This window comes from Streptomyces sp. NPDC008150 (genome assembly GCF_042956945.1).
In the GTDB taxonomy this organism is placed as follows: domain Bacteria; phylum Actinomycetota; class Actinomycetes; order Streptomycetales; family Streptomycetaceae; genus Streptomyces.
Genome location: NZ_JBIBHJ010000007.1, coordinates 1 through 57,671, shown reverse-complemented (window position 1 = coordinate 57,671; position 57,671 = coordinate 1). Strand labels below are relative to the sequence as shown.

Below are 57,671 nucleotides of genomic sequence, written 5' to 3'. Positions count from 1 at the left end.
TCGTCCTCGTAGCGTCCGCCGCGGCCCTCGGTGAGCAGCACCATGAGGTCGACGAAGGCGAGCCCGAAACCGCGGACGACGACGTCGGCGCCGGGCGCGAGCGCGGTCAGGTCGCTGTCGGCGGTGAAGTCGGGCGGCAGGTGGACGAGGCCGTGGGCGCGGGCGTACTCCGCCAACTCCTGTTGCTCCGGGTCGAGTTCGGCGTCCAGATGGCCGAGTGCCAGGACGACGAGATCACCCACGACGGGCTCGGGCCGCCCTTCGAGCCATACGGACTGGCGCCCGTCGGGGGGCCCTTCGAGCCGTACCGCCCGGTGCGGGTGGTGGTGGACGGAGATCTCCGGCGGCAGCGCGGCCACCGCCTGCTCGTACACCCAGTGCAGATAGGTGCCCTGGAGCTGCCGGTCGGCGAAGGTGCCGCCGGCTATGCCCGCCCAGGTGTGCAGGGTGGGGCCCTCGCGCACGGGTCCGGCCATCTCCACCGTCTCGTCGGTGAACATGGTGACGTCCTCGGCGTGCGAGTTCATCCACAGCAGCGGCGACTGCGCGGTGCGCCAGATGCGCCCGGCGCCCGGCGGATGCGGGTCGACGAGATGGATGTCGAGCCCCGAACCGGCGTACAGCTCGGGGGCGTTGGCCGCTATGCGTTCGACGATCCCGGTTCCCCGCGGGCCGGCTCCGACGATCACGAGGGAGGGTCTGGCCGGGCGCGTCGGACGCCCGGACCTGCCGGGTGCGGCGGGAGTGCCGTCGGCGACGATGTCGGAGGACATGTGAGGCTCCAAGACGCGGAGAACCCGCGCTGGTCGAATCCCCTCACGCCGACGCAGCGGACGACCGGGGAACGGTGAGTGCCTTCACACGAGGCGCCTCGCGGCGCCGTACGGCCGAGCCCCTCAGCAGGGCCGTCGTCCGAGACTACGGCGCCGTTTCCCCCCGCTGTCAAGGATGTCCACAGTGTGGGCACTTCGTCCCAGGCCGGTTGACGCACCACCGGATGCCTGTTCCACTTGGGCCATGCATCCGCAGCAGTGGCTGGTCACCCGCTCCCACATCGACTTCGGTCGAGTGTGGTCCTCCTCCTGTTGAGCTGACCCCCTGCGCGTCCCGGTCCGCCGGGCGCTCCTCACGTTCCTCCCGCGTCGGCCGCAGCGCCCCCGCGGTGCCCCCGCCTTCACGCGCGCTCCCCTCGCCGCACTCCCCGCACCACCACCCGGTTCGACGACGGGTCCGTTTCCGCGAACAACTCCCTTGCATGCCACAGCAGTTCACGCCTGCGGGACGCCCGGTGCCGGGCGTCCCGCAGGCGGGCGTCAGCGCGCGGCGGCCGTGCGGCGCCGTGTCGTCGTACGGGTGCCGATCACCTGGTCCATGAGCGCGGCCAGCACGTCACGGACCGATCCCCGGTCCCGGGCGTCGCATCCGACGACGGGCACCCCCGGGCCGAGACCGAGGGCCTCGCGCACCTCGTCGAGGTCGAAGCGCTCGGCCCCGTCGAAGCAGTTCACGGCGAGGACGAAGGGCGCGCCGTGCGCCTCGAAGTAGTCGAGCGCGGGGAAGCAGTCCTCGATCCGGCGGGTGTCGACGAGGACGACCGTGCCGAGGGCACCCTCCACCAGGTCGTCCCAGAGGAAGGAGAACCGGTCCTGTCCGGGGGTGCCGAACAGGTACAGCGCGATCGACGGGTCGAGCGTGATGCGTCCGAAGTCGAGGGCGACCGTGGTGGTGGTCTTGGACTCGACGCCTTCGAGCGAGTCGACGCCCACCGAGACCTGCGTCATCGCGGCCTCGGTGTCGAGGGGCTCGATCTCCGAAATGGCCCCGATGAAGGTCGTCTTGCCGACCCCGAGCCCGCCGCTGACCACGATCTTCACGGCCAGCGGAACGATCCTGTCAGAGCGCCCGGACATGGTCCCTGATCCTTTCGAGCATCTGGAGCGGCAGCTCCGCGGGTTGCCGGCAGGCGAGCCGGCCGGCGGCGACGAGGTCGGAGATGAGCACCTTGGCCACGCCGAGCGGGACGCCGACGCGGTCGGCCACCTCGGCGACGGTCGTCGGACGCTCGCACACGGCGACGATGTGCCGCCACTCGAAGGCGAGTTCGTCGTCGGGCTCGCCGACGGCGACCACCAGGGTCTCCAGTCGCAGGTTGGCCTGGAGCGGTTCGGACCGGCCGCCGGTGATGATGAACGGCCGGACGAACGAGGTGTCGTCCAGGTCCTCCTCGCGTGTGCGACCGCGCCCGCCCCCGGCCGCGTCTCCGATGCCGCCTTGGATCCCGCCTCCGCTCGCGTGTCCGTCCGTGTTCCCGTGCGCGCCGGGTCCGTGCCCGTCGTACGTGGCGCCGCTCACCGTGGCAGCGCCTGGCGCAGGTCGGCGATGAGCGTCGGGGTGAGCAGATCACCCGCCCGCTCCGCGAGCACCGCCATCTCGTAACCCACCAGGCCGAGTTCGCCGCTGCTATCGGCGAGGACGCCCAGACAGCTGCCGTCGCGGATCGCCGAGACGAGCAGGAAGCCCCGCCCCATCTCGATCATGATCAGCTTCACGCCGTCGAAGCTGTACCGCTTGGACGCGCTGCGCGCGAGGCTGGACAGTCCCGAGACGATCGCCGACAGATGATCGGCCTCGGTCCGTCCGAGCCCGTCGGACACGGCGATCAGCAGCCCGTCCGAGGAGACCGCGACCGCGTCGCGCACGCCGTCGGTGCCCCGGACGAAGTTCGCGAGCAGCCAGTTGAAGGTCTGCGAGTCGTTGTGCGTGTCGACCGTCGTCATCGCTGGGCGCCCTCGTCGTTCTGTGCGGTCGTGCCGTCCGCGGGGGCGGGGGCCTGGGTGGACGCCTCGGGGGCCTCGGCGGGGGTGCCGCCGGGCGCGGTCGCGGGTTCTTCCGCGCTCGCGGGGGTGCGTGCCTCGCCGGCGGCGTCCCGGTCGGCATCCCGCCCGGTCCGGCGCTCGGCGGCGCGGCCCTTCTCCCGCTCCTTCTCCATCTCGACACTGATCGCGCCCCGCATGTGGGCGCTGCGCAGCGTCGAGAGCATCCCGGAGACCTCCTCGGGCCCGCGCTCGGGGTTGGAGCCGGTGGGCGCGGGGCGCAGCGGGCGGTCGGTCTCGCTGACCGCCTCGGTGATCGCGCTCCGCCGCGGCCGCTTGACCAGGCCGTTGCGGGTCCGGGCGGCGGACGAACCGCGGGCCGGCTCGGCGCCGCGCCGGGCGGGTTCCGCGGACCGGGGCGCGGCCGGCCGGCCGCTGCCGGAGTCGGGCGCCGGGGTGTCGGACACCGAGGCGACGGCGACCAGTTCGGGCACCGGTTCGCCGGCCGACGCCCGCTGTCCGGGCAACGCGGCCGCCGGGGAGCCCTGTTGTGCCGCCACCGCTTCCCCGTCGGCGGTCTTCGCCGGGGCGGGTTCCGTCAGCAGGGTGGTGGGGATCAGTACGCGGGCGACCACACCGGCGGCGGGCGCCTCGCCGAGGCGGACCTCGATGCCGCACTTGCGGGCGAGCGCGCCGACCACGAAGTGGCCGAGGAACCGGGTGGGTTCGGCCATGAAGCTGGCGGTGCCGGACAGCCGGACGTTCGCCTCGGCGAGGGCCTGCGCCTCCATGCCGAGCCCGTGGTCGACGATCGCGACGAGGTATCCGGCGCTGGTGCGCCGTCCCTCGATCTCGACCTGGGTGTCGGGCGGCGAGAAGCTCAGCGCGTTCTCGACCAACTCGGCCAGTAGGTGCGCCACTTCGGCGACGACGGCCCCGGAGAGGTGCACCGGTTCGACGCGCCGCAGGCTGACCCTGCGGTACTCCTCCACCTCGGACAGGGCCGCCCGCAGGACGTCCGTGACCGACAGCGGTGTGGCCCAGGGCCGGGGGCTGGACTCGCCCGCGAGGACGAGGAGACTCTCCGCGTTGCGGCGCATGCGCGTTGCCAGGTGGTCGAGTTCGAAGAGGTTGGCCAGCGTCGCCGGGTCGGCGTCCTCGTGCTCCAGCTTGTTGATGAAGCTGATCTGACGGCGCACCAGGTTCTGGTTGCGGCGGCCGAGGCTCACCAGGGAGTCGGTGGCGTTGCGGCGCAGCACGGCCTGCTCGGTCGCGAGGTCGAAGGCGGCGCGCTGCACGCGGTCGAACGCCTCGGCGACCTCCTGCACCTCGGCGCCCGCCCGGGGGGAGACGGCGAGCGGGGCGGGCGGTTCGGGTCCCGTGCCGGAGGCCGTGTCCTGCACGGAGGCGACGGCGCGGGGCAGCCGGTGTCCCGCCACCTCGCGGGCCTGGCGGGCGAGTTCGTCCAGCGGCGCGGAGACGGAGCGCACGCAGTCCAGGGCGAGGGCGCCGAGGGCGGCGACGGTACCTAGGGCGAGCACCAGGAACAGCAGCAGGTCGCGCTGGGCCTCGCTCTCCAGTGCGGCGGCACGGTTCTCCACGTCGGCGCCGAGCGAGATCTGCACGGTGCGCAGGCCGTTGATGGTGGACGTCATGCTGTCCCACCAGGCCATCGCCGGGATCTTGTCGGAGTCGAGCCGGCCGGCCCCGCGTACGGCGGAACTCTCGTACGACAGGGCGCGCTTGGCGTCCGGCGTCAACAGGGCGGACTTCAGCCGCTGTTCCTGCGGACGGGTGGCCGAACGGGGGAAGGCGTCGAGGCCGGCCAGACGCCCGGCGCGGATCTCCATGAACCGGCTGTAGTCGTCGCCGCGGAAGTGTCCCGCGCGCACCGAGCCGAGGACGATGGCACGCTCCTCGCCCATGAACTCCTTGGCGCCGCCGAGGACCTGGAGCGACTGGTAGGCGTCGCGGAGCTGCCCGTCGTGGACGTCGTCGAGACCGAGGTCGAGTGCGTCGAGGGCGGTGATGGTGCTCGTGAAGTAGTCGAAGGTCTCCTGCACCTCGCCCCGTCCGCCGGTGGCCTTGGCACGGATGCCGGCGAGTCCGTCGAGCCGGCCGAGCACGTCGCGCACGGACGCGGCGGCCGAGTCGCCCCGGCCCACCAGCGCCCGGTCGAGCTGCTCGCGCGCGGCGTCGGTGGCCTTGCGCTGCGCGGGCAGCTTGCCGTTGAACTGCTTGACACCGCCCACGTACCCGGTGGTGAGTCCGCGTTCCTTCTGGAGCTCGTGGATCAGGCCCTGGAGGGTGACCTCCAGACGGGCGTTGGCCGCGGTGGCGGACGCGTTGCCGTAGGCGGAGACCTGGTCCGCGGCGGCGACGCCGAGCAGGGCGAGCAGGACGGCGAGGGCGAGGACCAGGATCCTCAGGAGCCGCGTGCGGATGGAACGGGGGCCGGCCGTGCGCCGGTTGGCCCCGCGGGCGCCGGGCAGTCGCCCGGTCGCCGGTGTCGGTGTGACTGCGTCCACTGAAGTGCCTTAAGTGGGTGGCGTGTTGGAGTCGGGGCAGCGATTGCCACTGCTCTCCGGGAAACGACCTCCGCACCGCACCGGTCACCGGATCATGTTCTTGTTTTACGTCGCGGAAACACACTCCCGGCGGAATCCCTGGTCGCGCGCACCCGCGTCGAGACCCGTATACGTCGGTCCGCGTAGGCCGTGCGGTCCCGCGCGCACGCGCGTGGAGACCCCGGCGCCGTCAACCGCAGCCGCAGTCGCACCCGCAGTCGCAGCAGTCGCACCCGTCGCAGCACTCCCCGCACGAGCAGCAGTCGCAGCAGTCCGAGCAGTCGTCGCAGGTGGAGCACCAGCCCTCGCGCCGCCTGCCCGACCACGGCCCCTCGAACTCGCCGCAGCACACCTGGCACGTGCAGCACAGCCCGGCCGCCGCGGCGCACCCGGCCCAGAACCCGCGCCCCGGCGGCAGCGGCGCGGGCCCGCCGGTACGGCGTCCGCCGCTGTGCGGGTCGCGGGGGTCGTACGGGCCGGTGGGCAGGGGCGGTTCCCCCTGCCGGTGCGGGTGGGGGCCGGGGGGAGGCCCGAAGGCGCCGTCGGGACCCGCGCCGCGGAGGTGCGCGCAGCCGTCGGTCCCGAACGCGCGGTCCACGGAGCGCGGGAGTTCGTGGACGAGCAGGGTGTGCGCGAGGTCGCCGTCGGGGCCGCGTCGCCGTCCCGCCCCCTGCGCCGAGAGGTCGGTGTCGCGCAGGGCGAGCCGGATGCCGTGCACCGCGTCGTCCGCGAGCCGCCGGGCGTCGGCGCGGGTCGTCGAGGTCGCCGTGAGCGGGTTCCAGGCGCCCGCCGCGGCGTCGGCCCGCTGGTCCTCCACGGCGTCCAGCAGGTGCGCCAGCCGCCCGAACAGGCGTCCCGCCTCGGCCAGCGGTGCCGCGTTGCCGGGACGCCCGGCGAGCAGCGCGGTGTGCGCGAAGGCGGCGGCGGTCGCCGTCTCGGTGGGTTCGGTGACCCGGACCAGCGGGGTGCCGGGCCCGGCGAGCGCCTCGACGCCCGCCTGCCGCTCCACGGCGTCGACGAGGACCTCCGCGTCGAACCCCACGGCGGCCGAGCCGCGCCGGCCCGCCCGCGTCCAGGCACCGGCCACCCGGCGGGCGGCGAGGGCGACCGGGCGGCGGCCGGGGAGGCCGTCGCCGTCCGCCACGTGGTCGTCGACCTTGGCGGCGGCCAGCAGCAGGGAGACGGCCGCGGCGAGCCGCGCACCCTCCCCGTTCGCGACGGAAGCGGTTCGCATGCCGCGAAGCGGGCACGGTCCTGCTGTACGCCGCCGATTCCGGGCAGGTGTCGTCTGAGCGTCCGTCAGGACGGAGAGGAGGAGTCCGTCATAGTTCGTCACCACTCGCGCGAACTGTCCGTGTTCGGCGCGCAACGCGAGGCACAGTCCGCACAGATGCGCCGTCCAGCGGGCCTTCAGCCCTTCTCCCAGGCGATGCTGACAGGGTCTCACCATGCCGAACACGTCGATCAGCCCCGCTTCCCCCGTGAATTGCGCGGCGTGCGCGTCGGCATGGTAGCGGCGGACCGGTTCACCCGTACGCACCCCCCGTCACCCGTCCGCAGGGAAGAATCATATTTCACTCACAGTCAGCACCGGTGCACCGCACGACCCTTGGGAGACGCGGGCTCTCGACGGATTCGTCGTGCACCAGTACCGTCACAAACCCCCCGCGCGGCGTCCGTCCGCTTGGCACGCCGTCCGCATCATGGATGACCATAGGGATGCGGAACGGAAAAAAGACCGCTGTGAGAGGAGGCGTCCATGGGATCGGTACGCAAGGCGAGTGCGTGGCTTGGCCTCGTCGACGACAACAACGATGACGAGCGCTACTACGACGAGTACTCCGAGGGGGCCGAGCCCGGCGAGGCCTGGGTCACCGATCCGCGGGTCAAGGTGGCCTCGGACGTGGCGGAGGACAAGGGCCGGCGCATCGGCACGGTCACCCCGGACAGCTTCCGGGACGCCCGCGCCATCGGCGAGCTCTTCCGGGACGGCGTCCCGGTGATCATGAACCTCACGGCCATGGACGCCGCCGACGCCAAGCGCATCGTCGACTTCGCGGCCGGTCTGATCTTCGGCCTGCGCGGTTCGATCGACCGCGTGTCCAACCGCGTCTTCCTGCTCTCACCGGCGGACACGGAGATCGTCAACGGCGAACCGGCGGCGCACCGCACCGACGGCTTCTTCAACCAGAGCTGAGGCAGGGCCGCTCACCGGCCCTGCCCCGTCGAACATCCCGGTGCGGACGTCCGCCGCCGGGCCGCGGCGGCGGGTCAGCGGAAGGCGTCGAGCCCGGTGAGCGCCTTGCCCAGCACCAGTTGGTGCATCTCGACGGTGCCCTCGTAGGTGAGCACCGACTCCAGGTTCGTCGCGTGCCGCATCACGGGGTATTCGAGCGAGATGCCGTTGGCCCCGAGGATCGTCCGCGCGGTGCGGCAGATCTCGATGGCCTCCCGGACGTTGTTGAGCTTGCCGAAGCTGACCTGCTCGGGACGCAGGCGGCCGGCGTCCATGCGCCGCCCGAGGTGATGGGCGAGCAGGATCCCCTTGTGCAACTCGACCGCCATGTCGGCGAGTTTGGCCTGGGTGAGCTGGAACCCCCCGATGGGGCGCCCGAACTGCTCCCGCGACCTCGCGTAGTCGAGGGCCGCCTCGAAACTGGCGCGGGCCGCGCCCATCGAACCCCAGACGATGCCGTAGCGGGCGTGCGAGAGGCAACTGAGCGGGCCGCGCAGCCCGTTGACCCCCGGCAGCACCGCGTCGGCGGGCAACCGCACGTCGTCCAGGACGAGTTCGCTGGTCACGGACGCCCGCAGCGACCACTTGTGCTTGATCTCCGGGGCCGAGAAGCCCGCCGTGTCCGTGGGCACCGCGAAGCCGCGGACGCCCTCGTCGGTCTGCGCCCAGACCACCGCGACGCCCGCCACCGATCCGTTGGTGATCCACATCTTGCGGCCGTTCAGCACCCAGTCGCCTCCGTCGCGCTTGGCGAAGGTGCGCATGCCGGCGGGGTCGCTGCCGTGGTCGGGCTCCGTCAGGCCGAAGCACCCGATGACCTCGCCCGCGGCCATGTCGGGCAGCCACCGCTGCTTCTGCTCCTCGCTGCCGAAGCGGTGCAGCGCGTACATGGCGAGGGAGCCCTGCACGGAGACCAGGGAGCGGATCCCGGAGTCGGCGGCCTCCAGCTCCAGACAGGCCAGTCCGTACTGCACCGCGGACGCGCCCGCGCAGCCGTAGCCCTCCAGGGACATGCCCAGCGCGCCGATCCCGCCCAGTTCGCGGGCGAGTTCACGGATGACGGGCAGTTCGCCGCGCTCGTACCACTCGGCGACGTGCGGCAGTACGCGGTCGGCGGCCCAGCCGCGCACGGTGTCGCGGATCGCCAGGTCCTCGGGCGCCAGCAGGTCGTCGATGCCCAGCGGGTCCCCCGGGTCGAACGGCGGCGGCTTCGGCGTCCCCGACGGCCGCCCCGGGCCACCGGGACCCGCGGACCGCTCCGCCGGGCCCCGGTCCGGGCTCGGGCTCGATGAACTGGCGGACTCTGACATGGCCACCCTCCGGCACGCTGAGAAAGCTGGAACGCTGGGAACACCGCGCACGCCGGAACGCGCGCACGCTAAAACTAGCGACGCTAGTTACTGCTCGGGGCCGACGCTACGGCGCCCCGGCCCCGTACGTCCACCACCGCGCCGCCCGGCGGGCGCGCCCGGCCCCGGTCTACACCCGCGCGTCCGCCCGGGACGCCTCGCGCTGCGGGGCCAGTCCGACCGGCGCCGTCCCGCACTGCATCGCGCGCGGCAGCCGCAGTGCCATCGCCGCGCCGAGCAGCAGCAGGCCCGCGCTCACCAGCAGGGTCACGTGCAGTCCGTGCACGAACGAGTCGCGGGCCGCGCTGCGCAGCGCCGCGCCGGCCGGGCCGCCGAGCCGCCCCGACACCTCGTACGCCTCGCCGAGCGAGCGTTCCGCCGCGGCCGACGCCGAGGCGGGGACGCCGGGCACCGACGCCAGGCCGGGCGCGTACGCCGCGTTCATCACGCTGCCGAGCAGGGCGATGCCGATGCCCGCCCCGAGCTGGTACGACGTCTCGCCGATCGCCGCCGCCCCGCCGGACTGGGCCTGCGGCGCCTCGCTCAGCATCGACTCGTACGCGCCGAAGAGCGTCGTCTCCAGGCCGAAACCCAGCAGCACGAACCCGAGGACCAGTACCCGTACGTTGTCGGTGGCGCCCATCGCGGTCAGTGTGAGCACGGCGACGGCCGTCAGGCAGAAGCCCGCGCAGACCGTGCGGCGCGGCCCGAACCGGCGCAGCAGCCGTGCGCCCGCCAGCCCGGCGGCCATCGCCGCGAACGTCAGCGGCAGCAGCCGCAGGCCGGTGCGCAGCGGGGAGAGGCCGAGGACGAGCTGGAGGTACTGCGCGGCGATCAGTTCGAGGCCGACGAGCGCGAGCATCGCGAGCACTATGCAGGCCACCGAGACGCTGAACGCGGGCCGCGCGAACATCCCGAGGTCGACCAGCGGGTACGTACGCCGCCGCTGGCGACGCACGAACAGGACGAGCAGCGCGGCCCCGAGCACCGGCGGACCGAGCGTGAGCGGGCTGCCCAGGGGTTCGCCGGCGCCGAGCTGCTTGACCCCGAGGACGACACCGAACAGGCCGCCGGCGGCCATCAGCGCGCCGACGACGTCCCAGGGACCGGCGCGCTCGCCGAACGACTCCGGCAGCAGCCACCTGCCGACCGGCAGGCAGACCAGCATCAGCGGGATGTTGACGAGGAAGACCGAGCCCCACCAGAAGTGTTCGAGGAGCAGTCCGCCGAGCAGCGGCCCGATCGCGGCGCCCACGGCGGCGACCGCGCTCCAGACACCGATCGCGAGGGCGCGTTCGCGCCGGTCGGGAAAGACCTGGCGCAGTATCGACAGCGTCGCGGGCATGATCATCGCGCCGCCGGCGCCGAGCAGCGCGCGGGCCAGGATCAGCGTCCCGGCGCTGCCCGCGAGGGCGGCCACCGCGGAGGCGACGCCGAAGAGCGTGTAGCCGATCAGCAGGATCCGGCGGCGGCCGACCCGGTCGCCGAGCGTGCCGAAGAGGATCAGCAGGGCGGCGCAGACGAGGGGGTAGACGTCGACGATCCAGAGCAGCTGCACCGCGCCGGGCCGGAGGTCCTCGCTGACGGCGGGCACCGCCACGTGCAGCACGGTCGCGTCGAGCGCGACGAGCAGCAGGCTGGCGCACAGGACGACGAGGACGACCCAGCGGTCGGCACCGGCCCCGGCCGGCCGACGGCGCGCGCGGGCCGCGTCCGTGGGCGTCCCGGACATGTACGTACCTCCCAGTGGTCCCTCTCCTCCGGCGGGCTCTCGGGGTGGGGACTACCCCGTTCGCCGCAGCCGGTGAGGGCGGTGCGCACCGGCTCGCGCAGCCGGTGGCGAGTGGCCGTCACAGTACGCGAGCACGGCCCGCGGACACGTGGCGCACCTCTCACACGCACGGGGCTACCCGTGTGGCGTACAGCACGGCCGGGCGGCGTCCGCGCGGGCCGGGCGCGCACGGCGTCCGGCGGGGCGGCTCCGGGGCGTCCGGCGGATCCGGCGCGCCCGAGCGTGCTCCGCGGGTTCGGGGAATTCCGACCCACGATTCGATGAACGAAATCAAAAGCGCCATTAAACAGCCTCTTGAAATGATCAAGTGAATTAGCGGAACAAGGCCGGTGACCGCACGGGAATCCATGGAAATGAGGGCACATCCTGAGAGGAATCCCACATCACATCGTCATCACAAACGCGCTGAATCGACGGAGAACAGAGCTCACTCGCTGTAACGTCGATTGGGTGCGTACCGAACGAAAGCTCACCCGTCTGGACCGGGTGTTCGCCAGACTCGACCGGGAACCGGAACGGCCGGGCAACCTCAGCGTGCCGGTGATGAGCCGTCACCGCGTCGCCCTGGTCGCCGGCACCCTGGCGTTCTACCTGGCGATCGTGTGGGCCGTGGTCACCACCTCGTGGCTGGTCCGCCTCGACTGGCAGGTCATGTTCTTCCGGCCGTACCAGCAGTGGCCGCAGGTCCACGCGTTCCTCGACTACTACGTCGTCCTGGGCCAGCGCGGTCCGACGGCCGTGATGGTCGCCGCCTGGCTGGGCTGGCGCTCCTGGCGGCAGCACACCCTGCGCCCGCTGCTGATGCTCGCCACCTCGCTGCTGCTGCTCAACGTCACCGTGGGTGCCGCGAAGCTCGGCATGGGGCGTCTCGGTCCGCACTACGCGACCGTGATCGGCTCGAACGAGATGGGTCTCGGCGGCGATATATTTCCCAGCGGCCACACCGCCAACGCCGTGGTGACCTGGGGAATCCTGGCCTATCTGGCCTCCACCCCGAGAGCGCGCCGCTGGCTGTCCTCGGTCTCCGCGGTGACCTCGCTCGGGGTCGGACTCACGACCGTCTACCTCGGTACGCACTGGCTGAGCGACGTCGTGCTGGGCTGGGTCGCGGGGCTGCTGATCCTGCTGGCGCTGCCCTGGTTCGAGCCGCTGGTGGCACGGGCCGAGACCTGGATCCTCGCCGCGCGCGACCGCCTGCGCGACCGTCTGCGCGACCGCCGGCGGCCGGCACCCGGACCGCTCGCCCCGGTGGGCCCGCCCGTCCTGGCCCATCCGCAGGGCACCACGTCGGACGAGGTGCCCGCCCGCGAGGCGGTCGCCCCGTCCGCGCACGGCCCCCGGGCGACGGCACCCGCGTACCTCGCGCCGGGCCCGCACACCACCCGCTCGGAACGCACCCCGGTCACGCCGGCGGGCAGCAGGAGGCCCCCGCAGCCGGAGCGCCTGCCGCGCGGCACGACCTCGGCGGCCCGTCCCTGACGGAAGGACGCCGGGACCGCGGGACAGTACGGCGCGTACGGCGTCCCGCGCGACGAAGGCCCCGGAGGCGGGGCGCACCCTCACGGGGCGCTCCGTTCTCCGGGGCCTTCGTCGTGCCCGGGTGTCCCGCGGCCGGGGCCGGTCAGCCCTTCCAGGCGCGGGCCACCACGCCCTCCTTGACCTCGAAGTTGAGCCGGCCCACGCGGTACTCCATGGTGACGACGGTGCCCGGGGCCAGCGACCGGACGGTCGACCAGCCGCGTTCCCGGGCGCGGCTCTCGGCCGCCTTCGCCTCCAGACCGACGTAGGTCTCCAGGCTGTCCTTGGGCTCTGCCGGGGGTGTCGGAATCGGTGCCATACCGCCACGCTAGGCCCTGCCGGGCGGTCGCGGAAGCCGGGGCGGAACCGCGGCGGACACCCCGCGTCACCATCGCGCACCGATCCGCTTGTCACACTTCTGTCACAGGGCGCGGACATGTTTCGACGCGGGCCCGTCACACGAACGGGCGGCTGCCCGACGACTTTCTCACGGGCTCCGGCGGTAATTCACCCGGACGGTCCCGAACCTGTGAATAGGCCGCCGGAAACTTCCCGCCGGGCGCCCGCGGGGCCGCTTATTTTTCGATTACTTTCACGGCACCGCAACCTGTTCCGCGTACCCCGGGACGGCCGTCGCACGCACAGGAATTTCACGACTTGGCCACACACCCCGCCGCCCCTCCCCGCCGCCGTCAGACCCCCGCCGGCGCCTCCGCCGCCCCGGGCAGCGCCCGTCCCAGCCGCGCGTGGAGCGCCGCCATCGCCTCCGTCAGGGCGGCCGGCTCCAGCACCTCGAACTCGAAGCCGGTCATGAGCACGTGCACCGCCAGCAGATCGAGGTTGGCCGCACCGGTGCGCAGCACGCAACTGTTCGCCGTCTCCTCCTCCAGCGTTCCGTCCAGGGGCGTGATCCGCTCGGCCGCCTCCGCGAGCGGGACCCGCAGCCGTACCGCCGCCCGTGCCGCGTACGCGCGCGTGGAGACGCCCCGGGAGACGTACGCGGCGAGGTCGCCGGCCGGTGGCGGGCGGGGGGTGAACCGGGGGCCGTGCGGCGGGCGGGGCACGATCCGGTCCGCGCGGAAGGTGCGCCAGTCCTCGCGGTCCAGGTCCCACGCGACGAGGTACCAGCGCCGCTCGGTGCACACCAGGCGGTGCGGTTCGACGCTGCGCCGGGTCGGGGAGCCGTCGTGCCCGCGGTACTCGAACCGCAGCCGTTCCGCGTCGCGGCACAGGTGGGCGAGTTCGGTGAGCACGGCGGGGTCGACGACGGAGGCTCCCGGGCCGCGCAGTATCGGCACCGTGTACGCGTTGAGGGCGCCCACCCGGCCGCGCAGCCGGTCCGGCAGCACCTGCTCCAGCTTCGCCAGCGCGCGGACGGAGGTCTCGCCGATGCCCTCGATGCCCTGGCCGGCGGCCGTGCGCAGCCCGACGGCCACCGCGACGGCCTCGTCGTCGTCCAGCAGCAGCGGGGGCAACCGGGCGCCGGCGCCCAGTTGGTAGCCGCCCCCGGTGCCCCGGCTCGCGTTGACGGGGTAGCCCAGCTCCCGCAACCGGTCCACGTCGCGGCGCACGGTGCGGCAGCTCACGCCGAGCCGCTCGGCGAGCCCGGCGGCGGACCACTCCCGGTGCGCCTGGAGCAGCGAGAGCAGGCGCAGCAGCCGCGCGGAGGTGTCCAGCATGGCCCCGAGTCTGCCAGCGGCGGAACGGGCGCCGCGCACCCGCCCGCACGCGCGCACCGTGCCGCGTCACCGGCGCCGGAGCGGGGCCACCGCGTCACCGCACGCGCGGCCCCGCGGGTGCGGTCACGGGGAACCGCGTCCCGGGAAGGGGCGGCAGGGTGAGCGGACGCCCGGAGAGGGTCGGCAGGTCGGGCAGGGACGGCTTCCCGGACAGCGGCACGGCCCCGGACGCGTGCCCGGTGACCGGGACGAACGGCGCCCCCGCCGCGGGCTGCGCGGCCGTGGGGGACGGCCGGACGGACGGCCGCTGCGCGGACGGCGCCGCGGCGGTGGGGGCCGGCGTGGGGGCGGTGGACGAGGCCGGGGGCGACGGCACGGCCGCCGGGGACGGCTGCCGTCCCGGGGGTGTCTGCACGGGCGGTGGCGTCTGCGCGGGCGACGGCTTCAGGGTGACGGGCGGCTTGGCGACGGGCGGCAGGGTGGGGTCCCGGTCCGGCAGCCAGGAGGCGTCCACGCGGGTGTTGCGCTTGGGGATGGTGAGGAGCGAGCCGACGGTCAGGTGGTCCGGACGGGCGCCGACCGTCTTCCTGTTGGCGTCGTAGAAGGCGCGCCAGCCGCCGCGGATGCGGTACTCGCGGGCGAGCGAGGAGAGGGTGTCGCCGCTGCGCACGGTGTGCATGCGGCCCTTGAGGTGGAACTTCCTGGAGCACACGGGCCAGGCGCGCCAGCCCTGGACGGTCAGCACCTTGCGCGCGACCGTGATCTGTTCGTTCCGGGTGGCGAGGTCCGCGCGCCGCGCGTACGCGAGCCCGCCGAACTCCTTCCAGGTGGAGTGCCGGAACTGAAGCCCTCCGTAGAAGCCGTTGCCGGTGTTCGTGTGCCAGCGCCCGCTGCTCTCGCACTGGGCGATGCAGCCCCAGGGCCAGCCGTCGCGACCGCAGACGGAGGCCCCGGACAGCTGCTGGGACCGAGGGGCTTCGGCGGCCCGTGGCAGGGATGCCGCGTGCGCCGTGGCGGGGATCAGGGCGGCGAGCAGCGCCGCGGCGGGGGCGAGCTTGATCGGCGTGCGGTACATCGGGTCACGCTAAGCAGCTTGTCGCACATATTCGGCGCGGCACGTCCGGCCCCGGCGAGGCCCCACCCGGTCGGCGCACCGGACGCGCGGGCGCTCGCGCACGGCGAGCGTCCGCGCGGGGAAGTGCGGGGCGCGCGGCGGGAAGAGAGTGGCCGTCAGCTGCCGCCCGCCCCAGGTCGCCCTCAACTCGGCCGCCCGCCGGGCAAGTTGATCAAGAACGCGGGGCGGTGCGCGGGGCGGGGCCGCCGCGCCGGACCGGTCCGATTCGGTCCGGCTCCGGGCGTGACCCCCGCCGCGCCTCCTCCGTTGACACTTCATGACCCCGGAACCCCTCCGGGGCTCACGGGCCGGGAGCCACCCGGCCTCCCGACGCACCCCATCCCGAGGGAGCCCCCCGTGCCGCGCATGCTCGATGTCAGCGATGCCGTCCGCGCCGAGATCGGCGACGAAGAAGCCGACCGGCTGCTCGCCGGAGACAACGCACCGGGCAGTTACGACTGCACGTCCTGCCGCACCCAGGGCGACTCCGAGCAGGAGCGCACCAGCACCGTGCTGTTCATCGGCGACGAGACCGCCGTCCTCGCCTTCGCCCACGCCGGGTGCCTGCCCTCGCAGGTCGTGCAGGTGACGGAGGAGCAGTTGCAGGGCGCCGTGCGCTCGATCAGCGCCGACGCCCCCGGCACCACCGCCCTCCCGGAGAACGGCGCGCCCGAGCAGGCCGTGCTCGGTGTCACCAGCGGACTCGTGCTGATCAACGGGGAGTTGCACCCGGCGCTGGTGGTCGAGCCGACCGCGCCCGTGGTGCGTCCCGGCTCCACCGGCACGGGCGACGACTTCCTGCAGCTGCTGGTCGAGCAGGGCTTCGCGCCCGTGCCCGAACTGGCCGCCGTACCCGCGGTGTTGCACGGCTGGTCCGTGCTGCTGGCCGCCGGGCAGCTGCACGCGGTGCTCCAGCCGGGCGCCGAGGGCGGTTCGCCGGTGGCCTGGTGGCAGGCGCACCAGCCGCTCCAGGTCACCGACAGCTGGCGCGCCGCGGCCAACAAGCACCAGCAGGTACTGCTGTTCGCGGCCCCGGTGGGCTCCATCGGCCGGCAGCCCCGCGAGGACGTGCTGCGCGACGCGCTGAACCGCGCCGCGTCCGGCGGCCGGCTCGTCGCCGCCACCCTGCCGCTCGCCGGCCTCTGAGCGGCGCGGCGGTCCGGCGGCCTCCCCCGGGCGGCCGGTCCGGCGGCGCGTTCCCCGTGTACGCCTCGCGCGGCGGGTGTCCCCGAAAGCGGGGGGCACCCGCCGCGCGGCTGTCCGGCGGGGGCGCGGGACAGCCGCGGCACACTCCCCCGCACACTCCCGGTGACCTGCGAAATCGCCGTCCCGGCCCGCATCCCCGGAGCAGCGGTGTCGTTTGGACATACGTGCACAGCTACGACGTTCCCCGACGCCAGTCCCTCGCTCCGATCCCGGCCGCGCGGCCCGGGCGGGACCCCCGGCACGTGCCCTCGGCCACCCCGATCTACGACGCGCTCTACGCGGAGTACGTGCGGTCCTTCAGGGCCCTGCCGGGTGACCGCAGCGGTGAGGAGGAGCTGGACTTCGCGGCCTTCGGGACCGGTCCGCAGGGCATCGGCCACTACCACCCGCTCGGGTCCGGCTCGTACGGCGGCGGGCACGGCACGGGGTCGTACAGCTCCTACAGCGCGTACAGCGCGGGCGCCCACAGCGCGCGGCAGGGGCAGCCGTCGGCCTGGCAGCGGGTGGGCACCCTCGGGCAGCTCGACGGCCAGCAGAACCCGACGACCGCGTCGACCGGCGTGTGGCAGGCCGGCGGACGCCAGCACGGCACCGGCATGCACCACGTCCCGGCGCCGCTGCCGCCGGGGCCGCGCCGGGGCAACTGACGCCCCCCGAGGGCGAGTACGAGGAGGGGCGGACCCGTGACGGGTCCGCCCCTCCTCGTGTGCGGGGGCCGACCGCCCCGCCGCGAAAGCTACTTCTTCTTCGCGCCGCGCTTCTCGCGCACCCGCACCGAGATGTGGATCGGGGTGCCGGCGAAGCCGAACTCCTCGCGCAGGCGGCGCTCGATGAACCGGCGGTAGCCGGCCTCGATGAAGCCGGAGGCGAACAGCACGAACCGCGGCGGCTTGGTGCCCGCCTGGGTGCCGAACAGGATGCGCGGCTGCTTGCCGCCGCGCACGGGGTGCGGGTGGGCGGCGACGAGTTCGCCGAGGAACGCGTTGAGGCGGCCGGTCGGCACCCGGGTCTCCCAGCCCGCCAGCGCCGTCTCCAGCGCGGGAACCAGCTTCTCCATGTGCCGTCCGGTGCGCGCCGAGACGTTCACCCGGGGCGCCCACGCGACCTGGGCGAGCTCGGTCTCGATCTCGCGCTCCAGGTAGTAGCGGCGCTCCTCGTCGAGGGTGTCCCACTTGTTGTAGGCGAGGACGAGCGCGCGGCCCGCGTCCACGGCCATGGTGATGATCCGCTGGTCCTGCACGGAGATCTGCTCCGACGCGTCGACGAGGACGACGGCGACCTCCGCCTTCTCGACGGCGGCCGCGGTGCGCAGCGAGGCGTAGTAGTCGGCGCCCTGCTGGAGGTGGACGCGCTTGCGGATGCCCGCCGTGTCGACGAACTTCCAGACCACGCCGCCCAGTTCGATGAGTTCATCGACGGGGTCGCGGGTGGTGCCCGCCTCCTCGTTGACGACGACGCGCTCCTCGCCCGCGACCTTGTTCAGCATCGAGGACTTGCCGACGTTCGGACGGCCGATGAGGGCGATCCGGCGCGGGCCGCCGACTGCGGTGCCGAAGGTCTGCGCGGGGGCCTCGGGCAGCGCCTCCAGGACGGCGTCCAGCATGTCGCCGGTGCCGCGGCCGTGCAGGGCGGAGACGGGGTGCGGCTCGCCGAGGCCGAGCGCCCACAGGTACGAGGCGTCGGCCTCGCCGCTCTGGCCGTCGACCTTGTTGGCGCACAGCACCACGGGCTTGGCGGCCTTGCGCAGCAGCCGGACGACCGCCTCGTCGGTGTCGGTGGGGCCGACCTTGGCGTCGACGACGAAGACGACCGCGTCGGCGGCCTCGATCGCGTACTCGGCCTGGGCGGCGACGGACGCGTCGATGCCGAGGACGTCCTGCTCCCAGCCGCCGGTGTCGACGACCTTGAAGCGGCGGCCCGCCCACTCGGCCTCGTACGTGACGCGGTCGCGGGTGACGCCGGGCTTGTCCTCGACGACCGCCTCGCGGCGGCCGATGATCCGGTTCACCAGGGTCGACTTGCCGACGTTGGGGCGGCCGACGACGGCGAGGACGGGCAGCGGGCCGTGCCCGGCCTCCTCGATCGCGCCCTCGACGTCCTCGACGTCGAAGCCCTCCTCGGCGGCGAGCTCCATGAACGCCGTGTACTCGGCGTCGCCGAGCGCCCCGTGCTCGTGCTCGGACCCGGCCGGGCCGTCGGGCTGGATCTGGTCGTTCATGAAGTCCGTACCTCGTTGTTCATCGTGGTGATCGGTGGAGCGCCCCGTCGGGGAGATCCACTACTCAGTGTCGCCTAGCGCCCGGTCAGGCGCCTGGCGTTGTCCAGGTGGGCGGTGAGCTGCTTGCGGATGCGCTCGGTCGCCTCGTCCAGCGCGCGCCGGGTGCGCCGCCCGCTGCCGTCGCCCGCGTCGAAGGGGTCGCCGAAGACGACGTCCACGCGCGAGCGCAGCGGGGGCAGACCCTTTATCAACCGTCCGCGGTGCTCGGAACTTCCCATGACCGCGACCGGCACCACGGGGGCACCGCCGCGGACGGCGAAGTACGCGAGGCCGGCGCGCAGCGCGGCGAAGTCGCCGTCGCCGCGGGTGCCCTCGGGGAAGATGCCGAGGACGCCGCCGTCGCGGAGGACGCCCAGGGCCCGGGTGATCGCGGTGCGGTCGGCGCCGGCGCGGTCGACCTCGATCTGCCCGATGCCGTGCAGGAACGGGTCGAGCGGGCCGACGAACGCCTCCTTCTTGATCAGGAAGTGCGTCGGCCGGGGCGCGACGCCCATGACCATGGGCCCGTCGATGTTGTGGGAGTGGTTCACGGCGAGGATCACCGGGCCGGTCGCGGGGACCCGCCAGGCGCCGAGCACGCGCGGCTTCCACAGGCCGTACATGAGGCCGACGCCGATACGGCGCCCGACCTCGGCGCCCCGGACGGAGGGGGCTTCGGTCACTTCGCGGCCCGCTTCTCCTCGACGAGGGTGACGACGCACTCGACGACCTGCTGGAGCGTGAGGTCCGAGGTGTCCACCTCGACCGCGTCGTCCGCCTTGGCGAGCGGCGAGGTCTTGCGGGTGGAGTCGGCGGCGTCGCGCTGGAGCAGGGCGGTGCGGGTGGCGTTGACGTCGGCGCCCTTCAGCTCGCCGCTGCGGCGGGCGGCGCGGGCCTCCGGGGACGCGGTGAGGAAGACCTTCAGGTCGGCGTCGGGCAGCACCGTGGTGCCGATGTCGCGGCCCTCGACGACTATGCCCCGCTCGGCGGAGGCGGCCAGCGAGCGCTGCAGCTCGGTGATCCGGGCGCGCACGTCCGGCACCGCGCTGACCGCGCTGACCTTGGAGGTGACCTCGGCGGTGCGGATCGGGCCGGACACGTCGACGCCGTCGACGGTGATCGTCGGGTCGGCGGGGTCGGTGCCGGAGACGATGTCGGCCTTGCCCGCGGCGGAGGCGATCGCGGCGGGATCGCTCACGTCGATGCCGTTGTTCACCATCCACCAGGTGATCGCCCGGTACTGGGCGCCGGTGTCCAGGTAGCTCAGGCCGAGCTGTGCGGCCACGGCCTTCGACGTGCTCGACTTGCCCGTGCCGGAGGGGCCGTCGATGGCGACGATCACTGCCGGGACGGTCGGGGCGGCGCCGTTTTCCACGGAGGAGCACCTTCCTGGTGAAGGGTGTGAGTGGGTGCGGGACGCGAAGGCGTCCCGCACCAGGTTACTGGCTCCGCGCGTCCCCTCCGACGGGCCCTCTCCCCCGGCCGCCCGGCCGCGGGGCGGTGGCCCGGCGCCGTCACTGGCGCAGGGCCCAGCCCCGCTCCCGCAGCGAGGCCGTCAGCACGGGGACCGCCTTCGGCTCGACCATGAGCTGCACCAGGCCGGCCTGCTGCCCGGTGGCGTGCTCGATGCGGACGTCCTCGACGTTGACGCCGGCCATGCCCGCGTCGGCGAAGATGCGGGCGAGCTGGCCGGGCTGGTCGTCGATGAGCACCGCGACGACCTCGTACGCGCGCGGGGCGCTGCCGTGCTTGCCGGGGACGCGGACCTGGCCGGCGTTGCCGCGGCGCAGGATGTCCTCGATGCCGGCCGCGCCCTCGCGGCGCTTGTCGTCGTCGGACGACTGGAGGGCGCGCAGCGCCCGTACCGTCTCGTCGAGGTCGGTGGAGACGTCGGCGAGGAGGTCGGCGACCGGTCCCGGGTTCGCGGACAGGATGTCGATCCACATGCCGGGCTCGGAGGCGGCGATGCGGGTGACGTCGCGGATGCCCTGCCCGCACAGCCGTACGGCGCTCTCCTCGGCGTTCTGGAGCCGGGCGGCGACCATGTTCGACACGAGGTGCGGCATGTGGGAGACGAGGGCGACCGCGCGGTCGTGGGCGTCGGCCTCCATGACGACCGGGACGGCACGGCAGAAGGACACCAGTTCCAGCGCGAGGTTCAGGACCTCCGTGTCGGTGTCCCGGGCCGGGGTGAGCACCCAGGGCCGGCCCTCGAAGAGGTCGGCGGTGGCGGCCAGCGGCCCGGACTTCTCGCGGCCCGACATGGGGTGCGTGCCCAGGTAGCGGGTCAGGTCCAGGCCCAGCGACTCCAGCTCGCGGCGCGGGCCGCCCTTCACGCTGGCGACGTCGAGGTAGCCGCGCGCGAGGCCGCGCCGCATGGCGTCGGCGAGGACCGCGGCGACGTGCGCGGGCGGCGCGGCCACCAGCGCGAGGTCGACGGGACCGTCGGGGGGCGTGTCGGTGCCGGCGCCGAGGGCGGCCGCCGTGCGGGCCTGCTCGGGGTCGTGGTCGGCGAGGTGGACCTCGACACCGCGCGCGGCGAGCGCGAGGGCGGCGGAGGTGCCGATCAGGCCGGTGCCGATGACGAGTGCGGTTCTCACTGGGCGATGTCCTTGCGCAGGGCGGCGGCGGCGCCGAGGTAGACGTGCGCGACGTCCGCCCGTGCCAGGTCGGACTCGATGTGGGCGAGGATCCGCACGACCCGTGCCATCGCACCCTCGACCCGGAGTTCCTGGGCACAGATCAGCGGTACGTCGACGATGCCGAGCTTGCGGGCGGCGGCGGCCGGGAAGTCGCTGTGCAGGTCGGGGGTGGCCGTGAAGCAGATGCTGATGAGGTCGTCCGCGGCGAGGCCGTTGCGGTCGAGGATCTCGGTGAGCAGGGCGCCCACCCGCTCCTCCATGTGACCGGGGTCGTCGCGTTCCAGTTGGACGGCCCCCCGGACCGCTCGTACCGCCACGGCTCTGCTCCTCGCGCTGATGTGCTGCCGGCCCCGCGCCGACGTGCGCCGGCCGGCTCTCGTACGACCAGCCTAGTTCGGCGCTCCGGGTCCGGCGTGCGGCGCCCGTCCGCTGAGACGGCACCGGCCCCGGGCACCGGGGACGGCGAAACCCGCTACGCCCGGACCGGCTGCTCCCCTTACGCTCCCGCCATGCGCCCCGAGGATCTCGTCCGCGACCACACGGTCTACTCCTGTGTGACGGGCTCGCGCGCCTTCGGGCTGGCCACCGCGGACAGCGACACCGACCGGCGCGGGGTGTTCCTGGCACCCACCGCCCTGTTCTGGCGCTTCGAGAAGCCGCCGACGCACGTCGAGGGGCCGGGCGAGGAGCGGTTCGGCTGGGAGCTGGAGCGGTTCTGCGAGCTGGCGCTGCGCGCCAACCCCAACGTCCTGGAGTGCCTGCACTCGCCCCTGGTCGAGCACGCGGACGCGACGGGCCGCGAACTCCTCGCGCTGCGCGGGGCGTTCCTGTCCCGGCGGGCCCACACGTCGTTCACGCGGTACGCGACCGGACAGCGCCGCAAGCTGGACGCGGACGTCCGCACCCACGGGGCGCCCCGCTGGAAGCACGCGATGCACCTGCTGCGGCTGCTGGCGAGCGCGGGCGACCTGCTGCGCACGGGCACGCTGACCGTCGACGTCGGTGACCTGCGCCAGCGGCTGCTGGAGGTGAAGCGGGGCGAGGTGCCGTGGCCGGAGGTCGAGTCGTGGATGGCCCGGCTGGCGGCGCGGGCGGACGAGGCCCTCGCGACCAGCCCGCTGCCCGAGGAGCCGGACCTGCGCCGGGTGGAGGACTTCCTGGTCCGCACGCGGCGCGCGTCGGCGCTGGGGGCGGCGTAGCCGCGAGGGTGCCGGACGCGCCCCGGGCCGGGCGGGCCGGTCGTGGCTCACCTGTCCCAGAGCGCGCCGAGGGCGAGCAGCTCGGAGCGGTACTCGATGCGGTCGGCCCATGCGGCCGGCCAGACGTCGGCACCCAGGTGCGCGCCCGCGAAAGCGCCGGTGAGGCAGGCGATCGAGTCGGAGTCGCCCGAGGTGCAGGCGGCGCGGCGGAGCGCCAGGACGGGTTCGTCGACGAACATCAGGAAGCACAACAGGCTTGTCGCCAGGGCCTCTTCGGCTGTCCAGCCCTCCCCCGCCGCCAGGCACGGGTCGGCCTCCGGGTCCGGGGCGCGCAGGGCGGCCTCGACGCGGTCGAGGACCGCGAGGCATTCGTCCCAGCCCCGGGCGGCGAAGTGCTCGGGGTGCGGATCCTGCGAGCGCGTCCACAGGTCGCCGAGCCACCGGTGGGGGTACTGGGTGCGGTGCTCCAGGGCGTAGGAACGCAACAGGCCGACGAGGGAGGCCGGTCGCGCACCCTGCGCGAGCAGGCGTACGGCGTGGGCGGTGAGGTCGGAGGCGGCGAGCGCCGTGGGGTGCCCGTGCGTGAGCGCGGACTGCAACTGGGCGGCGCCGGACCGCTGTTCGTCGGTGAGCCCGGGGACGAGGCCGACCGGCGCGACCCGCATGTTGGCGCCGCAGCCCTTGGAGCCGACCTGGCTGGCGTCCTGCCACGCCCGCCCCTCGGTCTTCAGCAGGTTGCAGGCGACCATGCAGGTGCGGCCCGGGGCGCGGTTGTTCTCGGGCGACTGGTACCAGTCGACGAACTCCTCGCGCACCGGCCGCTGCATGCGAAGGGGGCCGAGCGTGCCGCGCTCCGCCGCGGTGCGCAGACCGCGGCCGAGGGCCAGTGTCATCTGGGTGTCGTCGGTGACGATCGCGGGCCGGGGCAGCTCCATCTCGCGCCAGGGCCCGCACTTGGCGAGGATCGCGGGCACGTCGTTGAACTCGGTGGGGAACCCGAGGGCGTCGCCGAGCGCGAGCCCGACGAGCGCCCCGGTGGCGGCGCGCCTGGTGGACGAACCGGCTTCGGTGCGGGCGGAGTTGGCGGTCACGCGGAGTGTCCTTCCCGAGGTGGGGGGCCGGGCGGGGACGCGACCGGCCGGAGCAGCGGCGGATGCAGGGCGGCGGCGGGCCCGGCGCGGTAGAGCGCGGCGGGCTTGCCCCGGCCGCCGGTGAGCCGGGCCGCGCCGGCGGCCGGTGTCACGAAACCGGGCACGGCGAGCACCTTGCGGCGGAAGTTGGGGCGGTCGAGCGCGGTGCCCCACACCGTCTCGTAGACCTGCTGAAGCTCGCCGAGGGTGAATTCCGGCGGGCAGAACGCCGTTGCCAGGCTGGTGCGTTCGAGCCCGGCGCCGACGTGTGCGTGGGCGTCCGCGAGGATCCGGTCGTGGTCGAAGGCGAGCGGCCCGGCGGCCCGGTACGGCAGCCAGCGCGCCTGTGCGGCGTCGCCGCCGCCGTGCGGCTCGGGGGCGTCGGGCAGCAGCGCGGCGAACGCGACGGAGACGACCCGCATCCGGGGGTCGCGGTCCGGTTCGCTGTAGGTGCGGAACTGTTCGAGGTGCAGCCCGGAGACGTCCGACAGGCCTGTTTCCTCGGCCAGTTCGCGCCGGGCCGCCGTCTCGGCGGACTCGTCGGGCAGCACGAAACCGCCGGGCAGCGCCCAGTGGCCGGCGTAGGGCTCCTGCGCCCGCTCGACGAGCAGGGCGTGCAGCACGCCCGCGCGCAGGGTGAGGACGGCGAGGTCGACGGTGACGGCGAAGGGTTCGAAGGCGTGCTTGTCGTAGCCCTCGGGCGCCGTGCCGCCCCCCGCGCGTGCGTCCATGCCGCACCCCCGATCCCCTTAATAGTCAGATCGACTATAAAGAGGGTCCCGTGTTCCGCACAACCCCCGGGGCCCCCGCGTCCCGCACGAACCCGTTCCGCCTCCCGGCCGCCCCGGAACCGGCCGCGGGGATCGGCGCGGCTCCAGCGGCCCTCCAGGGCCCGCGGGGACCCTCACCGGCGGGGCGGGCACCCCGGAATGCGCGTGCGGGCCGGCCCGGGAGATCCCGGACCGGCCCGCACGCGTACGCGTGGAAGCGCGAGGAGGCGCGAGACACGCGCCGGACGGCTACAGGTCGACCTCGTTCATGAGCATCCCGACCTCGGTGTTCGACAGCCGGCGCAGCCAGCCGGACTTCTGGTCGCCCAGCGTGATCGGTCCGAACGAGGTGCGCACGAGCTTGTCGACCGGGAACCCGGCCTCCGCGAGCATGCGGCGCACGATGTGCTTGCGGCCCTCGTGCAGGGTCACCTCGACCAGGTAGTTCTTGCCGGTCTGCTCGACGACCCGGAAGTGGTCCGCACGCGCGTACCCGTCCTCCAGCTGGATGCCGTCCTTGAGGCGCTTGCCCAGGTCGCGCGGGATCGGGCCCACGATGTGCGCGAGGTAGGTCTTCTTCACGCCGTACTTGGGGTGCGTCAGCCGGTGCGCCAGCTCGCCGTGGTTGGTGAGCAGGATGACACCCTCGGTCTCGGTGTCGAGCCGCCCCACGTGGAAGAGACGCGTCTCACGGTTGGTGACGTAGTGGCCCAGGCACTGGCGCCCCTCGGGGTCCTCCATGGTGGAGACCACACCGGCGGGCTTGTTCAGCGAGAAGAACTGGTACGTCTGCGTGGCGACGGTCAGCCCGTCGACCTTGACCTCGTCGTGCTCGGGGTCGACACGGCGGCCCTGCTCCAGCACGATCTCGCCGTTGATCTCGACGCGCGCCTGCTCGATCAGCTCCTCGCAGGCACGCCGGGAGCCGTAGCCGGCCCGCGCGAGCACCTTCTGGAGCCGCTCGCCCTCCTGCTCGGCGCCCGGGAAGGTCTTGGGCAGCTTGACGTCCTTCTTGCCCGCGTACCGCTCCCGGTTGCGCTCCTCGGCGCGCACGTCGTACTCGCGCGAGGTCGAGGGCACCGACCGGCCGCGCGCGTTCTGCTGGGACTGCCTGGGGCCGCCCTTCGCGCCGCCGCGCGCCGAGGCGCCGCGCCCGGACTTGGGACCCTCCTGAGTGGCGCCGGGGCCCACGTCGTAGCGGCGCTCCTCGGGGCGGGGCCGGCGGGGGCGGCCCTGCCCCTGCTGGTCCTTGCTGTTGCCGGCGCCGCGCTGGTTGCCGCGCCCGCCGCCGCTCTTGCCGTTGTCGCTGCCGCTGCTTCGCATCAAAGTTCCGTCTGGTCGTCTGCGTCGTTGGTACCCGGGTGGACCGGGGTGCCGGCCGCATCGTCAGGCGCGTCCGGATCGAACGACGGCACCGCTTCCTGGGTCTCGGCCTCGATCGCCTCCGCCTCGGGGAGGAAGGGCGCGAGTTCCGGGAGCTCGTCCAGACCGCGCAGGCCCATCCGCTCCAGAAAGTAGTTCGTCGTCCTGTACAGGATCGCACCTGTTTCGGGTTCCGCGCCCGCCTCCTCGACCAGACCCCGCTGAAGCAGGGTCCGCATCACGCCGTCGCAGTTCACGCCGCGCACCGCGGAGACCCGGGATCGGCTGACCGGCTGCCGGTACGCGACGACCGCCAGGGTCTCCAGCGCGGCCTGCGTCAGCCGGGCCTGCTGGCCGTCCAGGACGAAGCCCTCGACGGCCGCCGCGTACTCGGGCCGGCTGTAGAAGCGCCAGCCGCCGGCCACGAGCCGCAGCTCGAAACCCCTGCCCTGGACGGTGTACTCGTCGGCCAGCGCGCGCAGCGCGTCCGCGACCTGGCGGCGGGGCCGCTGGAGGATCTTCGCGAGGTGCTCCTCGGTCGCGGGCTCGTCCACGACCATCAGGACGGCCTCCAGCGCGGGCCCCAGGTCGAGGGCGGAGACGTCGCGCGAACCGGCGGGCCCGGCGTCCGCGCCCGGTGTCGTCGTCTCGTCGCTCACGTGTTCTCCCGTTTCTCCGGTTCCCTGTCCGCCTTCCCGCCCTGCCGCCCCGGTTCCGGCGGCTCGGGCGGCCGGTCGAACTCGTCCGTCACCGCCGGGGTCACGTCGTCGTCCCCGCCGGTCCAGCGCACCAGCAGTTCGCCGAGGGCGTCCTCCTGGTCCAGGGCCACGGCCTTCTCCCGGTACAGCTCCAGCAGGGCGAGGAACCGGGCGACCACGGTGAGGGTGTCCTCGGTGTCCGCCACGAGTGCCTGGAAGCTGGCCTCGCCCAGCTCCCGCAGCCGGGCCACCACGAACCCGGCCTGTTCCTGCACGCTGACCAGCGGCGCGTGGATGTGGTCGACGTACACCTGCGGTTTCGGCCGGGGCTGCATCGCCTTGACCGCGAGCCGTGCGAACCCCTCCGCGCCGATGCTGATGACCACCTCGGGCAGCAGCTCGGCGTGGTGCGCCTCCAGCCCGACGGTTCGGGGGTAGCGGCGGCTCTCGGTCTCCAGGCGGTCCTGGAGGATGTCGGCGATGCGCTTGTACGCGCGGTACTGGAGCAGCCGCGCGAAGAGCAGGTCGCGGGCCTCCAGGAGGGCGAGGTCGGCCTCGTCCTCGATCTGGGCGGCGGGCAGCAGCCTGGCCGCCTTGAGGTCGAGCAGCGTGGCCGCGACCACCAGGAACTCGGTCGTCCGGTCCAGGTCCCAGTCCGGACCCATGGCCCTGATGTACGCCATGAACTCGTCGGTGACCCGGGACAGCGCGACCTCGGTGACGTCGAGCTTGTGCTTGGAGATGAGCTGGAGGAGCAGGTCGAAGGGGCCCTCGAAGTTCACGAGCCGGACCTTGAAGACACCGTCGTCGTCCGCACCGGGCGCGGACTCGTCACCGGCGGATACGGCCTCGTCACCGGCTCGTACGACCTCGTCACCGGCCGGTACGGCCTCGGCGGGCGCCACGGCCTCGGCGGCGGATGCCTCCGGTTCGTCGGGGGGCGCCGCGGGATCGCCCGCGGGCGGTGCGGGTTCGTCGGCGGGCGGCGGCTCGACCGCGGAGGCCGGGGCGACCGGCTCGACCGGGTCCGGCGCCGGGTGATCGCCCGGAGGGACGGGTGCGACGGGAGCGGTGGCCTCCGGCGGCCCCGCCGCCCCCGCACGCGGTCCCCTGCCGAGCGCGCGCCTGCGGCCGGCCGGGCCGGGGGCAGGGTGGGGGGTGGGGACGTCGTTCGAGGTCATGACCGTCGCAGGCTATCGCCTACCGTCCGCGGAGCCTGCGTACCAGGATGCTCGCGTCTCCCCGGGATTCCAGGTCGGCCAGGACCACGGCGACCGCCTCGCGGACGATCCGGCCCCGGTCCACGGCCAGCCCGTGCTCGCCGCGCAGGACGAGACGGGCGTGCTCCAGGTCCATCAGCTCCTCGGCGGAGACGTAGACCGTGATCTTCTCGTCGTGCCGTTCCCGGCCGCTGGGCCGCCGGGGGGCGCTGCGGCCCCGCCGGCGTGGCGCCGGGGCGGCAGAACCTTCCTGCTGCTGTCTCCGGGCCGGGTCGGAGCGGGCCGCGCCCGCGATCTTCTCGGCCTCGGCGCTCCGGCTGCGGGGCGCCCCGGGATCGGCCGGCTCGGGGTCGGCCGCGACGTGCTCCGCCCCCTCGCCGTCACCCCCCTGCGCGGGTACCGAGTGCGGCGCGTCCTCCGTGGCGGTCGCGTCGCTCTCCCCCGCGGGGGCCGGCACCCGGGCCTCGCCGTTGGCCGGGCGCCTGGCGGTGGACGACTGAAGTGCCATCCCCCCGGTCGTGCGGAACAGTTCGTCGGCCCCCGGCAGACTCACTCGGCGTGACACCGGGCGAGCACCTCCCTGGCGAGCTGGCGATAGGCGGCCGCCCCGACGGAGTTGGAGGCGTAGGTGGTGATGGGCTCACCGGCGACCGTGGTCTCCGGGAAGCGGACCGTACGGCCGATGACCGTGTGGTAGACGTGATCGTCGAACGCCTCGACCACCCGCGCGAGCACCTCACGGCTGTGCACCGTGCGGGAGTCGTACATCGTGGCGAGGATGCCGTCGAGCTCCAGGTCCGGGTTGAGCCGCTCCTGGACCTTCTCGATGGTCTCGGTGAGCAGCGCGACACCGCGCAGCGCGAAGAACTCGCACTCCAGCGGCACGATCACCTTGTGCGCGGCCGTCAGGGCGTTCACCGTGAGCAGGCCGAGCGAGGGCTGGCAGTCGATGACGATGTAGTCGTAGTCGGGCAGCAGGGGCTTGAGCGCCCGCTGGAGCGTCGACTCGCGGGCGACCTCCGAGACGAGCTGGACCTCGGCCGCGGACAGGTCGATGTTGCTGGGCAGCAGGTCCATGTTGGGGACCGCCGTCTTCAGCAGGACCTCGTCGGCCGCCATGCCCCGCTCCATGAGCAGGTTGTAGACGGTGAGGTCGAGCTCCATCGGGTTGACCCCGAGACCCACGGACAGGGCGCCCTGCGGGTCGAAGTCGACGAGGAGTACCCGTCGTCCGTACTCGGCGAGGGCGGCACCCAGGTTGATGGTCGACGTCGTCTTGCCGACGCCGCCCTTCTGGTTGCACATCGCGATGATCGTCGCGGGACCGTGGTCCGTCAGCGGTCCCGGGATCGGGAAGTACGGGAGCGGCCGGCCCGTGGGGCCGATCCGCTCGCGGCGCTGCCGGGCCGCGTCGGGTGCGAGGGTCGCCGCGTACTCGGGATCGGGCTCGTACTCGGCGTCCGGGTCGTAGAACTGCCCGTCGGGCAGTTCCTCGTAATCGGCGAAGTGACTAGGCGGGGCGCTTCCGTCGCCGGCCATGGCGTTCACGTGATGGCCATCCATGCTCTGGTGTGCTGGGCGAGTCACACCTGCCGGCTGGTGACTCTGATGGGCTGCGAAGGTGCGCACAGCAACAGAGCCGACAGCCTCGAACCCCGCGGGGTCCTGGCTCCGTGCAGGCGTTCCTGGTTGACCACCCCCGGGAGAAAATGTCGACTCATTCACAAGTCGTCTTACCTCCTTGGTGACCAGGAAATTTCTAGACAGGTCAGCGTGGCACCATGCCGACGGTTGGCGACTCTATGGCGTGTCGGGTGTCCGCAGCAACACAATCCGCCGGACCCGGCCCGATGTGTCGGCAATGAAACATGCGGCTGTCAAGGGCGTACGGCCGTCGCACAGGCGGTTTCACCGGTGCGCGAATCGGTTCAAGGGTTACGTTCGCGGCGAGTTGACCGAGTGCCGCAAAGTGACCATACACACACCCGGCCGGACCTTGTCGGGCAAGGTCCGGCCGGGTGCGCGGTGTTGACGAACGTGTTGACGTATCGCCTTTTGGGCGTCGGTGACTTGGCCCGGAGGTCAGGCGAGCAGCGTCTCCAGCTCGACGTGCTCGCGGCCGTGCGCCTCGGCGACCTCCCGGTAAACGACCTTGCCGTCATGGGTGTTGAGGCCCTTGGCCAGCGCGGGGTCGCGGCGCAGCGCCTCCACCCAGCCGCGGTCGGCCAGTTCGACGATGTAGGGCAGCGTCGCGTTGGTGAGCGCGTAGGTCGACGTATTGGGCACCGCGCCGGGCATGTTGGCCACGCAGTAGAAGACCGAGCCGTGCACCGGGAAGGTCGGCTCGGCGTGGGTCGTCGGGCGCGAGTCCTCGAAGCAGCCGCCCTGGTCGATCGCGATGTCGACAAGGACACTTCCCGGCTTCATGCGCGACACGAGCTCGTTGGTGACGAGCTTGGGCGCCTTGGCACCGGGGATGAGCACGGCGCCGATGACGAGGTCGGCCTCGACGCAGGCCTTCTCCAGCTCGAACGCGTTGGAGACCACCGTCTGGATCTTCGTACCGAAGATCTTGTCGGCCTCCTTGAGCTTGTTGATGTCCTTGTCGAGCAGGGTCACGTGGAAGCCCATGCCGATGGCGATCTGCGCGGCGTTCCAGCCGGAGACGCCGCCGCCGATGACGACGGCACGGCCGGCCGCGACGCCGGGGACGCCGCCGGGCAGCACGCCGCGGCCGCCGGCCGCGCGCATCAGGTGGTAGGCGCCGACCTGCGGGGCGAGGCGGCCCGCGACCTCGGACATCGGGGCGAGCAGCGGCAGCGCCCGGCCGGGCAGCTCGACGGTCTCGTAGGCGATGGCGGTGGTGCGGGACTCCAGGAGCGCGTCCGTGCACTCCTTGGAGGCGGCCAGGTGCAGGTAGGTGAAGAGGGTCTGGTCCTTGCGGAGGCGGTGGTACTCCTCGGCGATCGGCTCCTTGACCTTCAGCAGCAGGTCGGACACGGCCCACACCTCGTCGGCGGTGGGGAGGATCTCCGCACCGGCGGCGACGTACTCGGCGTCCGTGATCGAGGACCCGACGCCGGCGCCCTGCTCGACGACGACGTCGTGACCGTGGCGCACCAGTTCGTGCACACCGGCGGGGGTGATGGCCACCCGGAACTCGTTGTTCTTGACCTCGCGGGGAATGCCGACCTTCACGGCGATCACGGTCCTTGGCTCAGAGGGTTGTGAGGACTCGTGTGCCCCGGCAACCGCACGACGTGCGTGTCCGGGGCATCACAGTCATTCCCGTACGCATCGGAGCGCATCGGGAGACACCGCAGGAGAACCGGCGGCAGAGCCAGTCTAATGAAGGACTTCGAGCTGTCTAGCCTTTCATTGCTCTAATCTTCAGCGGATGTACTACGGATTTCGTAGGTGTTAGCGGCTTGTTCCGGGCCGGCGGCCTGGTCCGCGGGCTCCGGCGCCTCGGTTGTGGAGGTCTGCTCGGGCACGGTTCCGGGCGCGGCTCCGGGCTCGCTCCCGTCCGGCGCCTCCGGCGCGGGCACGGCTGCGGATTCCGGCGCGGACCCGGCCGCGGGCCCGGGTGCGGGCGCCGGAACGGGTGCGGTCGCCGGGGCGATCTCGTCACCGAGCATGCGTTCGGCCGCCTGCCGGTGCAGCCCCGCGGCGGCCGGGTCGCCGAGGTGGTCGAGGGTGTCGGCCAGGCGCAGCTGAAGGGCCGCCTGGAGCCGTACGTCGTCCGCGCGGCGCGCCTGGTCGGCGGCCTCCTGGCAGGTGCGCAGCGACTCCTCGGGCCGTCCCGCGTACTCCTGGACGCGTGCCAGTTCGCTCAACGCCCTTGCCTGGGCGGCGAGATCACCGGTCTTGCGGTAACCGGCAACGGCGGCACGCCAGTTGCGCTGCGCCTCGCCGTAGCGGCCCGCGTAGGTGTGGGCGGTGCCGATGCGTCCGTACAGCCGCGCGGCGTCCTCGCGCTCGTCGCGGGCCTGCCGCTGCGCGAGGGCGCGGCCGAACCAGTCGGCGGCCCGGTCGTGGTCCCCCAGCTCCTGGTACGCGCCGCCTACGGATTCCATCGCGCGGCCGGTCGCGTACGGGTCGTTCGCCTCGCGTCCGGCGTCCAGCGCGGCCCGGTAACGGGTCAGCGCGTCCGCCGTCCGGCCCGTGCGGGCGTCGACGTCGGCCAGGTTCAGCAGGGCGGCGGCCTTCTCGCGGTGCAGTCCGCGCCGCTCCGCGACGTCCAGGACGAGCTGGTGCAGGCCGTAGAGGTCGGGGGCGGCGGCCTGGGTGCCGAAGTGCGCCACGAGCGCCCGTACGAGCTGTGACATCAGCCGGCGGGCCAGCGTGTCCAGCTCGCCGTCGGCGACCGCGAGGCGGGCGGCGGCCAGCAGGGCGGGCCGCCGCACGGTGAGCCACTCGGCGGCGGCGCGCGGGTTCGGGAAGCGCAGCGCCCGGGGCAGCCCGAGCAGCTTCTCGCGGGCCTGCGGGCTGTCGGTCTCGGTGATGGCCCGGCACGACTGGAGCAGCCGCACGGTGCGCTCCAGCATGCGGGCACGGGCGAGCTGGAGCTCGGCGGGCTTGTCGTGGGTGTCCGCGAGGGCCCTGAGCAGTGGGTGCAGCCAGCCGGGCACCTCGTACTGCGGCAGCGGCGACTCCACCGGCCGCAGCAGCCCCAGCGCGACGAAGTCGTCCAGGGTGGTGCGCGCGCCGTTGACGGAGGACCCGGCGAGCGCGGAGGCCGTGTGCGGGTCCACGAGGCCGGCCGGGGCCAGGCACAGCAGCCGCAGCATCCGGGCGGCGGCCGAGGGCAGCGAGGCGTACACGAGGCCGAGGACGCGCGCCACGGGGGCGTCCTCGTCGCCCGCGGCGCGCAGATGCTTGGCGAGGTCGGCGACGGCGGCCTTGGGGCGGGCGGCGAGCCAGCCGCCGGCCATCACGAGGGCCGCGGGCTGGGCCCGGCACTCCTCCACGAGCCCCTCGGCGGCACGCGGGTCCACGGTGATGCGCACGGACCCGGTGCGCCGGCTCAGCAGCTCCACGGCGGACTTGGTGTCGAGGCCGCCCAGGGTGCAGGGGCGGACGTCGGCGATGCCGGTGAGCGGGCCCCCGGCGACGGCGACGACGAGGCTGTCGGGGCTGTCCGGCAGCAGCGCGTCGACCTGCTCGGCGTCGGCGGCGTCGTCGAGCAGCAGCAGGACGCGGCGGCCGGCCAGGGCGGTGCGCAGGGCCTCGGTCAGGTCGTCCTCGGCGGCGCCCGCGGGGGGCGGCGCGCCGAGGGCGGCCAGCAGGTCGCGGGCCGCGCGGGAGACGGGGACGGGCGTGCCGTCGGGCTCGCCGAGCCGGGCCCGCAGCACGCCGTCCTCGTAACGTTCCGCGACCTGCCGGACGAGTTCCTCGGCGAGCGCGGTGCGGCCGGAACCGTGTTTGCCCGCGACGAGCAGGACGCGTGCGCGGGGCGCCTTGCGGCCGGAGATGGTGTCGAGGCCCGCGCGCTCGATGTCGGCGCGCAGCTCCTTCAACTCCCTTGTCCGGCCCAGGAACTGACTGTCCGTTGCCACGGTGCTCCGATCGTGGCCCGACAGCTTCACGCCACCTGTGTCCACCGCCTGATCCGTCACGGGCCACACTCCCGTCCCACCGAACGCGCAAGCCCGCCGGGACTCCGGTACGGGCGTTTGCAGAGCCTAGTTCACGCTCTGCGACGATCCGGGAGGAGCGCGGCGGACACGTCCCCCGATCGGATCAGCCGATCTTCACACCGGGACTGCGCGGACGGGAACGGGGGTGCCTACGCGGTGAAGGGCCGGGCGGGCCACGGCGCGTCGGCCGGGCGCAGGCTGTCCACGCCGTCGCCCGCGCGCGCGGCGGCCAGCGCGAGCGCGCCCACCACCAGGCAGTTGTTGTGCAGCTCCCCGGCGAGGGCGCCGCGGACCAGCTCGGCGAGCGGCACGCGCGCGTACTCCATGTCCGCCTCCTCGTCCTCGACCGCGAAACGCTCGCCGTCGGCCTCGGACAGGTCCCGGGCGAGGAAGATCCGTACGGCCTCGTCGCAGCCGCCGGGGGTGGTGTAGACGTCGGTCAGCACCCGCCAGTCCTCGGCCTTGACGTGGGCCTCCTCGTACAGCTCCCGCTGGACCGCGTGCAGCGGGTTCTCCCCGGGCACGTCGAGCAGCCCGGCCGGGATCTCCCAGAGCTTGTGGCGCACCGGGTGGCGGTACTGGCGGATGACCAGGACCCGGTCCTCGTCGTCGAGGGCGAGCACGGCCACCGAGCCGGGGTGCACCTGGTAGTCGCGGTGGACCACGGACCCGTTCGGCATGACCACGTCGTCGGTACGGACGGAGGTCTTGTTCCCGGTGAACGGGGTGGCGGTCGCGCGGACCTCCCACTCCTCGGGGGTGTCCTTGATGGTCATGCCCTGTCCTTCCACACGTGCACGGAAAACGGGGTGCGTGCCCTCTCGGACACGCACCCCGGCAACCGTACAACCGTCGTGCTACTTGCCGTTCTTCCGCTCCACGGCTGCCTTGGCCAGGCCCGCGAACAGCGGGTGCGGGCGGGTCGGGCGCGAGCGCAGCTCCGGGTGCGCCTGCGTGGCGACCAGGTAGGGGTGGACCTCGCGCGGGTACTCGACGTACTCGACGAGCTTGCCGTCCGGGGAGGTGCCGGAGAAGACCAGGCCGGCCTTCTTCTCCAGCTCCGCGCGGTAGGCGTTGTTCACCTCGTAGCGGTGGCGGTGGCGCTCCTCGACGTACTCCTTGCCGTCGTACACCTCGCGCACGACGGAGCCCTCGGACAGCTTCGCCGGGTACATGCCCAGCCTCATGGTGCCGCCCATGTCGCCCTCGCCGGCGACGATGTCGAGCTGCTCGGCCATCGTGGAGATCACCGGGTGCGCGGTGGCCGCGTCGAACTCGGTGGAGTTGGCGTCCGCGACACCCGCGAGGTTGCGCGCCGCCTCGACCACGATGCACTGCAGGCCCAGGCACAGGCCGAGCAGGGGCACGCGGTTCTCGCGGGCGTACTGGATCGCGCCGACCTTGCCGGCCACACCGCGGTCGCCGAAGCCGCCCGGGATGCAGATCCCGTCGACGTCGGCGAGCTGCTTGGCGGCACCCGCGGGGGTGCGGCAGTCGTCCGACGTGACCCACTTGATCTTGACGCGGGCCTTGTTGGCGAAGCCGCCCGCGCGCAGCGCCTCGGTGACCGAGAGGTAGGCGTCGGGCAGGTCGATGTACTTGCCGACCAGGGCGAGGGTGATCTCGTGGTCGGGGTTGTGCACGCGGTCGAGCAGGTCGTCCCACGTCGTCCAGTCGACGTCGCGGAACGGCAGGTCGAGCTTGCGCACGACGTACGCGTCGAGGCCCTCGGAGTGCACGACCTTCGGGATGTCGTAGATGGAGCGGGCGTCGGGGCAGGCCACCACGGCGGCCTCGTCGACGTCGCACATCAGCGAGATCTTGCGCTTGATCGCGGTCGGCACCTCGCGGTCGCAGCGCAGCACGATCGCGTCCGGCTGGACACCGATGCTGCGCAGGGCGGCCACCGAGTGCTGGGTCGGCTTGGTCTTCAGCTCGCCGGAGGGGCCGATGTAGGGCAGCAGCGAGATGTGCACGACGAAGACGTTGTCGCGGCCGACCTCGTGGCGGACCTGGCGGACGGTCTCCAGGAACGGCAGCGACTCGATGTCGCCGACCGTGCCGCCGACCTCGGTGATCACCACGTCGACCTCGTCCGACGCCATGCGCCGGATGCGGTGCTTGATCTCGTTGGTGATGTGCGGGATGACCTGGACGGTGTCGCCCAGGTACTCGCCGCGGCGCTCCTTGGCGATCACCGTCGAGTAGACCTGGCCGGTGGTGACGTTGGCCGAGCCGTCGAGGTCGCGGTCGAGGAAGCGCTCGTAGTGGCCGATGTCCAGGTCGGTCTCGGCGCCGTCGTTGGTGACGAAGACCTCACCGTGCTGGAAGGGGTTCATCGTGCCGGGGTCGACGTTCAGGTACGGGTCGAGCTTCTGCATGACCACGCGCAGGCCCCGTGCCTTGAGCAGCATGCCCAGGCTGGAGGCGGTGAGCCCCTTGCCGAGGGAGGAGGCGACACCCCCGGTGACGAAGATGTGCTTGGTCGTCGTGGCGTTGCTGTTTCGGAAAGCAGCGGGCGGCATGGCCAAGAGGGGGCTCCCGTGGTCGCGGTTCTGGGGTGCGTTGCGGCTGCCGGACCGGAGAACTCCGGTGGCGCCGTCGCTGCGGTTCGGGGGTTTCGGGCCCACCGGTCCACGGGCTACCAGGGTATCAGCGCTGGCGGGCGGCGGCTCCCGGCCACGCTCCGCGCACGCGTCGACACCGGCACGCACCGATCACCTGCCCCTCACGACAACCTCACCCGTTCGGCGGATGCGCGTTGCCCGGAGCGGCACACAGATCATCTACGTGCGTCGTATCCTGCTCGGACACTCGCTGCCGAGCCCGACGGAAATCACGGCACCACCCCCGCCCGTGCCCGCCGGAACATCAATGGCCCGCCAGCCCGTTGTCCCGAGACCGTCGTTTTGCGTCACAGCCCAGCGGCTGTTTTGCTGCACCACTCAAGCGACACTCAGCAGAACCCAAAGCGACGCACGCAAACACTGCAAGACACAACGACGACGCATCGCACGAAATCCCTTGACCGCACTAGCGACAGCCCCCGCGGGGGCGACGTGGCCGTTCGACTGGAGTTGCACGTGGCCGGGCGCATCGAAGACTACGCACTCATCGGAGACATGCAGACCGCAGCACTGGTCTGCCGGGACGGCACAGTCGACTGGCTGTGCCTGCCCCGCTTCGACTCGCATGCCATCTTCGCCGGCCTGCTGGGCACCGAGGAACACGGTTTCTGGCGCATCGGCCCGGCGCACGCGGCGGACACCGAGCCGCCCACCGCGGCCCGGCGCCGCTACCGGGGCGACTCGCTGATCCTGGAGTCGGAGTGGGACACCCCGCGCGGCACGGTCCGTGTGACCGACTTCATGCCGCCGCGCGACGGCGCCCCGCAGCTCATCCGGATCGTGGAGGGCGTCTCGGGCCGGGTGCCCATGCGCTCCGCGCTGCGGATGCGCTTCTCGTACGGCCGGATCGTGCCGTGGGTGCACCGGCGCGACGGGCGCACGGTCGGCGTCGCCGGCCCGGACTCCGTGTGGTTCGACACGTCCGCGGACACCTACGGCAAGGCGCTCACCACGTACGCGGACTTCACGGTCGGCCCCGGTGACCGCATCGCGTTCACCGTGTCGTGGCAGGCCTCGCACCGCGAGCCGCCCGCGCTGCCGGAGCCGGAGCAGTCCCTGGAGCTGACCGAGGAGTTCTGGCGGGAGTGGGTCGGGCACTGTACGTACCACGGCCCCTACCGCGAGGCCGTGGTCCGCTCGCTGATCACCCTGAAGGCGCTGACGTACGCGCCGACCGGTGGCATCGTCGCCGCGCCGACCACGTCCCTGCCCGAGGAGATCGGCGGCGTCCGCAACTGGGACTACCGCTACACCTGGCTGCGGGACGCGGCGATCACCCTCTCCTCGCTGCTGCGCACCGGCTACCGCGAGGAGGCCCGCGCCTGGCGCGAGTGGCTGCTGCGGGCCGTGGCCGGCGACCCGGAGAACCTCCAGATCATGTACGGCATCGCCGGTGAGCGCGAGCTCGGCGAGGCCGAGCTGGACTGGCTGCCCGGCTACGAGAACTCCGCGCCGGTACGGGTCGGCAACGGCGCCGCACACCAGCTCCAGCTCGACGTGTACGGCGAGGTCACCGAGGCGCTGCACCTGGCGCACATGACGGGCCTGGCCCGCAACGACTACGCCTCCCTTCTCCAGCTCAAGCTGATCCGCTACCTGGAGGACCACTGGGACGAGCCGGACGAGGGCATCTGGGAGGTGCGCGGTCCGCGCCGCCACTTCGTGCACTCGAAGGTGATGGCGTGGGTCGCGGTCGACCGCACCATCAAGCTCATCGAGTCCGGGGACGCGGACGGCCCGCTGGAGCGCTGGCGCGACCTGCGCGACGACATCCACCGGGACGTCTGCGAGCACGGCTACGACAAGGAACGCAACACCTTCACGCAGTCGTACGGCTCCAAGGAGCTGGACGCCTCGCTGCTGCTGATCCCCCAGATGGGATTCCTGCCGCCCGACGACAAGCGCGTCATCGGCACCATCGAGGCGATCCAGCGCGAGCTGTCGACGCCGGACGGGTTCATCCTGCGCTATCCGACCGACGGCGAGGCCGAGGGCGTCGACGGGCTCCCCGGCGACGAGGGCGCGTTCCTGGCCTGCTCGTTCTGGATGGCGGACGACCTCGCGATGATCGGCCGGGTCGACGAGGCCCGCCGCCTGTTCGAGAAGCTGCTCTCGCTCCGCAACGACCTGGGCCTGCTCGCCGAGGAGTGGGACGCGGTCAACCAGCGCCAGGTGGGCAACTTCCCGCAGGCGTTCAGCCACGTCCCGCTGATCGACACGGCCCTGCGGCTGACCGCCTCGGGGGCGTACGGGGGCTGACCCTCCGTACGGCCCCGGCGACGCCCCGGCGGGTTCCCCGGAACCGGCCGGGGCGTCGCCGTGCGCCGGCCCCTACGGGAGGGCGGTCGGGACGGCCATCGCCAGCAGCTGCCCGCTGACGACGTTCCGCAGGGCCTGCTCCCCGAGCAGCCAGCGCAGGACGACCGCCAGCACCTGGGGGTCCGACGTCAGGAGCGTCTTGGCGCCCTGCGGGGAGACGAGCAGTTGCAGCGTGGTGGACAGCACCTCGGTCGGGCAGAAGCCGCCGTAGGTCTTCGCCGCGTAGCTGCCGGTGGTGCTGGAGCGGGCGGGATACGCGGGCATCACGGCCCGGTAGGCGCACTCGGCGGCGACCTCGGGGTCGGGGTCCTTCGGGTACAGGGCCAGCAGGGTGCCGCCGCCCGCCGCCGCGTGCCGGGCGTGCAGCAGCCGCACGATGTCGAGCCAGCACCCCACGGGCAGGACGTTCTCGACGACGTGTCCGACCTCGTGCGCCACCACGTCCGGCCGGTCGTGCTGGCCGATGGTGATCGTGACGTCGCCGGCGTCGTTGTAGGCGCGGATGTTGCTGTCCCTGCCGAGGGCCTTGTGGACGGTGAAGCGGGGCAGCGGAAGGTACTGGTGGACCGCGGGACCGCAGAGGTTGCTGACGGCGTGCAGGGCCGTCCTGATGCTCCGTACGGTCTCCGGCACGGCCTTCTCGACCACGAGGCTGGACTTCTCGGTGTCGAGGTCGGACTCGGCGGTGTCGACCAGCGGTTCCGTCGACCACCGGGCCCTGACCCCGGGCTGCAACGGCACCTTCGCGGCCCCCTCCAGCGCGGTGCCGACCGCGTCCAGTTTCCGCAGGGCGTCGGCGAGCGCCTCCCCTGCCTGCTGGGTCAGCACCGGCCGGAAGGCGGGCGACTGGGGGTGGTCCGCCAGGTAGGCCAGGCCCAGCGCGTCCTGGTTGCCCTGCGCGGTGAAGGCGGCCAGCGTGTCGAACCGCTTGAACAGCGCGACGACCGCGTCCTCCGGGCGCAGCACCAGCGGCGCGGTGTACCAGGCGTCGACCAGCGGCCCGAGCAGCGCGTCGACCGGCCCGTACACGACGGGCGCGATCTGGGCCATGCCGCGGGTGCCGTAGAGCGGGTCGTGCGGGTCGACGGCGGCCAGGGCGCAGCCGGGCAGCTTGGAGTGGAGCACGAAGACGTCCTGGGTCCTCGCCAGTTCGTTGGCCAGGAAGTACCGGACGGCCTGCTGGAACACCTCCTGGTCGTCGGCGAGCGCGTTCGGGTGGGCGGGAGGAGGTCCCGCCACGGCGGCCCGCAGGGCGGCCACGAGCGGCTGGAACAGTTCGGCCGGGTCCGGCAGGTGCCGGCCGTCGAGGCGGCTGCGGATCCGCCGGTCGACCTGGCCCACCAGGTCGGGCGGGTGGTCGCCGGGCGCGTACGCGTTCCTGGGATGCGGCATGCGGAGTCCCCCTGACTCGTGGCGGAGCCGTGCGGCTCGCCGTCCGCCGCCCCGCGTCCTGCGCATCGACAGTAGGTCCGGCGGGGGTCCGGGTCGAGTGGTTCGCCCGGATCTGTTTCACCAAGACACGAATTAGCGGTACACGTCGCCAAAGGAGGGCCGCACACCGTTGGTCCGGTATTGGCCGGGCGAAGGTGCCGTCGCGGCCGGTGTCCGGGTAGCGTCCGCCGCATGGACAGCGGTACAGCGGGCGGATTCGGCTCCCGGGGCGCCCAGGGCGCCGGCATCACGGTGCAGCGCGCCCTCGAACTGCCCGGACTGCGCAGCGGGCTGCCGGAGGTCCTGGCCGGCGGCGACCGGCTCCAGCGGACGGTGCGCTGGGTGCACGCGGGCGAGGTGCCCAACATCGCCTCGCTGCTCAAGGGCGGCGAGCTGCTGCTGACCACCGGGTACGGGCTCGGCACCCGCCCCGCCGAGCAGCGGGCGTTCGTCCGCACCCTCGCCGAGCGGGGCATCGCCGCCCTCGTCGTCGAGCTGGGCCCGCGCTTCGCGCGGCTGCCCGACGCCCTGGTCGAGGCCGCGCGCAACGCGGGGCTGCCGCTGATGCAGCTGCACCGCGAGGTGCCGTTCGTGGCCGTGACGGAGGAGATCCACACCGAGATCGTCAACGGGCACTACGCGCTGCTCCAGCGGGCCGAGGAGGTGCACCGCCGGTGCACCCAGGCACTGCTCGGCGGGGGCGGGGTCCCGCAGGTGCTGGCGATCCTGGCGGACTTCAGCGACAACCCGGTGTTCCTGGAGACACCCGAGGGCCAGCTCCTGTACGCGGCGGGCGCCGGGCCCGAGGGCGCCGACCCGCTCCAGGTGTGGGAGGGGCTGCGCGGCCAGCACAAGGACGGCCGCCCGCCTGCCGGAACGGTCCTGGTGGACGTGCCGGGCGGCGGCCCCGGCAGCAGCTCGGTACGGGCCCGGCTCGCCCTGCTCCCGGTGCGCGGCCCCCTCGCGCCCGTGCACCGGATGGCCGCGGAGCGGGCCGCGGGCATCCTCGCCGTGGTCCTGATGCAGGCCCGCCAGGACGAGGAGCTGGCGGCGCGCGGCCGGGGCGACTTCCTCACCGACCTCGCCGAGGGACGCGTCGCCCCCGAGGACGCGCCCGCCCAGGCCCGCGTCCTCGGCTTCAAGCCCGGCAACAGCGCTCTGCTGCCGGTGGTGATGCGCGTGGACGACGCGCTGTCGTCGCCCGGCGGCGGCAGCGGCTGGGCGGTGCTCGCCCGCGCCGTCTCGGAGGAGCTGGCGCTGCTGGGCGCGCCCGTGCTGCTGGGCGTGCGGCCCGTGGAGGGCCGGGTTCCGCTGCTGCTCGGGCTCCGCTCGGAAGCCGAGCGCGCCCAGGTCGCCGACCGGGTCGCGGCGGCGCTGCGGGCGGGCGTGGAACGCGCCGGGATGCTGCTGCCGGGCAACAGGCCGCCGGTCGTGGTGGTCGGCGCGGCCGGCGGCTGGACCGCCGCGTCGGCGGGGCTGCGGCACGCCGCCGAGGCCGCGGGCGCCGCACAGGGCCTGACCGGGCAGCCCTGGTACGACGCCCGGCGCCTCGACATCGACCTGCTGCTGTGGCGGCTGCGCGACCACCCCGACCTCGCCGCGTTCGTGGACCGGGCCATCGGCCCGCTGCGCGAGCACGACGACCGGTCGCGCCCGCCGCTGCTGCCGACGCTGGAGACCTATCTGGCGCACGCGGGCCGCAAGGCCGAGACGGCCCGCGAACTGCACCTGAACCGGCAGACGTTGTACAACCGCCTCGCCCGCATAGGGGAGTTGCTGGGCACCGACCTCGACGACCCGCAGACGGTACTGGCGTTGAGCCTGGCGCTGCGCGCCCGTCGGCACCTGCCGTAGCGCGGGTGGCGACTCGGCGGATCAGACCAGCAGGCGCGGTTCGGTCAACTCGTCGTAGATGCTGAGCACTTGCGCGACGGTGTCGTCCTCGGTCGGCCAGGTGGCCGCCTGCCGCACCCCGCGCTCGCCGAGGAGCCGGCGGCGCTCCGGGTCGCCGAGCAGCCGTACGACGGCGTCCCCGAACGCGTCCGCGTCCTCGTGCGGCACCAGTTCGGCCGCGTCGCCCACGAGTTCGGGAACCGCGCCCGCGCCGACCGCGACCAGCGGCACCCCCGCGTGCAGTGCCTCCTGCGCCAGCGGGGAGCGGGACTCCGGTCCGCCCGGCAGCAGCGCCAGGTCGGCGGCGACGAGGAGGTCGCCGACGTCGTCGCGCCGCCCCACCAGCCGAACGGGCAGCCCCTCGTCCTCGATCCGCCGCTGGAACTCGCCCCGCAGCGGCCCCTCTCCCGCGATCACCAGCAGCGGCACGGTCTCCAGCCGCCGCCAGGAACGCGAGGCGTCGAGCAGCATGCCGTAGCCGCGGAAGCGGTCGAGGGATCCCACCGCGACGAGCAACGGGCGCTCGGTGACGCCGAGTTCGGCACGGAACTTCGGGCGCAGCCGCAGCCGTTCGTCCCGGTCGGTGTCGCGCCGGGCCGGCAGCGCGACGGCGGACAGCCGGGCGTCGCGGGCGCCCCGGCCGCGGGCGCGGTCCACGAGGTCGGACGTGGTGCCGAGCACGACGGACGCGGCCTTCACCGCACGCCGCTCGAGCAGCCGCAGCAGATGGGCCCGCGCGCCCTCGGCACGGGCGTGGTTGTGCCAGGTGACGACGAGCGGGGTGGACCGGCCGCTGAGCGCGAGCGCGGTCCGGAAGGAGGCGTGCAGCCCGTGCGCGTGCACCAGGTCCGCCCCGGCGCAGGCGGCGCGCAGCGCGGCCACCGCGCCGGGGTCGCTGCTGCGGGGAACGGGCACGTGTTCCGCGCCGGTGGCGGTGAAGTCGTAGGCCTGGTCCGCCTCCGGCGGCGCGCACACGGTGACCCGGACACCCCGCGCGACGAGCCCGGCGGCCAGCGAGCGCACGTGGGCGCTGCTGCCGGCGTTGCCGCCGCCGAGCACCTGGACCGTGCGCAGCGGCGTCTGGCCGTGCGGTGCGTGGCTGCTCACGGGGGTCACGGGGCCGGGGCTCCTGGAAAGGCAAGGGGCGGTCACGAGGAAACCTACAGAAGGTATCGGGTGCGGGGCCGCACCGGGCGTTTCCCATGGATGCTGCGTACGGCTTGACGCCTCAAGGATGCCAGGCCGTACGGGTGTTCCGGCAACCTCCGAGGTCGCGGGGCCGCGTGAGGTCGGAGTCCGGGAGCGGTACGGGTCCCCCGTAAGAGTGACGGTGTTCGAGGCGCCGCCCGAACCGGCGCGCGGTCCGGCACGGGGCGCGGGCCGCCCGGCGCTCCCGGTGCGACGGGAGCACGGCGAGGTCGGCGGGCCACGGGCCGGCCCCCTCCGCCGACCGGCCCGAGGGCCGCCTCAGCACCGGTCGCACGTCATCAACAGACGCCCGGAACAGGGCACTTCGAAGCGGACCCACGACAACTCCCGCCCTCCACCGGTCGACCCGCGAACGACGCACGAACGCCGGATTCCCCGCCCCCCGCCCGGCATGCCCCCGGCGCGGGGCGGGCGCTGCCACCGGCCGGGTGCCGGGGCCGAGTTGACCGCACCGCGGCGGTACCCGGGGTACCGACAGGGGCGGGCGGACTCGCCGGGACGGCCGGTCCGTGCCGCTCCGCCTCCGGCGCCCCGCAAGCTCGCGCGCACGGACCGCGATCAGTCCACCAGCCGCTTCCCACGCGCCAGTTCGCTCACCCGGTCGCCGTACACGGCCGCCGCCACCACCGCCGCCGCGTGGGCCACCAGACCCGGGCGGCCGTTGCCCGCCACCACCGCCAGGCCCAGGGTCGCGCCGAGGGCGTGCGCCCCCGAGTCGCCGAGCATCTCCCGCTCCCCCGCGTCGTCGGGCAGGACGGCCGCGGCGGCCCCGGTCGCGACGGCCGCGAGGGACGCGGCGGGACCGGAGCGCAGCAACCCCGGTGCGCCGAGGGCGAGTACGGCCGCGGCGGCCCTTCCGGGGCGCACGTCGACGAGGTTGACGGCGTGGGCGGCCCCGGCGATCACGACGCCCGCGAGGAGCCTGTCGAGCGGGCGGTCCTTGAGCAGCGCCCCGGCCACGAGCCCGGCGGCGCCGATCCCGAGGAGCTTGACCGCCCCGGTGGTGACCTCGCCGTGCCGCAGGGCGGACAGATGGGCGCGGAAGCCCCGGCGGGGGTCGTCGGCCCCGGCCGTGTCGTCCCAGGCACCGCAGGCCCCGGCCGCGAGGACGGCCAGACCCGCGACGGGGCGTACCCGCGCGGCCCCGGCCGCCGCCGCGAGGGCGGTCGCGGGACCGGCGTACAGGCCGACGGTCCGCCCGGCGTGGTTCTCCCGCTCCCAGCGCGCGGCACCGCCCGGCGCGAGGGTGCGCAAGGCGGCGGTCGCGCCACGGGCGAGGGCCGCGGTGAGGGCGAACGAGGAGACACGGGAGACGCCCGACGGCAGGGCGGAGGAACCGGTGATCATCCGGCCACCCTAGAACCGCCGCCCGCCGGTTCCTCCGGGTGGTCGCCGGGCATCGCACCCGACGGGGCGCGGCTGCGCGTGCTGGGGTCCGCGGTGACCGTCCCGGCGGCCCAGGGCCGCCGGCCGCCCGGCCGACCCTTGGACAGCTCCTCCGCGTCGGCACCAGGATCCAGCGGGGATGCGGGGCCACGGTGAGCCGCTGAACCATCCCGTCGGCCGAGCACCGCAGCCCGCCGAGCCCCACGAAGCCCGAACGCCCAAGCCCGCGCGGCCACGCGTCGCCGCGCCACCACCAGCGGCTCCCCACAGGGACACGGCCGTCAGACGCCCGCCGCAGCCACGCAGCACCCACGCCATCGAGCCACCAGGCTGCCGTTCACCATTCGTCGGCCCAGAACGCCCCCGGCGCCCACAGAACCCGAACGCCCATGCGTCGCCGACCCGCCACCAAGCCCCCAACTCCCGCACCGGGGCGGGGACATAGGGCACCCGAAGACGCCACGCGGCCCCACGCCACCGAGCCACCGACCCACCGGCCAAGCCCCGGGGCCCCGGGGGCCGCCACGGGCACCCCGGACCCGCGCGCGAGCGCTACGCGTCCGCCCGTGCCGTCGCCAGCAGTTCCTCCGCGTGGGCGCGGGCCGTCTCCGAGTCCTCCTGGCCGGCCAGCATGCGGGACAGCTCCCGGATGCGGTCCTCGCCCTCCAGGACCTTCACGCCGGACCGGGTGACCGTCCCGTCGTTGGTCTTCTCCACCAGCAGTTGCCGGTCGGCGAACGCCGCCACCTGCGGCAGGTGGGTCACGACGACGACCTGCGCGCTCTTCGCGAGGCGCGCCAGACGGCGGCCGATCTCGACGGCGGCCTTGCCGCCGACACCCGCGTCGACCTCGTCGAAGAGGTACGTCGGCACGGGGTCGGTGCCCGCGAAGACGACCTCCACGGCCAGCATCACGCGCGAGAGTTCACCGCCGGACGCGCCCTTGGCGATCGGCCGGGCGGGGGCGCCGGGGTGCGGGGCGAGCAGCAGCTCGACCTCGTCGGCGCCGGACGGGCCGTACGCGACCGTGCGGCCGCCGACCTCGACGCCCTCGGGGTCCTCGGTCTGCCGGACGGCGAAGGTCACCCGGGCGTGCGGCATGGCGAGGGAGGCGAGTTCGGCGGTCACGGCGGCGGCGAACCGGTCGGCCGCCTCGGTCCGGGCGTCGCTCAACGCCTGGGCCAGACCGCCGAGTTCGGCACGCAGACCGTCGCGTTCGGCGGTCAGGTCGTCGATGTGCTCGTCGTCGCCGTCGAGTTCGGCGAGGCGGGCGGCGCCCCGCTCGGCCCAGTCGAGCACTTCGCCGACGTCCTGGCCGTACTTGCGGGTGAGCGCGGTGAGCGCCGCGCGGCGCTCCTCGACGGCGGCCAGGCGCAGCGGGTCGGCGTCCAGGTCGTCGGCGTATCCGGCGAGTTCGCCCGCCGCGTCGCCGAGCAGGATGCCGACCTCGCCGATCCGGTCGGCGAGGGCGTTGAGCGCGGGGTCGTGCGAACGCACCGCGTCCAGGGCCCGTTGGGCCCCGGCGACGAGGGTCGTGGCGTCGATGCCCTCGGGGTCCTCGGGGTTGCCGGCGAGCGCCGCGTGGGCGACGGTCGCGGCGGACGCCAACGCCTCGGCGTGGCCCAGCCGTTCGGCCTCGGCCGCCAGCTCGACATCCTCCCCGGCGCGCGGTTCCACGGCGGCGATCTCGTCGAGGCCGTAGCGCAGCATGTCGGCCTCCTGGGCCCGCTCGCGCGCACGGGTGGTGATCTCCGCCAGCTCCGCGACGACGGCCCGCAGTCTCCGGTACGCCTCCGCGTACTTCGCGAGCGGCCCGGCGACCGTGTCCCCGGCGTACCGGTCCAGCGCCTGCCGCTGCCTGGACAGCTTGAGCAGCCCCTGCTGGTCCGTCTGCCCGTGCACGGCGACGAGTTCGTCGGCCAGTTCGGCGAGCAGGCCCACCGGGACCGAGCGTCCGCCCAGGTGCGCCCGGGAGCGGCCCTCGGCGGAAACGGTACGGCTGATCAGCAGCGCCCCGTCGTCCAGCTCCGCGCCGGCCTCCTCGGCCCGTACGACGGCCGTGCCGCCCTCGCGCACGGTGATCCGCCCCTCGACGACCGCGTTCCGGGCGCCGATGCGGACCAGCGCGGGGTCCGCGCGGCCGCCCAGGAGCAGCCCGAGGCTCGTGACGACCATGGTCTTGCCCGCGCCCGTCTCACCCGTGACCGCCGTGAAGCCGGGCGACAGCTCGACGACCGCGTCGTCGATGACGCCGAGCGACCGTATCCGCATCTCCTCCAACACGTCCCCGACCATACGAGGTTTTCCCGGTCCACCGCGACGCCGCCCCACCCGCGAAGGGCGAACGCGCAGGTCGGCGGCGTACGGCCGGAGCGCGACCGTCCTCTTCCGGGGGACGGCCGGGCCCCCGGGACGGCCGCCCCGCACCCGGCGCCGGGCGCACGGGGGCGCCAAAACGCCCGGTATGCCCGGTCCCGCGGGCGGGAATCCGCCAGGGCTCCGGCGGGCGGCGCGCGGCCCTCAGTTCGGCGCGCCCCGCCAGCCCGCCACCGGCAGGGCGAACTTGGCCACCAGCCGGTCCGTGAACGACGCGTGGTGCAGCCGCGCCAGCCGGACCGGCACCGCGCCCCGGCGCACCTCGACGCGGGCGCCGGGCGGGAGCTCCACCGTGCGGCGCCCGTCGCACCACAGGACGCCGGGCGGGATGTGCGGCAACACCTCCACGGCGAGCACCGAGTCGGGCGAGGTCACCAGCGGCTTGGCGAACAGGGCGTGCGCACTGATCGGAACCATCAGCAGGGCCTCGACCTCCGGCCACACCACGGGACCGCCGGCCGAGAAGGCGTACGCGGTGGAACCGGTCGGGGTCGCGCACACGATGCCGTCGCAGCCGAAACCGGTCACCGGGCGCCCGTCGATCTCCAGCACCACTTCGAGGAGCTTCTCCGCCGACACCTTCTGCACGGCGGCCTCGTTGAGCGCCCAGTCGGTGTGCACGACGGTGCCGTTCTGGTGGACGACGACGTCGACCGTCATCCGCTCCTCGACCTCGTAGGAGCGGGTGACGACCCGGTCCACGACCTTGTCGAGGTCGTCGCGCTCGGCCTCGGCGAGGAAGCCGACCCGGCCCAGGTTCACGCCGAGCATCGGCACGCCGGACGCGCGGGCGAACTCGGCGCCGCGCAGCAGCGTGCCGTCGCCGCCGAGCACGATGAGCAGCTCGCAGTCGTCGAGGCACTGCGGTGTCGCCTCCTTGACCAGCTGCACGCTGTCGGGCAGCGGCAGGTCGGCCGCCTCGGCCTCCAGGACGCGGACGCCGAGGCCGGCCCGTTGCAGCCCCTTGACCACGAGTTCGGCGCTGCGGATGGCCGCCGGCCGCCCGGTGTGGGCGAGCAGGAAAACAGTACGAGCTGGGTTCTGTGTCAACGCGGCCCCTCCGCCACTGCACGGTCAACGTCGGCCGGGTCGAGTTCGGGTGCGCCGGCCCGCAGCCACAGAAAGTACTCGACATTTCCCGAGGGTCCGGGCAGCGGGCTCGCGGTGACGCCCCGTACGCCGAGCCCGAGCTGCGCCGCGCGGCCCGCGACACCGCGCACCGCCTCGGCGCGCAGTTCGGGGCTGCGCACCACGCCGCCGCTGCCGAGCCGTTCCCGGCCCACCTCGAACTGCGGCTTGACCATCATCACCAGGTCCGCGTCGGGCCGCGCGCACCGCGCGAGGGCGGGCAGCACGAGTCCGAGCGGGATGAAGGACAGGTCCCCCACGATCAGGTCCACGGGCTCCCCGTCGATCGCTTCGAGCGTCAACTCACGTACGTTGGTACGGTCCTTGACGGTGACGCGTTCATCGCTCTGCAGCGACCAGGCGAGCTGCCCGTAGCCCACGTCGACGGCGACGACGTGCGCGGCGCCGGCGCGCAGCAGGACGTCGGTGAAGCCTCCGGTGGACGCGCCCGCGTCGAGCGCCCGGCGGCCCCGGACGGTCAGGCCCTGCGGCACGAAGGCCGCGAACGCCCCGGCCAGCTTGTGGCCGCCGCGCGAGACGTAGTCGGGGTCGTCGTCGTCCGTCGCGACCACGATGGGCGCCGCGGTCTCCACCTGCGTGGCGGACTTGGTCGCCACGGTCCTGCCGACGGTGACCCGCCCGGCGGCGATGAGCTGCCCGGCGTGCTCGCGCGAGCGCGCGAGCTTCCGGCGGACCAGCTCCGCGTCGAGACGGCGGCGTACGGCTCCTGCCACGTTCGGTTCAGCTCCTGCGGTCGTACGGCGGTCCGCGGCGGGAACCGCGGTGGTCAGCGGGGCCCGGGGGCCGGGTGGCCGCCGGGGGACGGCGGGCCCGGCCTGGCGTCGAGCGCGGTGAGCGCGTCGCGCAGGCCCCGGTGTACATCCTCGTACACCTCGACGTGCCCGTCGGTGGTGAGGTGGTCGGCGTCGGCCAGGCGGCGCAGCGCGGCGTCGACGTCGGCGTTGCCGGTGGGGGTGCGCCCGACGGCCAGCGGGGCGGGGGCGGCCGGGTCGCTCTCCGCGCCGGGGGCGGCGTTCTGCGGGTCCGGCGGTTCGTGCGCGTCGTCCGGTTCGGGCACGGGATCGGGTTCGGGTTCCCGTCCGGCCGTGCGGCCCGGTGCGGGCCGGAACGGTCCCTGCCCGCCGCCCGCCGGGCCCGCGGTCGCCGCCGGGGCCGGGAACCCGGCCGGGGCCTGTGCGTCGCTCATGCCCCGACGCTACCCCGAGACGCTGCGGTACCGTCGGTCGCGATGGCGACCTTGGAGGAGTGCCGCGCCGCACTCACGCGACTCTCGGACAATCTGGCCGGCGCGGACGGCGACGTCCGCGACGCGGCGGACCTGGACCGTTCCCTGAGCTGCCGGATCACCGACCTCGACGTCACCTTCCTCGGCCGGCTGAGCGGCGGGCGGATCACGGTGACGGACACGGTCGAGGGCCGGCCGCGCGAGAAGGCCCAGATCCGGCTGTCCATGACCGGTGACGACCTGGTGGCGATGGTCGCCGGGCGGCTGAACTTCGCGAAGGCCTGGGCCTCCGGCCGGGTACGGCTCGAAGCGGGCCTGCGCGACCTGCTGCGGCTGCGCAGACTGCTGTAGCCGCGGGAGAGGGCCGGAGGGCCCCCGGGCCCCGTCACGCCTCCGCAGCGACCTCCCTCGTACGGGTACGGGTGCGGGACTTGCGCGCGGCGGGCACCACCAGCGGCGTGCCCGTCTCCGGGTCCTCGACGACCTGGCAGCGCAGCCCGAACACCTGCTCCACGAGGTCCGCGGTGACGATGTCGCCCGGCGCGCCCTCGGCGATCACGGCGCCGTCGCGCAGGGCGACGAGGTGCGTGGCGTAGCGGGCCGCGTGGTTCAGGTCGTGCAGTACCGCCACCAGGGTGCGGCCCTGCTCCTCGTGCAGCTCGGCGCAGAGGTCCAGGACGTCGATCTGGTGCTGGATGTCGAGGTAGGTGGTCGGCTCATCGAGCAGCAGCAGCGGGGTCTGCTGGGCGAGGGCCATGGCGATCCACACGCGCTGGCGCTGGCCGCCGGAGAGTTCGTCGACGTACCGCTCGGCGAGGTCGCCGACGCCGGTCTGCGCCATGGCCTCCCGCACGACCCGCTCGTCCTCGGTGGACCACTGCCGCAGCAGCCCCTGGTGCGGGTAGCGGCCGCGTCCGACGAGGTCGCCGACGGTGATCCCGTCCGGCGCGATCGACGACTGGGGCAGCAGGCCGAGGGTGCGGGCGACCTTCTTGGCCGGCATCGACTGGATGACCTGACCGTCGAGCAGCACCCGGCCCGCGTCGGGCTTCAGCATCCTCGACAGCGCCCGCAGCAGCGTGGACTTGCCGCAGGCGTTCGGGCCGACGATCACCGTGAAGGAGTTGTCGGGTATCTCGACCGACAGCCCTTCGGCGATGACGCGCTGGTCGTAGGCGAGGGTGACCTCTTCGGCGGACAGGCGGTTCACGGTGCTCCTCGCACTTCTCGACTTCATCGGAATCAACGGGCTCTGCGGAATCCCGGGGCGTGCCGGTCCGTCCGGCGTGCGGCCCCTCGCGGCCGGGCCCGGCCTCATGTCCGGCCCGCCCGGCGTTCCGCGACCAGGAGCCACAGCAGGTACGCCCCGCCGAGGATCCCGGTGACCACGCCCACGGGAAGCCGGTCGGCGCCGAAGACCCGCTGCGCGGCCCAGTCGGCGGTGACCAGCAGGGTGGCGCCCATGCACATCGACGCCACCAGGTTGGGTCCCGGCGACCGGGTCAGCCGCCGGGCGAGCTGCGGCGCGGTCAGCGCGACGAACCCGACGGGCCCGGCGGCGGCCGTGGCGGCGGCGGTCAGCAGCACCGCCGCGCCGGTGAGCAGCAGCCGTACGCGTTCGACGGGCACCCCGAGCGCGGCGGCCGCGTCGTCGCCCATCTCCGTCATCCGCAGGGCGCGCGCGTTGACCAGCACCAGCGGTACGAGCACCGCGCACAGGGCGGACAGCGGCCCGACCTGGTCCCAGTCACGGCCGTCGAGGGAACCGGTCATCCACACGATCGCGCGGGTCGCGTCGACGAAGTCGGCCTTGGTGATCAGGTAGCCGTTGACCGCGGTGACGGTCGCGGAGACGCCGATGCCGACCAGGACCAGCCGATAGCCGTGCACGCCCCGCTTCCAGGCCAGCAGGTAGATGGAGGCGCCGGTCACCAGGCCGCCGACGAGCGCGCCGAGGGTGACCTGGGCGGCGCTGCCGGAGAACAGGACGATCACGACGAGGGCGCCGGCCGTCGCGCCCTGGCCGAGGCCGAGAACGTCGGGACTGCCGAGCGGGTTGCGGGACACCGACTGGAACAGCGCGCCGCCGAGACCCAGGGACGCCCCGACGAGCAGGCCCACCAAGACGCGCGGCAGCCGCAGTTGGCCGACGATGAACTCCTGCCCGGCGGTGCCGTGACCGGCCAGCGTGCGCAGCACGTCGGCGGCCGGGACGGGGAAGTCGCCGGTGCCGATCAGCACGACGCCCGCCACGGCGGCCGCGAGCAGCAGGACGACGACCACGGTGAACGCCCGCGCGTCGAACCGCACGGAGAGTCCGCCGGGGGTGCGCAGGACCCGGGTGGTGGCCCGGGAGGCGGTCACGGGGACCCGCACGGTGCCGCGGCGCGGGGGCTCGGTCTTCACGGTCCGGTCGGTCCTCACAGCCGGGCCGTCCTGCGCCGTCGTACGAGCAGGACGAAGACGGGGCCGCCGACGACCGCCGTGACGACGCCGACCTGGAGTTCGGCGGGGCGTGCCACGACCCGGCCGACGACGTCCGCGCCGAGCAACAGCACCGGCGAGAGCAGCGCCGCGTACGGCAGGATCCAGCGCAGGTCGGGCCCGGTGAACGAGCGCACGACGTGCGGGACCATAAGGCCGACGAACACGATCGGTCCGCAGGCCGCGGTCGCCGCGCCGCACAGCACGGTCGCGGCGAGCATCGACAGGGCGCGGGTGCGGTTCAGGTGGGCGCCGAGGGCGCGGGCGGTGTCGTCGCCCATCGCGACCGCGTTCAGCGGGCGGGCGAGCAGCAGCGTGAGGAGCACACCGGCGGCGAGGAACGGCAGTACCTGCCTGACCGTGGGCCAGCTCGCGGAGGAGAGCGACCCCACGGTCCAGAAGCGCATGCGGCCGAGCGCCGCGCCGTCCGTGATCATCACGGCCTGGAGGTAGCCGTAGAGCGCCGCGCTGATCGCGGTGCCGGCCAGCGCCAGCCGGACCGGGGTGGCGCCCCTGCTCCCGCCGAGGAACCAGACCAGCGCCCCGACGACCGCCGAGCCGAGGAACGCGAACCACACGTACCCGGTCAGCGAGGTGACCCCGAAGAAGGTGATGGCCGTGACCACGGCGGCCGACGCCCCGGCGTTGATGCCGAGCAGACCGGGGTCGGCCAGCGGGTTGCGGGTGAGCGCCTGGAGCACCGCGCCGGACAGGCCGAGCGCGGCGCCCGCGAGCAGCCCGAGGAGGGTGCGCGAGAGGCGCTCGTCGACGACGACGTCGCCGTAGGTGCCCGAGTTCTGGAACAGCCCGTGCCAGACCTGGCCCGCGGAGAGCGCCTTCGCGCCGACGGCGACGCTCGCCGCGGCGACGAGGGCCAGGAGCACGGCGGACGCCGGGAGACCGGCGGCGCGTATCGCCCGGCGGGGCGGCGGCGGGGGCGCGGTCCGCACGCGCCCTGGGGAAGGAGTGTCGACCAGCACCGGGTTAGGTTAACCTAACCTTGGTTGGGGCCCTCCCCGGCGACCGGTACGCCCGATCCGCCCGTCGGCGCGGGCGGGTCGACACCCGCCCGCCGCACCGGCACCCCGGCAGCCTTCGGTCCCTCAGAGACCGAGCCTGGCCAGCGCCTTGCCACCGTCGAGCTCGCACGTGCCGTCCCCGGCCGCCGTCCAGGCCGCCGCGCACAGCGCCCGCAGACCGTCCAACGCGTCGCCGGAGCCGGTCAGTTCGAGCCGTTCGCCGCCCGCCGTCGCCGTCCAGCCGCCGCACCGGAAGCCGCCGTCGGCGTCCTCCACCTCGGGCTGTCCCGTGAGCAGTCCGCGCAGATCGGCGGCCACGTAGGTCGGCCGGTGCTCGGGCCGCGCCGCGAGCAGTTGGGGCCCGTCGGTGACACCGGTCAGCACGAGCAGCGAGTCGACGCCGCCCCCGGTCGCCCCCTCGATGTCCGTGTCCAGCCGGTCCCCGACGACCAGCGGGCGCTTCGCGCCGGTCCGCACGATCGTCTCCTTGTGCATCGGCGGCTGCGGCTTGCCCGCCACCTGCGGCTCCCCGCCGACGACGAGCCGTACGACCTCCACGGCCGCCCCGTTGCCGGGGGCGATGCCGCGGGCCCCGGGGATCGTCCGGTCCGTGTTCGAGGCGAACCAGGGGGCACCGGCCGTGATCGCGTAGCAGGCCTCCGCGAAACGGCTCCACTGCAGGTCCGGACCGCCGTAGCCCTGGACGACGGCCGCCGGGTCGTCCTGCGCCGAGTCGACCGGCACGAGACCGCGCTCGCGCAGCGCCACCCGCAGCCCCTCGCCCCCGACGACCAGGACCCGCGAACCCGGCGCCACCTGCTCGGAGATGAGCCGGGAGACCGCCTGCGCGGAGGTGATCACGTCGGACGCCTCGGCGGGCACGCCCAGTTCGGTCAGGTGTCCGGCCACCGCGTCGGGGGTGCGCAGCGCGTTGTTCGTGACGTACGCGAGCCGCATGCCCCCGTCCCGGGCCGTGCCCAGCGAGTCGACCGCGTGCGCGATGGCGTCACCGCCCGCGTACACCACCCCGTCCAGGTCGAGCAGCGCCGTGTCGTACGCCTCGCTCAGGGGCCGCCCACTGCCGTCGGGCCTCGTCCTGACGCTCTGGCTCATTCCGCATCGCTCCTCGTCCGCTGACTTTCCCCGATCATCTCCCATGCCGGATGCCCACGTACGATGCGGGGATGAGTACTGCGGGCCACTCGGAAACGACGGCGCCCCCGGGCCTGGACATCACCCCGTTCCGTGGCCTGCGCTACGACCCCGACCGGGTCGGCAGCCTGGCGGCCGTGACCTCTCCCCCGTACGACGTCGTCGTACGCCCCGACGGCGTGCACCACCTCCAGTCGGCGGACCCGCACAACATCGTCCGCCTGATCCTGCCGCAGGCCGCGACCCCCGACGAGCGCAACGACCGGGCCGCCCGCACCCTGCGCCACTGGCGTGCCGAGGGCATCCTGCGCACCGACCCCGACCCGGGCCTCTACGTGTACGAACAGGGCGACGGCGACGGCCTCGTGCAGCGCGGGATCATCGGCACCCTGCGGCTCCCCGACCCGGCGGACGGCGTGGTGCTCCCCCACGAGGACGTCATGCCGCACGTCGTCGCGGACCGCGCTGCCCTGATGCGCGCCACCCACGCCAACCTGGAACCCCTGCTGCTGACCTACCGCGGCGACGACGGCCCTGCCGACGCCACCGGCGCCCTCGTCGAACGCACGGCCGCGGGCCCGCCGCTGCTCGCGACGACCACCGAGGACGGCCACCACCACCGCCTGTGGTCCATGACCGACCCCGCCGAGGTCGCCGCCGTCCGCTCCGACCTCGCCCGACGGCAGGCCCTGATCGCGGACGGGCACCACCGCTGGGCCACCTACCGGCGGCTGCGCGCCGAGCATTCCTCTCCCGGTCCGTGGGACTACGGCCTGGTCCTCCTCGTCGACACCGCGCGCTATCCGCTGCGGGTGCGCGCCATCCACCGCCTGCTGCCCGGCCTGCCGCTCCCGGACGCGCTCGCCGCGCTGCACGGCCTGTTCCGGGTGCGCCGCGTCGACGCGGACCTGCCGGACGCCCTGGAGGCGCTCGCGAAGGCCACGCAGGACGGCAACGCGTTCCTGCTCGCGGGCGACGGCACGTTCCACCTGGTCGACCGCCCCGACCCGGACCTGCTGGCCCGTACGGTGCCGGCGGACCGCCCGGCGGCCTGGCGCGCCCTCGACGCCACGGTCCTGCACACGACCCTCCTCGACCACGTCTGGCACGTCCCCGCGGACTCCCCCGACCGGATCGCGTACATCCACGACACCGCGGCGACGGTGGAGAAGGCGGAGCGCGACGGCGGAACGGCGGTGCTGCTGCACCCCGTGCACGAGGAGGTCGTACGGGACCTGGCTCGCCAGGGGGTGACGATGCCCCGCAAGTCGACGTCGTTCGGCCCGAAGCCGGCGTCGGGCCTGGTGCTGCGGCTGCTGGAGTCCTGAGCGCCCGGCTTCCGGACATGCGAAAAGGGGCGGGGCCCCGTACGTCTCCGTACGGGGCCCCGCCCCTCGTGCTTCACCCCACCGGGTGCCGGACGCTGTCAGTCCTTGCGGACGTCCTTGCCGTCCCTGTCGCCGTCGCTTGCGGCGGCGCCGCGGTGGCCCGCGTCGTCGTCATCGTCGTCGACCTCTTCGTACTCCAGGTCGTCCTCGTCGTAGTACTCGTCCTCGTCGTCGTCCTCTTCGAGAACGACCGAGTCGTCGTCATCGTCGTCGTCGCTGTCCGCGTCGGGAACGACGACCGTCACGGCGCCGGTGCCCTCGGTCTCGTCCTCGTCGTCACCGAGGGCGTCGACGAAGTCCACGCCGTCCAGCTCGGCAAGGCGGTCGGAGGCGTCGGTGCTGCCGTCCCGGTCGGACTCGACGGCCTTGGCGAACCACTCGCGCGCCTCGTCCTCACGGCCGGCGGCGAGCAGCGCGTCGGCGTACGCGTACCGCAGCCGCGCGGTCCACGGCTGGACGGAGTTGGAGGCCAGCTCGGGGCTCTGGAGGGTGACGATGGCCGCGTCGATCTGGTCCATGTCCCGCCGGGCACCGGCCGCGACGAGCCGCATCTCGACCTGTCCCGCCTTGTCGAGCTTGTGCACCTCGGGCGCGCCGGCCATGTCGAGCGCACGCTCGGGACGGCCGAGACCGCGCTCGCAGTCGGCCATGACGGGCCACAGGTCCACACCGCCGGTCATCCGCCGCGCGGCCCGGAACTCGGCGAGGGCCTCGCCGTACTTCTGGCTCGCGTAGGCGGCGAAGCCCGCCGCCTCGCGCACGGCGGCGACACGGGAGGCCAGCCGCAGGGCCACCTTCGAGTAGCCGTAGGCGCCCTCGGGGTCCTCGTCGATGAGCCTGGCGACCATCACCAGGTTCTTCGCGACGTCCTCGGCGAGCGTCTTCGGCAGGCTGAGGAGCTCCTGGCGCACGTCGCCGTCGATCTCGTCGCCGGTGACGTCCGCGGGGATGGGCAGGCGCCGGATCGGCTCACGGTCGCGCTCCCGCTCGTCACGGAAACGGCCACCGCCGCCGCCCTGCCTGTCGTCACGGCCCCGGTAACCACCGCGGTCGTCACGCCGGGGCGCACCGCGCCCACGGTCGTCACGGCCGCCGCGGAACCCGCCGCGGTCACCGCCGCGGTCGTCACGGCGGTCGCCACCGGGCCGGCCGAAGCCGCCGCGGTCACCGCGGTCGTCACGGCGGGGGGCGTAGCCGCCGCGGTCGTTGTCACGGCGGTCGTCACGACGGAACGGGGGGCGCTCGCCGCCACCACGGTTGTCGTCACGGCGGAAGGGCGGACGGTCGCCACCACCGCGGTTGTCGTCGCGTCGGTCGTCACGGCGGAAGGGGGGACGGTCGCCGCCGCCACGGTGGTCACCGCGGTTGTCGTCACGGCGGAACCCGCCGCGGTCACCACGGTCGTCACGACGGAACGGGGGACGGTCACCGCCACCACGGTTGTCGTCGCGACGGAACGCGGGGCGGTCGCCACCACGGTCGTTGTCACGGCGGTCGTCACGGCGGAACGGGGGACGCTCGCCGCCACCGCGGTTGTCGTCACGGCGGAAACCACCGCCACGGTCGTCACGACGAGGACCGGACGGACGGTCGTCACGTCGGTCGTCACGCCGGAAGGGGGGACGGTCGCCGCCGCCGCGGTGGTCACCGCGGTTGTCGTCACGGCGGAACCCACCGCGGTCACCACGGTCGTCACGACGGAACGGGGGACGCTCGCCGCCACCACGGTTGTCGTCGCGACGGAACGCGGGGCGGTCACCACCACGGTCGTTGTCACGGCGGAAGGGGGGACGGTCGTCGCCACCGCGGCTGTCGTCACGGCGGAAGCCGCCTCGTTCGCCACCGCGGTCGTCACGGCGCGGGGCGTAGCCGCCGCGGTCGCCGTCACGGCGGTCGTCGCGACGGAAGGGGGGACGGTCGCCGCCGCCACGGTTGTCGTCACGGCGGTCGTCACGGCGGTCGTCGCGACGGAACGGGGGACGGTCGCCGCCACCGCGGTTGTCGTCACGGCGGAAGCCACCGCCACGGTCGTCACGGCGCGGGCCCGAGGGCCGGTCTCCGCGGTCGTCGCGGCGCGGGGCGAACCCGCCGCGGTCACCGCGGTTGTCATCGCGGCGGAAACCGCCACGGTCGCCACCGCGGTCGTTGTCACGGCGGTCGTCGCGGCGGAAGGCCGGACGGTCACCGCCACGGCTGTCGTCACGACGCGGGGCGAAACCACCGCGGTCGTCACGGCGGCCGGCGCCACCGGTGCTGCCGGAACGCGGGTTGCCACCGCGGTCACTGCCCCGGGACGGGCCACCGCGGAACCCTCCACGGTCACCGCGGTCACCACTGTCCCGTCGCCGCTGGTCGCGCTCCGGTCGATCGTCGGGAGAGTTGGTGGACATGGGTGACTCCTGTCTTCGGTACTTCGGTACCGCAGTCATTCTCGCGCAACCGGGTAGCCGGCGCGCTTCGGAAAAAACAAAAGGACCCTTGGTCCCAGCGTGAACGCTGGGACCAAGGGTCCTCCAAGAATTGTTCGGCGGCGTCCTACTCTCCCACAGGGTCCCCCCTGCAGTACCATCGGCGCTGAAAGGCTTAGCTTCCGGGTTCGAAATGTAACCGGGCGTTTCCCTAACGCTATAACCACCGAAACCCTATTGGTTTCGAGCGAACAAGCACACTCTTCAATTAGAAGTTCTGTTCTACTCAAAGCCGACAACTGTTCGTTGTCTCAGAACTAACACAGTGGACGCGAGCAACTGAGGACAAGCCCTCGGCCTATTAGTACCGGTCAACTCCACCAGTTACCTGGCTTCCATATCCGGCCTATCAAC

49 protein-coding genes and 1 rRNA gene (1 of these 50 running past the window's edge) are annotated in these 57,671 nt (G+C 73.9%); 10 read left to right on the top strand and 40 right to left on the bottom strand.

Translation table 11 applies throughout. The annotated features are described in order from the left end of the window. From ACFZA0_RS18710 to ACFZA0_RS18685, 6 genes are all read right to left on the bottom strand, one after another. Positions 1-773 carry the 5' end (the start) of an FAD/NAD(P)-binding protein gene (locus ACFZA0_RS18710; RefSeq protein ID WP_391017769.1) on the bottom strand. 1,066 nt of this gene lie to the left of the window's left edge, so only the first 773 of its 1,839 coding nucleotides appear in the window; it begins with the start codon at positions 771-773; its stop codon lies off the left edge, out of view. Between the two features lie 540 nt (positions 774-1,313). Then, positions 1,314-1,910, bottom strand: coding sequence for an ATP/GTP-binding protein (locus ACFZA0_RS18705; RefSeq protein WP_391017767.1), 597 nt, complete (start codon positions 1,908-1,910; stop codon positions 1,314-1,316). After that, positions 1,894-2,352, bottom strand: a complete 459-nt coding sequence (locus ACFZA0_RS18700) for a DUF742 domain-containing protein (protein WP_391017764.1) — start codon at positions 2,350-2,352, stop codon at positions 1,894-1,896. The genes ACFZA0_RS18705 and ACFZA0_RS18700 overlap by 17 nt, the downstream gene beginning before the upstream one ends. Continuing rightward, positions 2,349-2,777, bottom strand: a complete 429-nt coding sequence (locus ACFZA0_RS18695) for a roadblock/LC7 domain-containing protein (RefSeq protein ID WP_391017761.1) — start codon at positions 2,775-2,777, stop codon at positions 2,349-2,351. The genes ACFZA0_RS18700 and ACFZA0_RS18695 overlap by 4 nt, the downstream gene beginning before the upstream one ends. Further along, the gene (locus ACFZA0_RS18690) at positions 2,774-5,341 is read right to left on the bottom strand and encodes a nitrate- and nitrite sensing domain-containing protein (RefSeq protein ID WP_391017758.1); all 2,568 of its coding nucleotides are present in this window, start codon (positions 5,339-5,341) and stop codon (positions 2,774-2,776) included. The genes ACFZA0_RS18695 and ACFZA0_RS18690 overlap by 4 nt, the downstream gene beginning before the upstream one ends. Positions 5,342-5,570: 229 nt before the next feature. After that, entirely contained in the window at positions 5,571-6,839 is a 1,269-nt protein-coding gene (locus ACFZA0_RS18685) for a DUF5685 family protein (RefSeq protein ID WP_391018670.1), read from the bottom strand. Between the two features lie 300 nt (positions 6,840-7,139). Here ACFZA0_RS18685 and ACFZA0_RS18680 point away from each other — a divergent pair, with 300 nt between their 5' ends. Beyond that, the gene (locus ACFZA0_RS18680) at positions 7,140-7,577 is read left to right on the top strand and encodes a cell division protein SepF (protein ID WP_391017755.1); all 438 of its coding nucleotides are present in this window, start codon (positions 7,140-7,142) and stop codon (positions 7,575-7,577) included. A gap of 74 nt (positions 7,578-7,651) precedes the next feature. On the opposite strand, the gene ACFZA0_RS18675 is transcribed toward ACFZA0_RS18680, so the two are convergent. Both ACFZA0_RS18675 and ACFZA0_RS18670 read right to left on the bottom strand, forming a co-directional pair. Further along, positions 7,652-8,926, bottom strand: coding sequence for an acyl-CoA dehydrogenase family protein (locus tag ACFZA0_RS18675; RefSeq protein WP_391017752.1), 1,275 nt, complete (start codon positions 8,924-8,926; stop codon positions 7,652-7,654). Between the two features lie 169 nt (positions 8,927-9,095). Then, positions 9,096-10,697: an MFS transporter gene (locus ACFZA0_RS18670; protein WP_391017749.1), complete on the bottom strand. Its 1,602-nt coding sequence runs from the start codon at positions 10,695-10,697 to the stop codon at positions 9,096-9,098. A gap of 510 nt (positions 10,698-11,207) precedes the next feature. Here ACFZA0_RS18670 and ACFZA0_RS18665 point away from each other — a divergent pair. Next, positions 11,208-12,236 carry a phosphatase PAP2 family protein gene (locus ACFZA0_RS18665; RefSeq protein WP_391017746.1) on the top strand — a complete coding sequence of 343 codons (1,029 nt, stop codon included), beginning with the start codon at positions 11,208-11,210 and terminating at the stop codon, positions 12,234-12,236. Positions 12,237-12,378: 142 nt separating this feature from the next. Here the strand turns inward: ACFZA0_RS18665 and ACFZA0_RS18660 are convergent, their stop codons facing one another. From ACFZA0_RS18660 to ACFZA0_RS18650, 3 genes are all read right to left on the bottom strand, one after another. Further along, positions 12,379-12,594: an I78 family peptidase inhibitor gene (locus ACFZA0_RS18660; RefSeq protein ID WP_391017743.1), complete on the bottom strand. Its 216-nt coding sequence runs from the start codon at positions 12,592-12,594 to the stop codon at positions 12,379-12,381. Positions 12,595-12,967: 373 nt separating this feature from the next. After that, positions 12,968-13,954: a WYL domain-containing protein gene (locus ACFZA0_RS18655; protein WP_391017740.1), complete on the bottom strand. Its 987-nt coding sequence runs from the start codon at positions 13,952-13,954 to the stop codon at positions 12,968-12,970. Positions 13,955-14,048: 94 nt separating this feature from the next. Continuing rightward, positions 14,049-15,029 (bottom strand): transglycosylase family protein, encoded by a 981-nt coding sequence (locus ACFZA0_RS18650; protein ID WP_391017738.1) that lies wholly within the window; start codon positions 15,027-15,029, stop codon positions 14,049-14,051. A gap of 396 nt (positions 15,030-15,425) precedes the next feature. On the opposite strand from ACFZA0_RS18650, the gene ACFZA0_RS18645 reads away from it, so the two are divergent. Both ACFZA0_RS18645 and ACFZA0_RS18640 read left to right on the top strand, forming a co-directional pair. Next, the gene (locus tag ACFZA0_RS18645; RefSeq protein ID WP_391017735.1) at positions 15,426-16,214 is read left to right on the top strand and encodes a hypothetical protein; all 789 of its coding nucleotides are present in this window, start codon (positions 15,426-15,428) and stop codon (positions 16,212-16,214) included. 224 nt (positions 16,215-16,438) lie between these two features. Next, positions 16,439-16,921 carry a hypothetical protein gene (locus tag ACFZA0_RS18640; protein ID WP_391017733.1) on the top strand — a complete coding sequence of 161 codons (483 nt, stop codon included), beginning with the start codon at positions 16,439-16,441 and terminating at the stop codon, positions 16,919-16,921. An 89-nt stretch (positions 16,922-17,010) separates the two neighbouring features. Here ACFZA0_RS18640 and der read toward each other — a convergent pair whose 3' ends face one another. The 5 genes from der to aroH form a co-directional block, all read right to left on the bottom strand. Next, on the bottom strand, positions 17,011-18,492 hold the full coding sequence (der, locus tag ACFZA0_RS18635; protein WP_391017730.1) for a ribosome biogenesis GTPase Der: 1,482 nt from the start codon (positions 18,490-18,492) through the stop codon (positions 17,011-17,013). Between the two features lie 74 nt (positions 18,493-18,566). Next, the gene (locus ACFZA0_RS18630) at positions 18,567-19,214 is read right to left on the bottom strand and encodes a 1-acyl-sn-glycerol-3-phosphate acyltransferase (RefSeq protein WP_391017727.1); all 648 of its coding nucleotides are present in this window, start codon (positions 19,212-19,214) and stop codon (positions 18,567-18,569) included. After that, on the bottom strand, positions 19,211-19,906 hold the full coding sequence (gene cmk, locus ACFZA0_RS18625) for a (d)CMP kinase (RefSeq protein WP_391017725.1): 696 nt from the start codon (positions 19,904-19,906) through the stop codon (positions 19,211-19,213). The genes ACFZA0_RS18630 and cmk overlap by 4 nt, the downstream gene beginning before the upstream one ends. 139 nt (positions 19,907-20,045) lie before the next feature. After that, the gene (locus ACFZA0_RS18620) at positions 20,046-21,131 is read right to left on the bottom strand and encodes a prephenate dehydrogenase (protein ID WP_391017722.1); all 1,086 of its coding nucleotides are present in this window, start codon (positions 21,129-21,131) and stop codon (positions 20,046-20,048) included. Further along, positions 21,128-21,490, bottom strand: coding sequence for a chorismate mutase (gene aroH, locus ACFZA0_RS18615; RefSeq protein WP_391017719.1), 363 nt, complete (start codon positions 21,488-21,490; stop codon positions 21,128-21,130). The genes ACFZA0_RS18620 and aroH overlap by 4 nt, the downstream gene beginning before the upstream one ends. 192 nt (positions 21,491-21,682) lie before the next feature. On the opposite strand from aroH, the gene ACFZA0_RS18610 reads away from it, so the two are divergent. Then, complete coding sequence (locus ACFZA0_RS18610; RefSeq protein ID WP_391017717.1) at positions 21,683-22,372, top strand: DNA polymerase beta superfamily protein; 690 nt, start codon at positions 21,683-21,685, stop codon at positions 22,370-22,372. Positions 22,373-22,419: 47 nt separating this feature from the next. On the opposite strand, the gene ACFZA0_RS18605 is transcribed toward ACFZA0_RS18610, so the two are convergent. From ACFZA0_RS18605 to ACFZA0_RS18555, 11 genes are all read right to left on the bottom strand, one after another. Next, the gene (locus ACFZA0_RS18605; protein ID WP_391017714.1) at positions 22,420-23,463 is read right to left on the bottom strand and encodes an ADP-ribosylglycohydrolase family protein; all 1,044 of its coding nucleotides are present in this window, start codon (positions 23,461-23,463) and stop codon (positions 22,420-22,422) included. Then, the gene (locus ACFZA0_RS18600) at positions 23,460-24,233 is read right to left on the bottom strand and encodes an NUDIX domain-containing protein (protein WP_391017711.1); all 774 of its coding nucleotides are present in this window, start codon (positions 24,231-24,233) and stop codon (positions 23,460-23,462) included. Before ACFZA0_RS18600 ends, ACFZA0_RS18605 begins: the two co-directional genes overlap by 4 nt. Positions 24,234-24,521: 288 nt before the next feature. Continuing rightward, positions 24,522-25,595, bottom strand: coding sequence for a pseudouridine synthase (locus tag ACFZA0_RS18595; protein WP_391017708.1), 1,074 nt, complete (start codon positions 25,593-25,595; stop codon positions 24,522-24,524). After that, positions 25,595-26,293 carry an SMC-Scp complex subunit ScpB gene (scpB, locus tag ACFZA0_RS18590; protein ID WP_391017706.1) on the bottom strand — a complete coding sequence of 233 codons (699 nt, stop codon included), beginning with the start codon at positions 26,291-26,293 and terminating at the stop codon, positions 25,595-25,597. The genes ACFZA0_RS18595 and scpB overlap by 1 nt, the downstream gene beginning before the upstream one ends. After that, positions 26,290-27,513, bottom strand: coding sequence for a segregation/condensation protein A (locus ACFZA0_RS18585; protein WP_391017703.1), 1,224 nt, complete (start codon positions 27,511-27,513; stop codon positions 26,290-26,292). Before ACFZA0_RS18585 ends, scpB begins: the two co-directional genes overlap by 4 nt. A 19-nt stretch (positions 27,514-27,532) precedes the next feature. Continuing rightward, positions 27,533-28,117: a hypothetical protein gene (locus tag ACFZA0_RS18580; RefSeq protein WP_391017699.1), complete on the bottom strand. Its 585-nt coding sequence runs from the start codon at positions 28,115-28,117 to the stop codon at positions 27,533-27,535. Further along, the gene (locus tag ACFZA0_RS18575; RefSeq protein WP_391017696.1) at positions 28,102-29,277 is read right to left on the bottom strand and encodes an AAA family ATPase; all 1,176 of its coding nucleotides are present in this window, start codon (positions 29,275-29,277) and stop codon (positions 28,102-28,104) included. The genes ACFZA0_RS18580 and ACFZA0_RS18575 overlap by 16 nt, the downstream gene beginning before the upstream one ends. Positions 29,278-29,634: 357 nt before the next feature. Further along, positions 29,635-30,759 carry an alanine dehydrogenase gene (gene ald, locus ACFZA0_RS18570; RefSeq protein ID WP_391017693.1) on the bottom strand — a complete coding sequence of 375 codons (1,125 nt, stop codon included), beginning with the start codon at positions 30,757-30,759 and terminating at the stop codon, positions 29,635-29,637. A 176-nt stretch (positions 30,760-30,935) separates the two neighbouring features. Then, positions 30,936-33,170: a tetratricopeptide repeat protein gene (locus tag ACFZA0_RS18565; RefSeq protein ID WP_391017691.1), complete on the bottom strand. Its 2,235-nt coding sequence runs from the start codon at positions 33,168-33,170 to the stop codon at positions 30,936-30,938. A gap of 170 nt (positions 33,171-33,340) precedes the next feature. Then, a complete protein-coding gene (locus tag ACFZA0_RS18560; RefSeq protein WP_391017686.1) occupies positions 33,341-33,967 on the bottom strand; it encodes an NUDIX domain-containing protein in 627 nt (208 codons plus the stop codon). A gap of 81 nt (positions 33,968-34,048) precedes the next feature. Continuing rightward, on the bottom strand, positions 34,049-35,716 hold the full coding sequence (locus ACFZA0_RS18555) for a CTP synthase (protein WP_391017683.1): 1,668 nt from the start codon (positions 35,714-35,716) through the stop codon (positions 34,049-34,051). A gap of 534 nt (positions 35,717-36,250) precedes the next feature. On the opposite strand from ACFZA0_RS18555, the gene ACFZA0_RS18550 reads away from it, so the two are divergent. Beyond that, complete coding sequence (locus ACFZA0_RS18550) at positions 36,251-38,077, top strand: glycoside hydrolase family 15 protein (RefSeq protein ID WP_391017680.1); 1,827 nt, start codon at positions 36,251-36,253, stop codon at positions 38,075-38,077. Between the two features lie 72 nt (positions 38,078-38,149). Here the strand turns inward: ACFZA0_RS18550 and ACFZA0_RS18545 are convergent, their stop codons facing one another. Then, complete coding sequence (locus ACFZA0_RS18545; RefSeq protein ID WP_391017677.1) at positions 38,150-39,529, bottom strand: hypothetical protein; 1,380 nt, start codon at positions 39,527-39,529, stop codon at positions 38,150-38,152. A 231-nt stretch (positions 39,530-39,760) separates the two neighbouring features. Between ACFZA0_RS18545 and ACFZA0_RS18540 the strand changes: the two genes are divergently transcribed. Then, entirely contained in the window at positions 39,761-41,422 is a 1,662-nt protein-coding gene (locus ACFZA0_RS18540; protein ID WP_391017674.1) for a PucR family transcriptional regulator ligand-binding domain-containing protein, read from the top strand. A gap of 21 nt (positions 41,423-41,443) precedes the next feature. Here ACFZA0_RS18540 and ACFZA0_RS18535 read toward each other — a convergent pair whose 3' ends face one another. From ACFZA0_RS18535 to ACFZA0_RS18510, 6 genes are all read right to left on the bottom strand, one after another. Further along, positions 41,444-42,577 (bottom strand): glycosyltransferase, encoded by a 1,134-nt coding sequence (locus tag ACFZA0_RS18535; protein ID WP_391017672.1) that lies wholly within the window; start codon positions 42,575-42,577, stop codon positions 41,444-41,446. Positions 42,578-43,228: 651 nt separating this feature from the next. Next, entirely contained in the window at positions 43,229-44,017 is a 789-nt protein-coding gene (locus tag ACFZA0_RS18530; protein ID WP_391017669.1) for a hypothetical protein, read from the bottom strand. Positions 44,018-44,608: 591 nt separating this feature from the next. Next, positions 44,609-46,351, bottom strand: a complete 1,743-nt coding sequence (recN, locus tag ACFZA0_RS18525; RefSeq protein WP_391017666.1) for a DNA repair protein RecN — start codon at positions 46,349-46,351, stop codon at positions 44,609-44,611. Positions 46,352-46,576: 225 nt separating this feature from the next. Then, positions 46,577-47,482, bottom strand: a complete 906-nt coding sequence (locus ACFZA0_RS18520) for an NAD kinase (protein WP_391017663.1) — start codon at positions 47,480-47,482, stop codon at positions 46,577-46,579. Next, positions 47,479-48,294 (bottom strand): TlyA family rRNA (cytidine-2'-O)-methyltransferase, encoded by an 816-nt coding sequence (locus tag ACFZA0_RS18515; RefSeq protein WP_391017660.1) that lies wholly within the window; start codon positions 48,292-48,294, stop codon positions 47,479-47,481. The genes ACFZA0_RS18520 and ACFZA0_RS18515 overlap by 4 nt, the downstream gene beginning before the upstream one ends. Positions 48,295-48,347: 53 nt before the next feature. Then, a complete protein-coding gene (locus tag ACFZA0_RS18510; protein ID WP_391018668.1) occupies positions 48,348-48,638 on the bottom strand; it encodes a hypothetical protein in 291 nt (96 codons plus the stop codon). 171 nt (positions 48,639-48,809) lie between these two features. On the opposite strand from ACFZA0_RS18510, the gene ACFZA0_RS18505 reads away from it, so the two are divergent. Beyond that, positions 48,810-49,157, top strand: a complete 348-nt coding sequence (locus ACFZA0_RS18505; RefSeq protein ID WP_391017657.1) for an alkyl sulfatase C-terminal domain-containing protein — start codon at positions 48,810-48,812, stop codon at positions 49,155-49,157. A 34-nt stretch (positions 49,158-49,191) separates the two neighbouring features. Here ACFZA0_RS18505 and ACFZA0_RS18500 read toward each other — a convergent pair whose 3' ends face one another. The 4 genes from ACFZA0_RS18500 to ACFZA0_RS18485 all read right to left on the bottom strand — a co-directional run bounded on the left by ACFZA0_RS18500 (position 49,192) and on the right by ACFZA0_RS18485 (position 53,422). Continuing rightward, a complete protein-coding gene (locus ACFZA0_RS18500; RefSeq protein WP_391017654.1) occupies positions 49,192-50,043 on the bottom strand; it encodes an ATP-binding cassette domain-containing protein in 852 nt (283 codons plus the stop codon). Between the two features lie 77 nt (positions 50,044-50,120). Beyond that, on the bottom strand, positions 50,121-51,182 hold the full coding sequence (locus ACFZA0_RS18495; protein ID WP_391018666.1) for an iron chelate uptake ABC transporter family permease subunit: 1,062 nt from the start codon (positions 51,180-51,182) through the stop codon (positions 50,121-50,123). 44 nt (positions 51,183-51,226) lie between these two features. Next, positions 51,227-52,270 (bottom strand): iron chelate uptake ABC transporter family permease subunit, encoded by a 1,044-nt coding sequence (locus tag ACFZA0_RS18490; RefSeq protein WP_391017651.1) that lies wholly within the window; start codon positions 52,268-52,270, stop codon positions 51,227-51,229. Positions 52,271-52,393: 123 nt separating this feature from the next. Continuing rightward, entirely contained in the window at positions 52,394-53,422 is a 1,029-nt protein-coding gene (locus ACFZA0_RS18485; protein ID WP_391017649.1) for an HAD hydrolase-like protein, read from the bottom strand. Positions 53,423-53,493: 71 nt separating this feature from the next. Between ACFZA0_RS18485 and ACFZA0_RS18480 the strand changes: the two genes are divergently transcribed. Then, a complete protein-coding gene (locus ACFZA0_RS18480; protein WP_391017646.1) occupies positions 53,494-54,789 on the top strand; it encodes a DUF1015 family protein in 1,296 nt (431 codons plus the stop codon). Positions 54,790-54,887: 98 nt separating this feature from the next. Here ACFZA0_RS18480 and ACFZA0_RS18475 read toward each other — a convergent pair whose 3' ends face one another. Then, positions 54,888-55,760, bottom strand: coding sequence for a hypothetical protein (locus tag ACFZA0_RS18475; RefSeq protein ID WP_391017643.1), 873 nt, complete (start codon positions 55,758-55,760; stop codon positions 54,888-54,890). A 441-nt stretch (positions 55,761-56,201) separates the two neighbouring features. On the opposite strand from ACFZA0_RS18475, the gene ACFZA0_RS18470 reads away from it, so the two are divergent. Continuing rightward, positions 56,202-57,245: a hypothetical protein gene (locus ACFZA0_RS18470; protein ID WP_391017641.1), complete on the top strand. Its 1,044-nt coding sequence runs from the start codon at positions 56,202-56,204 to the stop codon at positions 57,243-57,245. 126 nt (positions 57,246-57,371) lie between these two features. Here ACFZA0_RS18470 and rrf read toward each other — a convergent pair. After that, positions 57,372-57,488: ribosomal RNA gene (gene rrf / locus ACFZA0_RS18465) — 5S ribosomal RNA — on the bottom strand. Positions 57,489-57,671 lie beyond the last annotated feature (183 nt).

Excerpts from the sequence above, each read along its gene's own strand:
- ACFZA0_RS18705 (WP_391017767.1), bottom strand. The coding sequence starts at position 1,910 with ATGTCCGGGCGCTCTGACAGGATCGTTCCGCTGGCCGTGAAGATCGTG.
- ACFZA0_RS18695 (WP_391017761.1), bottom strand. The coding sequence starts at position 2,777 with ATGACGACGGTCGACACGCACAACGACTCGCAGACCTTCAACTGGCTG.
- ACFZA0_RS18680 (WP_391017755.1), top strand. The coding sequence starts at position 7,140 with ATGGGATCGGTACGCAAGGCGAGTGCGTGGCTTGGCCTCGTCGACGAC.
- ACFZA0_RS18675 (WP_391017752.1), bottom strand. The coding sequence starts at position 8,926 with ATGTCAGAGTCCGCCAGTTCATCGAGCCCGAGCCCGGACCGGGGCCCG.
- ACFZA0_RS18670 (WP_391017749.1), bottom strand. The coding sequence starts at position 10,697 with ATGTCCGGGACGCCCACGGACGCGGCCCGCGCGCGCCGTCGGCCGGCC.
- ACFZA0_RS18660 (WP_391017743.1), bottom strand. The coding sequence starts at position 12,594 with ATGGCACCGATTCCGACACCCCCGGCAGAGCCCAAGGACAGCCTGGAG.
- ACFZA0_RS18655 (WP_391017740.1), bottom strand. The coding sequence starts at position 13,954 with ATGCTGGACACCTCCGCGCGGCTGCTGCGCCTGCTCTCGCTGCTCCAG.
- ACFZA0_RS18650 (WP_391017738.1), bottom strand. The coding sequence starts at position 15,029 with ATGTACCGCACGCCGATCAAGCTCGCCCCCGCCGCGGCGCTGCTCGCC.
- der (WP_391017730.1), bottom strand. The coding sequence starts at position 18,492 with ATGAACGACCAGATCCAGCCCGACGGCCCGGCCGGGTCCGAGCACGAG.
- ACFZA0_RS18610 (WP_391017717.1), top strand. The coding sequence starts at position 21,683 with ATGCGCCCCGAGGATCTCGTCCGCGACCACACGGTCTACTCCTGTGTG.
- ACFZA0_RS18600 (WP_391017711.1), bottom strand. The coding sequence starts at position 24,233 with ATGGACGCACGCGCGGGGGGCGGCACGGCGCCCGAGGGCTACGACAAG.
- ACFZA0_RS18595 (WP_391017708.1), bottom strand. The coding sequence starts at position 25,595 with ATGCGAAGCAGCGGCAGCGACAACGGCAAGAGCGGCGGCGGGCGCGGC.
- ACFZA0_RS18585 (WP_391017703.1), bottom strand. The coding sequence starts at position 27,513 with ATGACCTCGAACGACGTCCCCACCCCCCACCCTGCCCCCGGCCCGGCC.
- ACFZA0_RS18560 (WP_391017686.1), bottom strand. The coding sequence starts at position 33,967 with ATGACCATCAAGGACACCCCCGAGGAGTGGGAGGTCCGCGCGACCGCC.
- ACFZA0_RS18555 (WP_391017683.1), bottom strand. The coding sequence starts at position 35,716 with ATGCCGCCCGCTGCTTTCCGAAACAGCAACGCCACGACGACCAAGCAC.
- ACFZA0_RS18545 (WP_391017677.1), bottom strand. The coding sequence starts at position 39,529 with ATGCCGCATCCCAGGAACGCGTACGCGCCCGGCGACCACCCGCCCGAC.
- ACFZA0_RS18540 (WP_391017674.1), top strand. The coding sequence starts at position 39,761 with ATGGACAGCGGTACAGCGGGCGGATTCGGCTCCCGGGGCGCCCAGGGC.
- ACFZA0_RS18530 (WP_391017669.1), bottom strand. The coding sequence starts at position 44,017 with ATGATCACCGGTTCCTCCGCCCTGCCGTCGGGCGTCTCCCGTGTCTCC.
- recN (WP_391017666.1), bottom strand. The coding sequence starts at position 46,351 with ATGGTCGGGGACGTGTTGGAGGAGATGCGGATACGGTCGCTCGGCGTC.
- ACFZA0_RS18505 (WP_391017657.1), top strand. The coding sequence starts at position 48,810 with ATGGCGACCTTGGAGGAGTGCCGCGCCGCACTCACGCGACTCTCGGAC.
- ACFZA0_RS18500 (WP_391017654.1), bottom strand. The coding sequence starts at position 50,043 with ATGAAGTCGAGAAGTGCGAGGAGCACCGTGAACCGCCTGTCCGCCGAA.
- ACFZA0_RS18485 (WP_391017649.1), bottom strand. The coding sequence starts at position 53,422 with ATGAGCCAGAGCGTCAGGACGAGGCCCGACGGCAGTGGGCGGCCCCTG.
- ACFZA0_RS18480 (WP_391017646.1), top strand. The coding sequence starts at position 53,494 with ATGAGTACTGCGGGCCACTCGGAAACGACGGCGCCCCCGGGCCTGGAC.